The 57,671-nt window shown below is 60.9% G+C and carries 48 protein-coding genes, 2 pseudogenes and 1 riboswitch (2 of these 51 cut by a window edge); of the genes and pseudogenes, 29 read left to right on the forward strand and 21 right to left on the reverse strand.

The features are described 5' to 3' along the window. Positions 1–1,763, reverse strand: partial view of a dermonecrotic toxin domain-containing protein gene (locus tag ACQKEN_RS02260; RefSeq protein ID WP_427683354.1) — the beginning only. The gene continues 4,288 nt to the left of window position 1, outside the view; 1,763 of the gene's 6,051 nt are visible here — the first part of the coding sequence; its start codon is at positions 1,761–1,763; its stop codon lies beyond the left edge, outside the window. A 390-nt stretch (positions 1,764–2,153) separates the two neighbouring features. On the opposite strand from ACQKEN_RS02260, the gene ACQKEN_RS02265 reads away from it, so the two are divergent. The 4 genes from ACQKEN_RS02265 to ACQKEN_RS02280 all read left to right on the forward strand — a co-directional run bounded on the left by ACQKEN_RS02265 (position 2,154) and on the right by ACQKEN_RS02280 (position 7,192). Continuing rightward, positions 2,154–3,911, forward strand: a complete 1,758-nt coding sequence (locus ACQKEN_RS02265; RefSeq protein WP_427683356.1) for a carbamoyltransferase family protein — start codon at positions 2,154–2,156, stop codon at positions 3,909–3,911. Next, positions 3,895–5,025 carry a glycosyltransferase gene (locus ACQKEN_RS02270; protein ID WP_427683358.1) on the forward strand — a complete coding sequence of 377 codons (1,131 nt, stop codon included), beginning with the start codon at positions 3,895–3,897 and terminating at the stop codon, positions 5,023–5,025. Before ACQKEN_RS02265 ends, ACQKEN_RS02270 begins: the two co-directional genes overlap by 17 nt. 78 nt (positions 5,026–5,103) lie before the next feature. Beyond that, entirely contained in the window at positions 5,104–6,312 is a 1,209-nt protein-coding gene (locus tag ACQKEN_RS02275) for an O-antigen ligase family protein (RefSeq protein ID WP_427683360.1), read from the forward strand. After that, complete coding sequence (locus tag ACQKEN_RS02280; protein WP_427683361.1) at positions 6,299–7,192, forward strand: lipopolysaccharide core biosynthesis protein; 894 nt, start codon at positions 6,299–6,301, stop codon at positions 7,190–7,192. The genes ACQKEN_RS02275 and ACQKEN_RS02280 overlap by 14 nt, the downstream gene beginning before the upstream one ends. Here ACQKEN_RS02280 and ACQKEN_RS02285 read toward each other — a convergent pair. After that, positions 7,161–7,802 carry a lipopolysaccharide kinase InaA family protein gene (locus ACQKEN_RS02285; protein WP_427683363.1) on the reverse strand — a complete coding sequence of 214 codons (642 nt, stop codon included), beginning with the start codon at positions 7,800–7,802 and terminating at the stop codon, positions 7,161–7,163. The two genes, ACQKEN_RS02280 and ACQKEN_RS02285, sit on opposite strands and share 32 nt — an antisense overlap. 121 nt (positions 7,803–7,923) lie before the next feature. Between ACQKEN_RS02285 and msbA the strand changes: the two genes are divergently transcribed. From msbA to ACQKEN_RS02320, 7 genes are all read left to right on the forward strand, one after another. Continuing rightward, positions 7,924–9,744 carry a lipid A export permease/ATP-binding protein MsbA gene (gene msbA / locus ACQKEN_RS02290; RefSeq protein ID WP_427683365.1) on the forward strand — a complete coding sequence of 607 codons (1,821 nt, stop codon included), beginning with the start codon at positions 7,924–7,926 and terminating at the stop codon, positions 9,742–9,744. Beyond that, positions 9,738–10,634 carry a GNAT family N-acetyltransferase gene (locus ACQKEN_RS02295; RefSeq protein WP_427683366.1) on the forward strand — a complete coding sequence of 299 codons (897 nt, stop codon included), beginning with the start codon at positions 9,738–9,740 and terminating at the stop codon, positions 10,632–10,634. Before msbA ends, ACQKEN_RS02295 begins: the two co-directional genes overlap by 7 nt. Position 10,635: 1 nt before the next feature. Further along, the gene (locus ACQKEN_RS02300) at positions 10,636–12,039 is read left to right on the forward strand and encodes a PIG-L deacetylase family protein (RefSeq protein WP_427683368.1); all 1,404 of its coding nucleotides are present in this window, start codon (positions 10,636–10,638) and stop codon (positions 12,037–12,039) included. A 151-nt stretch (positions 12,040–12,190) separates the two neighbouring features. Further along, positions 12,191–13,615, forward strand: a complete 1,425-nt coding sequence (gene hldE, locus ACQKEN_RS02305) for a bifunctional D-glycero-beta-D-manno-heptose-7-phosphate kinase/D-glycero-beta-D-manno-heptose 1-phosphate adenylyltransferase HldE (protein ID WP_427683370.1) — start codon at positions 12,191–12,193, stop codon at positions 13,613–13,615. Between the two features lie 73 nt (positions 13,616–13,688). Further along, a complete protein-coding gene (locus tag ACQKEN_RS02310; protein WP_427683372.1) occupies positions 13,689–14,663 on the forward strand; it encodes a glycosyltransferase family protein in 975 nt (324 codons plus the stop codon). After that, positions 14,663–15,373, forward strand: coding sequence for a hypothetical protein (locus ACQKEN_RS02315; RefSeq protein ID WP_427683373.1), 711 nt, complete (start codon positions 14,663–14,665; stop codon positions 15,371–15,373). The genes ACQKEN_RS02310 and ACQKEN_RS02315 overlap by 1 nt, the downstream gene beginning before the upstream one ends. Before the next feature lie 67 nt (positions 15,374–15,440). Further along, positions 15,441–16,253 (forward strand): hypothetical protein, encoded by an 813-nt coding sequence (locus tag ACQKEN_RS02320; protein ID WP_427683374.1) that lies wholly within the window; start codon positions 15,441–15,443, stop codon positions 16,251–16,253. An 8-nt stretch (positions 16,254–16,261) separates the two neighbouring features. Here ACQKEN_RS02320 and ACQKEN_RS02325 read toward each other — a convergent pair whose 3' ends face one another. The 4 genes from ACQKEN_RS02325 to ACQKEN_RS02340 form a co-directional block, all read right to left on the reverse strand. After that, positions 16,262–17,227, reverse strand: a complete 966-nt coding sequence (locus tag ACQKEN_RS02325) for a metal ABC transporter ATPase (RefSeq protein ID WP_427683376.1) — start codon at positions 17,225–17,227, stop codon at positions 16,262–16,264. 36 nt (positions 17,228–17,263) lie between these two features. After that, the gene (locus ACQKEN_RS02330; protein WP_427683377.1) at positions 17,264–18,073 is read right to left on the reverse strand and encodes an aldo/keto reductase; all 810 of its coding nucleotides are present in this window, start codon (positions 18,071–18,073) and stop codon (positions 17,264–17,266) included. Continuing rightward, entirely contained in the window at positions 18,070–19,245 is a 1,176-nt protein-coding gene (locus ACQKEN_RS02335) for an NAD(P)/FAD-dependent oxidoreductase (protein WP_427683379.1), read from the reverse strand. Before ACQKEN_RS02335 ends, ACQKEN_RS02330 begins: the two co-directional genes overlap by 4 nt. A gap of 64 nt (positions 19,246–19,309) precedes the next feature. Then, entirely contained in the window at positions 19,310–19,642 is a 333-nt protein-coding gene (locus ACQKEN_RS02340) for a DMT family transporter (RefSeq protein ID WP_133774590.1), read from the reverse strand. A 162-nt stretch (positions 19,643–19,804) separates the two neighbouring features. Between ACQKEN_RS02340 and waaA the strand changes: the two genes are divergently transcribed. Beyond that, positions 19,805–21,079: a lipid IV(A) 3-deoxy-D-manno-octulosonic acid transferase gene (gene waaA / locus ACQKEN_RS02345; protein ID WP_427683381.1), complete on the forward strand. Its 1,275-nt coding sequence runs from the start codon at positions 19,805–19,807 to the stop codon at positions 21,077–21,079. A 502-nt stretch (positions 21,080–21,581) separates the two neighbouring features. On the opposite strand, the gene ACQKEN_RS02350 is transcribed toward waaA, so the two are convergent. Then, positions 21,582–23,021 carry a TolC family outer membrane protein gene (locus ACQKEN_RS02350; protein WP_427683383.1) on the reverse strand — a complete coding sequence of 480 codons (1,440 nt, stop codon included), beginning with the start codon at positions 23,019–23,021 and terminating at the stop codon, positions 21,582–21,584. A 182-nt stretch (positions 23,022–23,203) separates the two neighbouring features. Beyond that, positions 23,204–23,308, forward strand: a riboswitch (TPP riboswitch). Between the two features lie 170 nt (positions 23,309–23,478). Here ACQKEN_RS02350 and thiC point away from each other — a divergent pair. Further along, positions 23,479–25,395: a phosphomethylpyrimidine synthase ThiC gene (thiC, locus tag ACQKEN_RS02355; RefSeq protein ID WP_427683384.1), complete on the forward strand. Its 1,917-nt coding sequence runs from the start codon at positions 23,479–23,481 to the stop codon at positions 25,393–25,395. Positions 25,396–25,538: 143 nt separating this feature from the next. Continuing rightward, complete coding sequence (gene cytX, locus ACQKEN_RS02360) at positions 25,539–26,831, forward strand: putative hydroxymethylpyrimidine transporter CytX (protein ID WP_427683386.1); 1,293 nt, start codon at positions 25,539–25,541, stop codon at positions 26,829–26,831. Between the two features lie 53 nt (positions 26,832–26,884). Here the strand turns inward: cytX and ACQKEN_RS02365 are convergent, their stop codons facing one another. From ACQKEN_RS02365 to ACQKEN_RS02390, 6 genes are all read right to left on the reverse strand, one after another. Beyond that, positions 26,885–27,511: a GAD-like domain-containing protein gene (locus ACQKEN_RS02365; protein WP_427683387.1), complete on the reverse strand. Its 627-nt coding sequence runs from the start codon at positions 27,509–27,511 to the stop codon at positions 26,885–26,887. Between the two features lie 125 nt (positions 27,512–27,636). Continuing rightward, entirely contained in the window at positions 27,637–28,185 is a 549-nt protein-coding gene (locus ACQKEN_RS02370) for a GAD-like domain-containing protein (RefSeq protein ID WP_427683389.1), read from the reverse strand. Positions 28,186–28,396: 211 nt separating this feature from the next. Then, positions 28,397–29,023: a GAD-like domain-containing protein gene (locus tag ACQKEN_RS02375; protein ID WP_427683391.1), complete on the reverse strand. Its 627-nt coding sequence runs from the start codon at positions 29,021–29,023 to the stop codon at positions 28,397–28,399. A 73-nt stretch (positions 29,024–29,096) separates the two neighbouring features. Beyond that, entirely contained in the window at positions 29,097–29,723 is a 627-nt protein-coding gene (locus ACQKEN_RS02380) for a GAD-like domain-containing protein (protein WP_427683392.1), read from the reverse strand. Between the two features lie 8 nt (positions 29,724–29,731). Continuing rightward, entirely contained in the window at positions 29,732–31,090 is a 1,359-nt protein-coding gene (locus tag ACQKEN_RS02385) for a DUF6861 domain-containing protein (RefSeq protein ID WP_427683394.1), read from the reverse strand. Positions 31,091–31,339: 249 nt separating this feature from the next. After that, complete coding sequence (locus tag ACQKEN_RS02390) at positions 31,340–32,086, reverse strand: RsiV family protein (protein ID WP_427683396.1); 747 nt, start codon at positions 32,084–32,086, stop codon at positions 31,340–31,342. A 218-nt stretch (positions 32,087–32,304) separates the two neighbouring features. Here ACQKEN_RS02390 and ACQKEN_RS02395 point away from each other — a divergent pair, with 218 nt between their 5' ends. The 9 genes from ACQKEN_RS02395 to ACQKEN_RS02435 all read left to right on the forward strand — a co-directional run bounded on the left by ACQKEN_RS02395 (position 32,305) and on the right by ACQKEN_RS02435 (position 42,072). After that, positions 32,305–32,922 carry an NUDIX domain-containing protein gene (locus tag ACQKEN_RS02395; RefSeq protein ID WP_192171113.1) on the forward strand — a complete coding sequence of 206 codons (618 nt, stop codon included), beginning with the start codon at positions 32,305–32,307 and terminating at the stop codon, positions 32,920–32,922. Then, complete coding sequence (locus tag ACQKEN_RS02400) at positions 32,913–33,365, forward strand: DUF1249 domain-containing protein (RefSeq protein WP_065987826.1); 453 nt, start codon at positions 32,913–32,915, stop codon at positions 33,363–33,365. The genes ACQKEN_RS02395 and ACQKEN_RS02400 overlap by 10 nt, the downstream gene beginning before the upstream one ends. A 481-nt stretch (positions 33,366–33,846) precedes the next feature. Beyond that, entirely contained in the window at positions 33,847–34,656 is an 810-nt protein-coding gene (gene cpdA, locus ACQKEN_RS02405) for a 3',5'-cyclic-AMP phosphodiesterase (protein WP_427683398.1), read from the forward strand. Between the two features lie 143 nt (positions 34,657–34,799). Further along, a complete protein-coding gene (locus tag ACQKEN_RS02410) occupies positions 34,800–35,417 on the forward strand; it encodes a YqiA/YcfP family alpha/beta fold hydrolase (RefSeq protein ID WP_427683400.1) in 618 nt (205 codons plus the stop codon). 89 nt (positions 35,418–35,506) lie between these two features. After that, positions 35,507–37,411, forward strand: a complete 1,905-nt coding sequence (gene parE / locus ACQKEN_RS02415) for a DNA topoisomerase IV subunit B (RefSeq protein WP_427683402.1) — start codon at positions 35,507–35,509, stop codon at positions 37,409–37,411. Next, positions 37,411–38,388, forward strand: a complete 978-nt coding sequence (locus tag ACQKEN_RS02420; RefSeq protein ID WP_427683404.1) for an esterase-like activity of phytase family protein — start codon at positions 37,411–37,413, stop codon at positions 38,386–38,388. The genes parE and ACQKEN_RS02420 overlap by 1 nt, the downstream gene beginning before the upstream one ends. Before the next feature lie 35 nt (positions 38,389–38,423). Further along, positions 38,424–38,906: a retropepsin-like aspartic protease family protein gene (locus ACQKEN_RS02425; RefSeq protein WP_427683796.1), complete on the forward strand. Its 483-nt coding sequence runs from the start codon at positions 38,424–38,426 to the stop codon at positions 38,904–38,906. Between the two features lie 10 nt (positions 38,907–38,916). Then, positions 38,917–41,184 (forward strand): DNA topoisomerase IV subunit A, encoded by a 2,268-nt coding sequence (parC, locus tag ACQKEN_RS02430; protein WP_427683405.1) that lies wholly within the window; start codon positions 38,917–38,919, stop codon positions 41,182–41,184. A gap of 180 nt (positions 41,185–41,364) precedes the next feature. Next, positions 41,365–42,072 (forward strand): PqiC family protein, encoded by a 708-nt coding sequence (locus ACQKEN_RS02435; RefSeq protein WP_427683407.1) that lies wholly within the window; start codon positions 41,365–41,367, stop codon positions 42,070–42,072. A gap of 54 nt (positions 42,073–42,126) precedes the next feature. On the opposite strand, the pseudogene ACQKEN_RS02440 reads toward ACQKEN_RS02435, so the two are convergent. Both ACQKEN_RS02440 and ACQKEN_RS02445 read right to left on the reverse strand, forming a co-directional pair. Next, positions 42,127–42,831, reverse strand: a pseudogene (locus ACQKEN_RS02440) (histidine kinase); the annotation flags it as partial. Between the two features lie 98 nt (positions 42,832–42,929). After that, positions 42,930–43,656, reverse strand: a pseudogene (locus tag ACQKEN_RS02445) (AhpA/YtjB family protein); the annotation flags it as partial. Positions 43,657–43,786: 130 nt separating this feature from the next. Between ACQKEN_RS02445 and serB the strand changes: the two are divergent. Beyond that, positions 43,787–45,004 carry a phosphoserine phosphatase SerB gene (gene serB / locus ACQKEN_RS02450; RefSeq protein ID WP_427683409.1) on the forward strand — a complete coding sequence of 406 codons (1,218 nt, stop codon included), beginning with the start codon at positions 43,787–43,789 and terminating at the stop codon, positions 45,002–45,004. 43 nt (positions 45,005–45,047) lie between these two features. Here the strand turns inward: serB and ACQKEN_RS02455 are convergent, their stop codons facing one another. The 4 genes from ACQKEN_RS02455 to ACQKEN_RS02470 form a co-directional block, all read right to left on the reverse strand. Then, complete coding sequence (locus ACQKEN_RS02455) at positions 45,048–46,832, reverse strand: molecular chaperone (RefSeq protein WP_427683411.1); 1,785 nt, start codon at positions 46,830–46,832, stop codon at positions 45,048–45,050. Between the two features lie 283 nt (positions 46,833–47,115). Continuing rightward, positions 47,116–47,985, reverse strand: coding sequence for an archaetidylserine decarboxylase (gene asd / locus ACQKEN_RS02460; RefSeq protein WP_427683798.1), 870 nt, complete (start codon positions 47,983–47,985; stop codon positions 47,116–47,118). A gap of 53 nt (positions 47,986–48,038) precedes the next feature. Then, positions 48,039–48,854, reverse strand: coding sequence for a thiosulfate sulfurtransferase (gene rhdA / locus ACQKEN_RS02465; protein WP_427683412.1), 816 nt, complete (start codon positions 48,852–48,854; stop codon positions 48,039–48,041). Positions 48,855–48,900: 46 nt separating this feature from the next. After that, entirely contained in the window at positions 48,901–50,436 is a 1,536-nt protein-coding gene (locus ACQKEN_RS02470; protein WP_427683413.1) for an HDOD domain-containing protein, read from the reverse strand. A 212-nt stretch (positions 50,437–50,648) separates the two neighbouring features. On the opposite strand from ACQKEN_RS02470, the gene motA reads away from it, so the two are divergent. Together motA and motB are read left to right on the forward strand one after the other, a co-directional pair. Further along, on the forward strand, positions 50,649–51,500 hold the full coding sequence (motA, locus tag ACQKEN_RS02475; RefSeq protein WP_037015764.1) for a flagellar motor stator protein MotA: 852 nt from the start codon (positions 50,649–50,651) through the stop codon (positions 51,498–51,500). Between the two features lie 3 nt (positions 51,501–51,503). After that, positions 51,504–52,559, forward strand: coding sequence for a flagellar motor protein MotB (motB, locus tag ACQKEN_RS02480; protein ID WP_427683414.1), 1,056 nt, complete (start codon positions 51,504–51,506; stop codon positions 52,557–52,559). A gap of 214 nt (positions 52,560–52,773) precedes the next feature. Here the strand turns inward: motB and rsgA are convergent, their stop codons facing one another. After that, positions 52,774–53,805, reverse strand: coding sequence for a small ribosomal subunit biogenesis GTPase RsgA (gene rsgA / locus ACQKEN_RS02485; protein ID WP_331105991.1), 1,032 nt, complete (start codon positions 53,803–53,805; stop codon positions 52,774–52,776). A 113-nt stretch (positions 53,806–53,918) separates the two neighbouring features. On the opposite strand from rsgA, the gene orn reads away from it, so the two are divergent. Beyond that, complete coding sequence (orn, locus tag ACQKEN_RS02490) at positions 53,919–54,455, forward strand: oligoribonuclease (protein WP_133774553.1); 537 nt, start codon at positions 53,919–53,921, stop codon at positions 54,453–54,455. 117 nt (positions 54,456–54,572) lie between these two features. Beyond that, on the forward strand, positions 54,573–55,184 hold the full coding sequence (locus ACQKEN_RS02495; RefSeq protein WP_122533826.1) for a trimeric intracellular cation channel family protein: 612 nt from the start codon (positions 54,573–54,575) through the stop codon (positions 55,182–55,184). Positions 55,185–55,281: 97 nt separating this feature from the next. Here the strand turns inward: ACQKEN_RS02495 and queG are convergent, their stop codons facing one another. Beyond that, positions 55,282–56,400, reverse strand: a complete 1,119-nt coding sequence (gene queG / locus ACQKEN_RS02500) for a tRNA epoxyqueuosine(34) reductase QueG (protein ID WP_427683417.1) — start codon at positions 56,398–56,400, stop codon at positions 55,282–55,284. A 62-nt stretch (positions 56,401–56,462) separates the two neighbouring features. Here queG and ACQKEN_RS02505 point away from each other — a divergent pair, with 62 nt between their 5' ends. After that, positions 56,463–57,671: the 5' portion of an NAD(P)H-hydrate dehydratase gene (locus ACQKEN_RS02505; RefSeq protein WP_427683419.1), read on the forward strand. It continues 288 nt past the right edge of the window; only the first 1,209 of its 1,497 coding nucleotides appear in the window; the start codon lies at positions 56,463–56,465; the stop codon falls past the right edge of the window.

Here is a 57,671-nt window from a genome sequence, read left to right on the forward strand (position 1 = left end):
GCGTAGCTGATCCAGTCCTGGGTCGGCGCGGGCTTTTCGCTCAAATCATGCAGTTGGTCTTTCAGGGCATCCCTTCTGCCCGCGGTGATCTGTTCCAGCAGGAACTGATTCATGTCGGCGGACCGGCTCCAGCTCACAAGCTCGCCGAGCAGCTGACGTTCGTTGTCGAAACGTTGGAAATGCCGGGGGCGTGGGCTGTCCGGGGTGAACATCAGCAAACCGTCCGACTGCCCCGACGCATCGAGCTTGCGCAACAGCAGCATGCTGCTCAGGGTGTCACGCCCATTGAGCTTGATCTGCTGCACGGTAACGGCGGGGTTTCTCGGGGCGACGGTGTCCGGATTCAGTGACTCGATGAGGGCCAGGTCAGAGGGCTGAATGTGCCCCTGTAACTCAGCCCCACGGGCCTGCGCGATGAGCTGATGATGCATCGCTTCGCTCATCAGGCGCTGGGTGGTTGGCGAGCCGAGCGCCTGGCGCTGGGCGGGTCCGAAACGGCTTCGCAAGTCTTGCTCATTGATGACCTCGGCGAGGTAGGCCGCAGTCAGGTCGCTGTGCTCAGGGTCAAGCGGCAGGCGGTTGCAGGTGATTCGGCTGTGGCTCTGGAAGACCGAACCTGGCGCTGTGTCACCGGGGTGCAGGCCGTAAAGCGCCAGATGCGTCAGCGTTCGGCTGACGGTGAAGGCTTCACCGGTGATGGGCTGCGTTCGTTCGGTGCTGATCAGGACCTCATCCGGATCAAGGTCAATCCCCAGATCATTGGCCAATCGTGCCCGCAGACGGCTTCGCGCGAACTGTTGCGGGGACGCGGCACCGTCCATGACACTCATCAATGCGCTGCGCGCGCGCTCGTAATTCAGCAGGCCAGAAGCGTAACGCTCGCGCTGCTCGACACTCGCCATTTCCAGCCAGTCGGGGCATGCGCGACGCGCTTCACGTTGTGCGAGGCGATCCTCTGCAGCCGCAATGGCGCCGTCGGGGCCCCAGGATTTCGGCTGGCGGAGCAGGTCGTCAAGTCTGGCGATCAGGGTCTGAGGCGACAGGCTGTGGGCGGTCTCGAACAGCGCGTCGATGTCTACACGCTGCCTGGCCAGCAGGCGATCAAAGGCGTGATCGTAGGGTGATCCCTTGATGAGATTTAGTTGAAAGTCCGAAGGGTGAGTGGTTTCCAGAAACACATCGCCACCGGATGATATATCGAGCCATGCATCGCGCGTGGTGTCGGGCATCAGGCGCAGGAGAGGCAGGCGCAGGAGCGGGTGATTGATGCGACGGGCGAGTGCGTGCTGCAATGCCTCGTTCGACACAAAGCCTTCAACGCCTTGTCCGGGCAACCAGAGCAGTGTCTGCCCCGGTTGGGCGGTCGCAACGATCGCGCCGGCGAATTCGATGCGACGCTGTGCATCGAGTTGGAGTTCGAGGGCGCTGAACACCACGTGCTCCTGCGCATCCATGCCCGGCAGGCAGCGGGAATAGTCGCGGTGCAATTCACCTTCTTCGACGTTCAGTAGCAGGTCGTCGCGCAGGGTCAGTTCGAGGCAGGTCACGAACAGCTCGCGCCGCGAAATGTCACGCGCACTGGCCTGCGCCCAAAAGCGCTCGATGGCCGAGTGCAGAGGCGTTGCCTGCTCCAGGGGCGTGAGGCCGGGTGAAGCGTTAATGAAATTCTTTGCGTCCGGTAGCTGCTGGCATTCGGCGTCGAGAACAGCGGCAAGCGTTGTCAGCCGATCCAGTGCGGGCGGGTTGGGGGAAAATGTTTCCATGGTGCAGCATTCCTGAGTGATCTCCGCGCGGTAAGGTTGCGCAAGAGCCGGGCGAGAAACCCGATGATTCGTCGAGCGATCAATCAATCAGAACGCCGGGGCACGTGGTGCTAAATAGTTAACGCACGCGGTGAGGGGTGAACGTGTAGGGCCGGCTTCAGCCGGGAAGGCGTCCGGTGCCATGTCACAAAATCGACGGCGTACACACGGGTCTCTTCCCGGGTAAAGCCGGTCCCACACAAGCATCGCGCAGCACTTCATTCCCTGCGACCACTTCCAGAGCCATTACGCTATAATCCCGCCCTTTAGCTGTCTGCCGCCGTGGCGCCAGACACACCTTATTTGTCAGGCGCGTGATGCCTGCATGCAGACTTAAGAGGCTAGACCCTAGTGGCATTGACGATCCTTGGCCTGTCCGGCGCCCTTAGCCATGATCCTTCCGCAGCCCTGTACATAGACGGCAAGCTGGTTGCTGCGGCCGAAGAAGAGCGTTTCGTTCGCGACAAGCATGCCAAGAACCGCATGCCCTATGAATCAGCGAAGTTCTGCCTGGAACAAGCAGGCATCAAGCCTTCCGACGTCGACGTCGTCGCCATTCCATTCGCGCCCATCAGCCTTTTCGGCGAAGCGCGTTGGCACTACGCCAAACGCTACTGGTATGCACCGGACCGCGCCCTCGACGCGATCCTGATGGGCAACCGCCGCTACAAGCGCTACCGCAACAAGATCGTCTGGTGCCTGGAACAACTGGGTTTCGATCCGAAAAAGATCAAGATCGAACCCGTCGAGCACCACTTGGCCCACGCCTCCAGCGCTTACCACTGCTCCGGCTTCCAGGAGAAAACCGCGATCCTCGGGATCGACGGCAAGGGTGAGTACGCCACCACGTTCTTCGGCTACGGCGAAAACGGCAAGATTCACAAGATCAAGGAATTCTTCGATCCGGACTCTCTCGGTGGCCTGTATGGCGCAATCACCGAGTTCCTCGGTTTCGAGATGCTCGACGGCGAATTCAAAGTCATGGGCATGGCGCCTTACGGCGACGCGACCAAATACGATTTCTCGCGGCTGGCGACGTTCGAAAACGGCGAATTGGTGATCAACACCGAATACGCCAACGTCATCGGCCTGCGTCGCTACAAAGAGAAGGGCAAAGGCTTCTACTTCTCGCCGAAACTGATCGAATGGCTGGGTCCCAAGCGCGAAGGCGACATTGCCGACGAGCCGTACATCCATTACGCCGCCAGCATGCAGGCGCTGTTCGAGAAGCTGTCGCTGCAGATGATCGACCACTACCTGGGTGACATCCTCAAGGAAACCGGCAAGCTCGCCTTCGCCGGTGGCTGTGCGCTGAACGTCAAACTGAACCAGAAAATCATTGCGCGCCCTGACGTCAAAGAGCTGTTCGTTCAGCCCGCGTCGGGTGATGCCGGCACTGCAGTCGGTGCCGCCGCCTACGTTTCCCACGCGCGTGGCGTGCCGGTCGAGAAGATGGAGCACGTCTACCTCGGCCCGTCCTACAGCAACGAAGACGTTATTGCCGCCTGCGCCCGCCACCCGAGCAAGCCGGCCTGGCGCCAGATCGACAACACCCCGGAGCGCATCGCCAAAATCATGGTCGCGGGCAACCCGGTCGCCTGGTTCCAGGGCCGCATGGAATTTGGTCCTCGCGCCCTCGGTGGTCGTTCGATCATCGGCTGCCCGAGCATTGCCGGCGTGGCCGATCGCATCAACCATCAGATCAAGTTCCGCGAGCGCTGGAGGCCTTTCTGCCCGTCGATGCTCGACACCGTCGCCCCGCAGATGATCAAGATCGATCACCCGGCGCCGTTCATGACCTTCACCTTCGAAGTGGCGGAAGAGTGGAAAACCCGCGTGCCGGAAGTCGTCCACGAAGACGGTACCTCCCGCGCCCAGGTGCTCAAGCGCGAGTACAACCCGCGCTACTACGACATGATGAAGGCACTCGAAGACCTGACCGGCAACGGGGTTTCCCTCAATACGTCGCTCAATCGTCGTGGCGAGCCGATGATCTGCTCGCCGACCGATGCGCTGAATATGTTCTTCGGCTCCGATCTGGAGTACCTGATCATGGAAGACATTCTGGTGGTCAAAGACGGCGTGGATACCCATGACACGCTCAGCTGAGCGCCATGTTCTCCAGTTCTGCCACGGCTATGACGGGCCGTTCCTCGACTGCGCCCGTCAATACGCCAGCCTGTTCGTGGGCAGGGGATACCGTGTTACCACGGTATTCCTGACCGGCGCCGCCGATGCCGAAGTTGCAGCCAGCTGCGCGTCGGACGAAGTGCTGTTCATGGAGTACAGCTCCAAAGCCATCGGCGGCATGAAGGTGGGAGCGATCCGCGATCTGCGCAAGATCGCGGCGTCGCGCAGCTTTCAGTTCTGCATCACCCACCGTTTCAAGCCGACCTACATTGCGCTGGTCGCGACCCGATTGCCGGTGATCGGTGTACATCACGCGTTTGGTGATTATCGGCGCCGCAGCCGCAAGGTGCTGGCGAACCTGTTCCGCTCCCGTTTGAGCCTGCTGGGCGTGTCCGATGCCGTGCGTGATGACATTCGTGCCTGCCTGCCGAAATGGCCGGCCGACCGTATCCAGACCCTTTATAACCGCATCGACGTCGATCAGCTGACCGCCACGCTCCTGTCCCGTGAGGAAGCCCGTGATGCGTTGGGGCTGGCGCCGGATGCGTGGGTAGTGGGCAATGTCGGCCGGCTGCACCCCGACAAGGACCAGTCGACGCTGCTGCGCGGATTCGCTCAGGCGTTGCCCAACCTGCCCGCCGATAGCCAACTGGTGATTCTGGGTCAGGGCCGGCTGGAACAGGACCTCAAGCACCTGGCGGTCGAACTGGGAATCGGCCACGAGGTCATGCTGGCAGGGCAGGTGACTCAGGCCAGTCGCTACTTCAAGGCCTTCGACGTGTTCGCACTGAGTTCCGATCACGAGCCCTTCGGCATGGTGCTGCTGGAAGCCATGGTGGCCGGCGTGCCCCTGCTGGCAACCGCCTGTGGCGGCGCGAAAGAGGTCGTTGAAGGCGTGGGTATTCTGTTTCCCCTGGGCGGTGCCGAGCCTCTGGCTCAGGGGCTGATACATCTATCGCGGATGGACGCCGAGCTGCGTCAGTCCTGTGCGGATGCGATGCTGCAACGGCTGCACGACCGTTTCAGTGACGAGGCGGTAAAAGCGGTTTTCTGGCAGTTGCCGCAAGTCGTCGCGCTCACCTCGGAAACCTGATTTCATTCGAACCGCTGGCAGCCATTGGCCTCTGATAGCAATGAACACCCGGCTGCATAGCACAGGATATGGATTGGAATGGTTGTAAGAAATTTGCCGGCACGTGCGGGTTACATTGCAGGTTTACTGCTTGCAGTGGTGATGGTGATCCTGTTTCTCGGGCCGTTCTGGTGGCCCGGTGAGTCAAGTTCCTGGGCGGCGTTCATTCGCGCGGCGCTGGTGATTGCCTTGCTCTGCGCGGCGCCGGCGCTGAGTCGGCGATCATTTTCAGTCAGTCCGTTGACCTACACCGTTCTGCTCCTGTTCGCCTATCTGCTGATCAACAGCCTCATGGCAGACGACGACATGAAATCCATGCGGCGGCTTCTGCTCATCCTGGTGTTTTTCATCGGCGTTGGCGTGATACGGGCAAGCGGCACCTTCGACTGGGAAAAGATCCTCAAGATATCGGTGGCAGTGGTCGCGCTGTTCGCCGCGTTTTCGATGCTCAACCTCGCCATTCACGGCGCGTTCGTCTTGGGCTATCGGCAGATGTCACTGGCCGGTTCGGGCATTACCGACGTGGCGGACTTCGGCAACACCATCGTCGCCGGCATGAACTACGGCTTGTTTCTGCTGGCAGGGATCTGGCTGACATTACGTTCCAGACGCCGTGCCGAAATCGTTCTCTGGCTGCTGTGCTGCGCCCTTATTGCCACCTACATCTATTTCACTTTCGCGCGCAGTGCCTGGCTGGCGTCATCGGTCGGCGGGATGGTCCTGCTCGGCACCATGACCAGTGGCAAATTGCGCCGCAACATCCTGATCCCTGCGGCTATCGTCATCGCGCTCGTGCTGATATTCGGCTTCAGCGAGCTGGCTTATGAGGTACAGACCCGCGGCGTGACGGGGCGCAACGAAGTCTGGCTCGCCGTGTTCGAGCGACTGGCCGGCCATTGGTGGTTCGGGGTTGGCGCGGGGACGCCGCTCGGGGAAGTTCACCTCTCCACCGGTCAAGTCGTGCGCAACACCCATGGCTTGTATTTCGAGGTGCTCTACCAGTTCGGCATCGTCGGTCTGGCGCTTTTGCTGGCGACGATGCTGCACGCCGGCGCCTGCCTGGCGGGAGCGCGCAAGACCTCGGAGATCGCGCGGCTCTGGCTGGCGATCCTCTGCGCCGGCGGCGTGGTCATGACCGTGGAGCTGCACACCTTCGTTGGTTCACCCAATCTGGTGTGGGAATGGCTCTGGCTGCCGCTGGCCGGCGCGGTCGCGATCTCTCGGGAGGCGCGGCGTGCTGAGGGTTGAAGCGCGGGGCGAGCAACGCTGGCTAGTAGGGCAGGATCTGGAAGTTTGCCTGCAGGACTTTGCGCAATCCCGGAGTTCTGTGACAGGGCCGGTGTTGCTGCTGGCGTCCGGACCCTCGGCGAACGAGTTCCCGCTTCCCCGTTACCGAAGCCTGCCGGTCGTCGCCATGAACGGCTCGATCGTGCGCTGCGTCGACGAAGGCATCCGGCCTTTCTACTACCTGTGTGACGACCCGAATTTCGTGATCGGCCGGCCCGCGCTGGCGCTGATGGGTGTCAGCCACGGCGAGCATCTGGCGATGAGTCTGGATGTGCTTCAAGCCATTCATTCGGCCGACGCCACTGCGCTTAACGGGAAAAAGATCTATCTGCTGGAGCGGGTCAATCGGCAGGAAGGCAAGGCCGTCATGTCGGATCGAGCCTATGCGTGGTCCATCCGCAACGACGACGAGCTGATCTCGAATTTCTCTCTGCTGCGTCGTAAACCCAACCGCATCGGTTTCAGCCTGAACCTCAAACGCGGCTATTTCGGCAGCCGAACCATTCCTTTCGGTGCCTTGCAGCTGGTCGGTCATCTCGGGTTTCGTCAGGTGTTCGTGGTCGGGATGGACCTGCGTCAGGGCGGGGGGCGCTTTTACGAGAAAGGAGAGGCGGCTTTGCCCAGCAGCCTGGACGAGGATTTCGAGCAGTACATCCTGCCGAGCTTCGCGCTGATGGCAAGCAAGATCCTGCCCCGAACCGGCATGCAGGTGTTCAATCTATCCAGCGTGAGTCGCATGCCGGAGCGGGTCATTCCCAAAATCACCCTGCAGCGCCTCGACGAACTGTTGGGTGATCAACCCGACCCTTCTACGCAAACAGCGCCTTCAACCGCGCCGTGAAGTGGGCGCTCCGGCCTTGGGTGTAAGCCGAAATAAAGGCTACGCCCCCATCGCTTTCCACCAGCCACGCACGATCTTCCTTGTACCTGAGCAGGTGCTGGAAATTGCGCAGCCGCTTCGAATCGCTTAGCGGGCGGCGCTGGCACTTCATGTCAGAGATATCGATCAGCCCCAGTTTCGCCTCCGGGGTGAGGATCACGTTGCCCAGATGCAGCGAGCGAAAGTAAACGCCACGATCGTGCAAATGGGCGATAAACGTACCCAACTCGGCCCGCAGTGGCGCGCTTTCACCGTGCTCTTTCAGCACCTGGCGGACTGTCAGGCCGGGCAGCGGCGTGTAGCGCACGGCGTCGCGGCTGATGCTGGCAATTCGGTAGGTGGCGATCACTTCAGGGCAGGGGATGCTGCGCTTTTTAAGAGCGTCGATGTTGTCGGCGAAGCGTTGCGCGTAGGGAAACAGCAAGGCCGAGCTGATCAGGCGCTTGCGGCGGAACAGTTTGAGAATGGTGTCGTCCTCAAGCAACAGAACCTTGTCTCCGGATCCGTCCGCTTCGAGCACGGTGGCGTTTTCTCGCAAGGCCAGATAGGCGCTGTGTTCCATTGGGTGCATCGGCATACTTACCTGAACAAATGCGGCATGTTACCCGAGTCGGCCCCGCTTGGGTCGCGGCAGGGGTCGACAAATATGGGTTGTGCTACCATGCCCGCCTAATTTTTTCGTGCGGATTCCCATGAGCAGTCCTGATCCTCAAGCTAAAACGACCCTGGCGATTTACTTTCGTCTATTGACCTATGTGCGGCCGTATATAGGCCTTTTCTGCTTGAGCATTGTCGGCTTTCTTATCTTTGCGTCCACCCAGCCGATGCTCGCCTACATCCTCAAATACTTCGTCGATGGCCTCGCCAATCCCGAGGCCAGCCTGTTCCCCGGCAACCCCTATATTGGCCACCTGCAATTGCTGCAGGCGGTGCCGCTGATGATCGTACTGATCGCGGCTTGGCAAGGTGCTGGCTCGTATCTGGGCAACTTCTTCCTGGCCCGTGTCTCCCTCGGGCTGGTGCATGACCTGCGTGTCGTGCTGTTCAACAAATTGCTCACCCTGCCCAACCGCTTCTTCGACAACAGCAATTCCGGGCACCTGATCTCGCGCATCACCTTCAACGTGACCATGGTCACCGGCGCTGCCACCGACGCGATCAAAGTCGTGATTCGTGAAGGCATGACGGTCATTTTCCTGTTCGGCGCGCTGCTGTGGATGAACTGGAAACTGACCCTGGTGATGCTGGCGATACTGCCGCTCATCGCGGTCATGGTGAACAGCACCAGCAAGAAGTTTCGCAAGCAGAGCAAGAAGATTCAGGTGGCCATGGGCGACGTGACCCACGTGGCGTCCGAGACCATCCACGGCTATCGCGTGGTTCGCAGCTTCGGCGGCGAAGACTACGAAAAGGCCCGCTTCGAAAAGGCCAGCCGCAGCAATACCAAAAAGCAGTTGGCGATGACCAAGACCGGCGCCGTTTACACGCCGATGTTGCAATTGGTGACCTACAGCGGCATGGCCGTTGTGATGTTTCTGGTCCTTTACCTGCGCGGCGACTCCTCGGCGGGCGATCTGGTGGCCTACATCACCATGGCCGGCCTGCTGCCCAAACCGATCCGCCAGTTGTCAGAAGTCAGTTCCACCATCCAGAAAGGCGTCGCCGGTGCGGAGAGCATCTTCGAGCAACTGGATGAGGAGACCGAACAGGACTTGGGCACCGTAGAACGCGACAAGGTTTCAGGCCGTCTGGAGGTCAAAAACCTCACGTTCACCTACCCGGGCACGGAAAAACGCGTGCTGGACGACGTGAGTTTTGTCGCCGAAGCCGGCCAGATGGTCGCCTTGGTGGGCCGCTCCGGCAGCGGTAAATCCACGTTGGCGAGCCTGATTCCGCGATTCTACGATCACGTGCAGGGCCAGATCCTCCTTGATGGCGTCGAAACCCAGGAATACACCCTGCGCAGCCTGCGCCGTCAGATCGCCCTGGTGAACCAGAACGTCACGCTGTTCAACGACACCATCGCCAACAATATCGCGTATGGCGATCTGGCCGGCGTGCCGCTGGAAGACATCAAGAAAGCCTCGGCCGATGCTTATTCCGACGAGTTCATCGACAAGTTGCCTCAGCAGTACCAGACCCTCGTCGGCGAGAATGGCGTGCTGTTATCCGGCGGCCAGCGCCAGCGTCTGGCGATTGCTCGCGCGCTGCTGAAAAACGCGCCGCTGCTGATTCTCGATGAAGCGACGTCGGCGCTGGATACCGAGTCAGAGCGTCATATCCAGAAGGCGCTGGAGAAAGTCATGCAGGGCCGTACCACGCTGGTCATTGCCCACCGCCTGACCACCATCGAAAAAGCCGACGTGATCCTGGTCATGGACGAAGGCCGCATCGTTGAACGCGGCTCCCACGCCGAGTTGCTGGCGAAGAACGGCTACTACACCCGCCTGCATGCCAAACAGTTCGAAGAAGACGAGCCTGTCGAAATCGACCGGGCAGTCGATGCATGCTGAGTCACTTGCGCGCATGGCGTGAGCGAGGCTGGACCCCGATCGATGCAACGACTTACGCCACCGCGTGGCAGCAGTTCGGCGGCAGCGTTGCCACGCACCCGCAGGTGATCGAGCGTCTGGCCGGGCTTGCGGATATTCCGGTGCGTTACCTGGGCTGGCTGCAAGACGGCAACGTCGTCGCTGCCGTTGCCTGTTGGGGCCGTGATCTGGCGCTGGCCAAGAAGGTACTCAAGCAACGTGATCGGCGGGTGTTCGACTTGGGCAACGCAGAAATCATTCTGCCGGTTGCCCCTGGCGTGACAGTGCCATTACGCCAGCGCATGAGCTATGTGTCGGAGCTGAACGCCGGCCAGATCGACACCCTCAAGCCGCAAGCCGAGAGCCTGGCGATCGCCCGCGCGCCCGAGGACTATTCCAAGAAATTCCGCTACAACCAGCGCCGCGAGCAGCGTTTGCTTGAGGAAGCGGGCGGGGTCGTGCAGCCGATGCTGGATTTCACGTCCGAGGAACAAGCCCGTATTTATTCAAGCCTGTTTCACGCGCGCTGGGGTTTCGACGTGCCGGGCAAGGATCACCTGGCGAATGTGTTCGAGCTGATGCGCGAGTTCATGACCGGCTCGATGATCCTGCTGGAAGGCAAGCCCATTGCCGCTCAGGTGCTGTACAGGGTCGAGTCGCCACGCTGGGTGTCGGTGGAATACATCAACGGCGGTGTCGATCCGGCCCATCAGGCGTTGAGCGCGGGCAGCGTGCTGAGCTTCGTCAACACCCAGAACGCCTGGGCTGACGCGAGGGCGGTGAACAAGCCATTGCGCTATTCCTTTGGCCGCTCCGATCGCGAATACAAAGACCGCTGGTGCCAGACGGTGCCTGTCTACAAGGTTGGATGACATGTCCGGGCGCAAGCAGCAGCTTCTGAAACGACATCGGCGCAACAAGCGCCTGGCGCTGATCATCGGTCTCGTGCTGCTGATCGTCATTGGCATCTGGGTCGCGTGGTGGCTGGTGCCGTTGCTGATCGTCGCCGCTTGGGTGGCCCATGAAGCCTGGTTCTCCGACCATTTGTTTTATTCGCCCAAAAGCGATTACCTCTATCAGTTTCCCGACGCTGTTCAGGCGCAAGCTGTCTCGGTCGTCAACGGCATGCTGCAACTGAGCGAGCCATTGGGCGAAGGCGAAACGCTGCTGCTGGAGCTCGACCTGCGCAGCAGCTGGCTCGGTCGCTGGCTGGACCCATACGTGTTGGCAGGCGACGACCGCCAGGATTTCGAACGAGGTTTTGCCGGGCGTCGCTACGTGAACCTGACCGGGCAGCGAGACGTCGTTGCCGACAGTACGCTGCGTCTTAAAGGTGGTTTCTGTCGCATCTCCAGCGCGGCCCGTTTGTACGTGCTGAGCAACCCGGATTACCGCCAGAAGCGGTTGATGATCCTCGCGCCCCACGCCGACGATGCCGAACTGGCAGCGTTTGGCCTGTACAGCCAGGCCGCCGATTGCAGCATCGTGACGGTGACGCAGGGCGAAATCGAGGCCGAACGCTACGAACAATTGGGGCTGAACCGCGCCGATGCCGCGCGACTCAAGGGGCGCTTGCGCACCTGGGACAGTCTGGCGATTCCGCTGTGGGGCGGTGTGCCCCAGAGCCAATGCGTGCAATTGGGCTACTACTGCCTGCAATTGCCGGCCATGGCCCAGTCACCGGATCAGCCTTTTGGTTCTCGCGATTCGGCAGAGACCGACATCCGCAGCGCGCGGCAGCACAACCCATTGCCGTTGCCGGGTGACCAGGACGGCGCGCCGACCTGGAACAATCTCGTGGCCGACCTCGCTGCACTGCTGGACGCCTGTCGGCCGGACGTCATTGTCATGCCGCACCCGGAACTTGATCCCCACGCCGACCACATCGCCACGACTCAAGCGTTATATGAAGCAGTGAGCAGAAGCGCGCACACGCCGGACGTGGCGCTGTTCTACGCCAATCACTTGCACGACAACGATCGCTGGCCGATGGGGCTGGCCGGTAAGGGTGTCGCGCTGCCGCCGTTTGTTGAAGCGCCGTCGGTTGATCAGCTCTGGAGTATGTCGCTCGGGTCGGACGTGCAACTGGATAAGGCCATGGCACTGGCGATGCAGCATGATCTTCAGGGACCGCCACCTTTGAAGAAGCGCCTGCGCCGGCAGATTCAACGCTGGCTGGCCGGTCGCGAATGGCCGCTGACGGGCGACGACGAATTCTTCCGCAAGGCCGTACGGCGGCATGAGGTGTTCTGGGTCCGCCGCTTTCCGCGCCCGTAACTGCAACAGTCGATGCGCCATTCGTTGCACCATTTAAAGCGCCATTTGAAGCGCTGTTTGAAGCACTAAGGGATTCGAGGCCAACCGGCCAGCCAGCGCTGATCGCTGTGCTAAGATTCCGTCCTTGTCCATTTCTGTCACGGGTTGTTCGATGAAGTTGTCCATGCCGCGTTTTGATCAGGCTCAAGTGTTAGTTGTCGGCGACGTCATGCTCGACCGCTACTGGCACGGTGGCACTTCCAGAATCTCCCCTGAAGCGCCGGTTCCGGTGGTCAAAGTCGACCAGATCGAAGACCGTCCGGGCGGTGCTGCCAACGTGGCGTTGAACATTGCAGCGCTGGGCGCCAAGGCCTCACTGGTCGGCGTCACCGGCATCGACGAGGCCGCCGACAGTCTGAGCAACAGCCTCAAGGCCGCTGGCGTCACCGCCTGTTTCCAGCGCATCGCCCATCAGCCCACCATCGTCAAATTGCGCGTCATGAGCCGGCACCAGCAGCTCCTGCGAATCGACTTTGAAGAACCCTTTACCACTGACCCCGAAGCCCTGAGCCTTGAGGTCGATGCCTTGCTCGACGGCATCAAAGTCCTGGTCCTGTCCGACTACGGCAAAGGCGCGCTGAAGAATCATCAAGTCCTGATCAAAGCAGCCCGGGACCGTGGTATTCCTGTTCTGGCCGACCCGAAGGGCAAAGACTTCGCGATCTATCGCGGCGCCAGTCTGATCACGCCTAACCTCAGTGAGTTCGAAGCCATCGTCGGCCATTGCGTCGATGAGTCAGAGCTGGTCGCCAAAGGCGCGGCGTTGATGAAGGACCTCGATCTGGGTGCGTTGCTGGTCACCCGTGGCGAACACGGCATGACCCTGCTGCGCCCGGACCAACCGACGCTGCACCTTCCAGCCCGCGCGCGCGAAGTCTTCGACGTGACCGGCGCTGGCGACACGGTTATTTCCACGCTGGCAGCCGCCATTGCGGCGGGCGAGGAATTGCCGCATGCGGTCGCGCTGGCAAACCTGGCGGCAGGCATCGTCGTGGGCAAGCTTGGCACGGCGGCGATCAGCGCCCCCGAGTTGCGTCGCGCCATCCAGCGCGCCGAAGGTTCCGAACGGGGTGTGCTGACCCTCGATCAGTTGCTGCTGGCAATCGACGATGCCCGTGCCCACAACGAAACCATCGTGTTCACCAACGGCTGCTTCGACATTCTGCACGCCGGTCATGTCACCTATCTGGAACAGGCCCGCGCGCAGGGCGACCGGCTGATCGTGGCGGTCAACGATGACGCGTCGGTGAGTCGCCTGAAAGGCCCGGGCCGCCCGATCAACAGCGTAGATCGACGCATGGCCGTGCTGGCAGGTCTGGGCGCGGTGGACTGGGTCATCAGCTTCCCGGAAGGCACCCCGGAAAACCTTTTGGCCCATGTGCGGCCGGACGTACTGGTGAAGGGTGGGGACTACTCGGTTGATCAGGTCGTCGGCGCCGACATCGTCGGCTCTTATGGCGGCACCGTGAAAGTGCTGGGACTGGTCGCCAACAGCTCCACGACAGCCATCGTCGACAAGATCCGCAGTCAGGACTGATCCGACGCCCGCAGCGCAGAGTGGCACCCCTTGCCGCTGCCATTTTTGTATTCGCAGTTCGGTATATGAACGTATGAAAGTCATGTTACTGGTGATGGATGAACAGCGCGTCATACTGGACGGCTTGTACGACACCGTACGGCAGCATTGTGACGACTGCGTCATCTTTCGCCTGAGCAAGCAACAGCAGCTGAATCTCGGGCCGTTTCTGGCCTCGGTCGACTATCAGAGCTACGACCGGGTGGTGATCTTCTCCCGGGTCAAACGGCTTGCTCGCCAGCGCGCGGTGCTCAAGTGCATTCCGGGGCTGATTTTTCTTGAGCATGATGCGTATCAGAATTACATGAGCGCCAGCAAATACCACGGCATGTATTCGCGCCTGTACCGGCAGCTGCCATGGAGTCGCGCGCTGCTGTCGGGCGCGGTGGTCGCGCGGCGCATGCGCGGCGAAGGCATCGATGCGGTGTTCGTTTCCAAGGGCTATGACCAGGAAATGCTGCGCAATCTCGGGCAGCCCCGGGACATCCCTGTGGGCTTTCTCGGCAGCCTGAAGAGCCGCGAGTATTCCCAGCGCAAACAACTGGTGGAAAACCTCGCGCAGCGCGCCGGCATGCTGGTGACGCGCACGGCCTCCGGCGCCGAATACCTGGAAACCCTCAATCGCATCAGGATTTTCGTCAGTGCCGACATCGGCATGGGCGAGTTCATGATCAAGAATTTCGAAGCCATGGCCTGCGGTTGCGTGCTGCTCGCCTGGAGCCAGGGTGAAGAGGACGATCTGCTGGGTTTCGAGGAGGGGCGCAACGTCATGTTCTACCGCTCCGAAGACGAAGCCGTCGAGAAGATCCGTCTGCTGCAGAGCGACCCTGATCTTGCTGCGCGTATCGCGAGCGAAGGGCAAAGATTCGCCGAAGAACGGTATGCCTTTGCCCGCGTAGGCCGCGATCTGGCCGATGAAATTCAGCGGCCAATGCGCCCATGGCAGCGTCCATCGGCGTTGATTCGTGCCTGGGTCAAATTGCGCCATGGCATGCAGGTGCCGGCCTGATGTCGCCGCCGTCCAACCACGACAGCGCCGCCCCCAGTGAACCCCTTGTCTTGCCGGGCGCCGATCAGGACGTGTTCGGCGCGCTTCCCTCTGCGCTGCGCCAGTGTCTGGCGAAGGCTGCACGGGTCATTCTCATTGCCAACAACCCTGCCATCACCCAGGCCGATTTCGATGCCTTGGGCGTGGGCGCGGACGATGTGGTGGTCAGCTTCAACCTGTGCATCAAGGCCGCGCTGCTGAAGCCTGAAAGCGTCAACCTGTTCGTCCACGGCTTCAATGCGCCGGACTGTTATTTCTTCGGACTTCCCGCATCAGCTGAAGTACAAAAACTTGCCGCCCAACCTGGGTCACGTTGCTTCACGCTGCTGGTGGGCTGCGCCGTGCCGCTGTGCCCGCTGCCTGACGTCGCGCTGTATTGGGACCGCATTCCGTTGCCTGCGCTGGCCGAGCATTACCCGGTTGATCGCCCCAACGGCAAGCGCTTCGTCGGGCCTTCCACGGGTTTCAACGTGCTGGTGCTGCTCGACTGGCTGCGCGCCCATGCCGGTTACCCTTACAGGCTCATGACGCTGGGTTTTTCCAACGAAGCCGGCAAGCTCTGGGGCGGACACGCCTGGGACTATGAGCGCAACTGGCTGCTGGGCGCGGACGTCGAAGTGATCGCCCTCAAGCCCCGGAGCTGGTGGCGCAAGCTGTTATTTCGTAAATGAACGAGCCCGTCCGCCGCATGGGCGCGCGTGTCCAGGCGCATCGCCATTGATCCCGGAGAGTTTGTCAGTGCTGAACATTGCGGTCGCGTTTTTTGGTATCCCGCGAAACTCGGAAATCTGTTTTCCCTCCATTGAGGAAAACGTCCTTGGCCAGTTGCCGAAGGGCAGCAACGTCAAATGCTTTTACCACCTCTACAAGATCGACGAGGTGCACAACCAGCGCTCGGCGGAGAAAGGCGAGCTAAAGGCGCAGAACTACGACGTTTTCCAGCCGATGACGGGGGTTCTTGAAGCCACCGACGGCGTGCTTGAGCGCTGGGATTTCGAACGGGTCAAGGCGATGGGCGACACCTGGGGCGACGAGCACGTGTCCCTGCGCAACCTGATCTATCAGCTCAATTCCCTGCACACGGTCACGGGCATGATGGAGTCGTTCGATCCGGACTTCGTGGTGTTCGTGCGCCCGGACAACTTCTTCCATTCACCGCTGCCGGGCCATGTCTTTCATTCGCCCCACGCACGACGGCTGAACGCCTATATTCCGGACTGGCAGTGGTGGGGCGGGTTGAACGATCGCTTCGCCATTTGCGGCCGCGACGTGTACCGCGCCTATGGCAAGCGGATCGAGCGTATCTTCGAGTTCTGCGAAGCGACAGGCCGCAAGTTGCACTCGGAGCGCTTGCTCAAGTATGCGCTACTCAAGGCCGACGCCCGCATTTGCACGCTGCCGACGACCGCCTCGCGGGTGCGCATCACCGGCACCTTCGCCGAAGAGTCGTTCTCACCGAAGCGCGGCATGGGCAAGCGTGAGAACCGCTACTTCCACTTCTTCGCCCGGCTGCGGACCTGGCGTGACAAACGCCTCACCAACAAGAGCTGAGCGGCGCCTTACTTGTGCAGGCCGCTGCGAACCAGTCTGACCAGTCGCCGTGCCTTGATCCGCAGCTTGGTCAGCCCTGACTTGGGCTTCTTCTTCGGTGTGAGGCCCTGCTGCACCAGCCAGTCCTTCCAGCGAATACGCTCCTCGCGCACCACCCAGCCTTCTTGCGGAGCGAAGCTCTCGGCCAGATAAAGACCGCGCGTGCCGGCGGGTGAAAGCTTGTCGTTCTTCAGGGTGTACAGCTCGGGCAGGGGCGATCCGTTTTCCAGCGGCATCAGGTACAGATCCGGTTTGCTGCGATTGAGGCGCGCCACCAGCTCGTTGTTCTCCAGGCTCTCATCGACGTGGAAAAGGCTCAGCGGACGAGCCTCTTTCGGCACCTCCAAACGCATGTCGTAGATCAGCTGCAACGAGGCGGTCGGCAAGTGCACGTAAGCGCGAGGACTTTCAATCAGGGTCAGGCTGCCGCAGCGTACCGGGAGCGCTGCACCGGGCAGAGGCGTAAGACGAAAGGGCATGGCCTCTCGGTAATGCAGCGCTGCCGCGTAAGGCGCTGGCAGCCAGGTGTCGTTGAAACGTCCGCCGAGCCAGCCTTGGGGCGTCTCGATCAGGCATTCCTCGGCGACTTCCTGCACCGCGGTGTGCAACGGCAGGTTGAGCTCGTGGGCGGGAACGTAGCCTGAGATCAGCTTGAGCACCACATCGCCACGGTCCTGACGGCGCTGGCGAACCAGCACCCAGTAATCGCGGTTCTGCCAGCGCAGGGTCAGGCGCACCGAGACGCCGAGATTGGCCAGCTCGGTGGAAAACCGTTCGCTGTCTTCTACGTCGATCTTGCGGCGCCGCGCCAGGGTCTGGGTGAAATTCAGCGGCATCCCGATGCTCTGGTAGGTCAGGCTTTCCGGGGTGGCTTCGACAAATAACGGCAGGGTCTTGAAGTTGCTGGGGTTCTTTCGAATCAGGGTTCGCGGCATATCGGCTCCTTCTTGCGTTGGGGTCGGCCGTGCGTCTCAGGGCTGACGACGGATCACGGCAGCGGCGGTTGCCACGTTATGGGCCAGATGCAGCGGGTTGATGGTGCCGACGATAGCACCGGTGACGCCGGGATGTTCAAACAGCAACTCGAAACTGGCACGCACAGGATCGACACCGGGGGTCAGGCAAACGTGCCCGCTGGCCAGCGCTTTTTTGACCAGTACCCCTTTGCCGTGTGCAGCAGCGTAGTCCAGCACTGGCTTTTCGCCCTGCTCGTTGAGGTTGTACGTGACCATCGCACAGTCGCCGTCCTGCAAGGCCAGCAACCCGCCTTCGACGGTTTTGCCGGAGAAGCCGAACCCGCGAATCTTGCCCTCGCGCTTGAGCGCGTCCAGCGTTTGATAGACGGCGCAATCGTTGAGCACGTGCAGGTCGTTGCCGTCGGAATGCACCAGCACCAGATCGATGAAGTCGGTTTCCAGGCGCTGCAGGCTGCGCTCCACCGAAAGGCGCGTGTGGGCGGCGCTGAAGTCGTGCCGTGACTGGCCGGCTTCAAATTCCTCGCCGACTTTGCTGACGATCACCCAGTCCTTGCGCTGCCCGCGCAGCAGCGGGCCGAGGCGCTCTTCGCTGCGACCGTACGCCGGGGCGGTGTCGATCAGGTTGATGCCCAGATCCCGCGCTAGCTTCAGCAGCATCCGCGCCTCGACGTCGTCGGGAATCGTGAAGCCATTGGGGTACTTCACGCCCTGATCGCGGCCCAGCTTCACCGTGCCCAGGCCCAAAGGGGAAACGTTGATGCCGAGGGTGCCGAGCGGCCGATGCAGATCGTGCAGGGTGTTCATGGCAGCAGTTGATCCCAGACAGGAATGGCGAGAGGCGGCTTGGGAAAGTCGGTGTGTGGCGGCTGCGGGGTCGGGTGAATGTCATCCCGGGACAACGAGGCCAGCACGCGATCGGCGAAGTCGGGGGCCAGCGCCAGCTTGGTGGGCCAACCGACCATCAACCGGCCTTGCACGTCGACAAAGGCGTTGTCCGGGCGCACCAGCCCGCTTTGCTGGGGCTCGGCGCGGTCCACGCGGAGGGTGGCGAACTGCGCCTGGCTGAGGTCAACCCAGGGCAACAGATTCCCGAGCTCTTTCTTTGCGGCGGCGATCTGCTCGGCGGGGTTGCGGGCAACGCCTTCGGCTTCGGCAATGTCGCCGCCCAGGTACCAGACCCACTGGCCGTCGGCGGCCGGATGCGTCGTCACCGTGATTCGTGGCTTCGGCCCGCCGCCCAGGCAATGGGCGTACAGCGGTTTGAGCGTCGGACCTTTGACTAACACCATGTGCAGCGGCCGGCGTTGCATGGCCGGCTGGCTTACGTTCAGCGCCTTGAGCAGATCAGCCATGCCCTCACCGGCGCTGAGCACCACTCGCTGAGCGTGGATGTCGCGACCGTCGACGCGCAGGCCGACCAGTTCGCCATCAACGCGCAGCGGCTCGATGTCCTGGCCAGCCAGCAAGCTGTCGCCTGCCAGCTCTGCCAGTTTTTTCACCAGACTGGGGATGTCGATGACCAGCTCGGCCAGACGGTACACTTTGCCTTTAAACCGCGGATCCTGAAGCGCAGGCGGCAGGTCGCTGCCCTTGACCTGATCAACGCGCCCGCGCACGGCCTTGCTGGCGAAGAAGCTGGTGAGGTTGCCGGCAATGGTGCCGGGCGACCACAGGTAGTGAGCTTCCGAAAGCAGGCGTACGCCCGACAGGTTCAGCTCGCCTTTGCCGGCCAGCGCTTCGCGCCAGCGACGGGGCATGTCGGCAATGGCTTCGGAGGCGCCGGACAGCGCGCCGTGAAGGGCGTATTTGGCGCCGCCGTGAATGATCCCCTGGGATTTGAGTGTCTGGCCGCCACCCAGGCTGGCCTTTTCCACCACCACCGTCGAAAAGCCCTGATGGCGCAATCGCGCGTTGAGCCAGAGACCGGCAACGCCCGCGCCTACAATCAGGACGTCAGTGGAAATAGCAGATGACATGGGCACCTCAAATGGCGAAACGAATGGCGGCATTATAGGGGAAGGCCCTTTTCATTAACCCCCTTTAATGACCGGCCGTCTTCGAGAACAGCTGGATGACCACGACGCCTGCGACGATCAGACCCATGCCGGCGATGGCAGGCAGATCCAGTTTCTGGCCATAAATGAACAGCGCGGCGATGCTGACCATGACGATACCCATGCCCGCCCACACCGCGTAGGCCACGCCAACCGGGATGGTGCGCACCACCAGCGTGAGCATCCAGAACGCAATGGCGTAACCGACGATCACCAGCAACAGCGGGATCGGCGTGCTCAGGCCTTTGACGGCTTTCATGGACACTGTGCCAATGACCTCGGCACAGATGGCGATGGCCAGCAGGTAGTACGCAGACATGGTGTGACTCCTTTTCGATGGTCGTCATTAAAGCGGCTTACCCGGCGTGTAACAACCGAACCCTCATGTGGGGAGTGGTGGTGGCTGGCGGAATGGGCCGGCCAAGATATGTGCGAAGCTCGATGGAAATCTGACAGCGTTTGGCTGATAAACTCCGCGCCCATGAATAGAACCCTCTACAGCATCCTGTTCCACCTCGGCCTCCCATTGATCGCCCTGCGCTTGTGGTTGCGTTCGCGCAAGGCCCCGGCCTACGCGCAACGTATCGGCGAGCGCTTCGCGATGGGGCTGCCCGCCATGCAACGCGGCGGGATCTGGGTGCATGCCGTGTCGGTGGGCGAGAGCATCGCCGCCGCGCCGATGATTCGCGCGTTGCTGGCCCGCTATCCGCAATTGCCGATCACCATCACCTGCATGACGCCGACCGGCTCGGACCGTATTCAGTCGCTGTTCGCCCACGAGCCGCGCGTCCAGCATTGCTACCTGCCCTATGACTTTCCATGGGCAGCCGGGCGTTTTCTCGATCACATCCAGCCAAAGATCGGCGTGATCATGGAAACCGAGCTGTGGCCCAATCATATTCATCAGTGTGCGAAACGCGGCATTCCAACGGTGCTGGCGAATGCGCGGTTGTCAGAGCGTTCGGCTCGCGGCTACGGACGCTTCGCCGGGCTGACTCGACCGATGCTCGCCGAGATGAGCCTGATTGCCGTGCAGACCGAAACCGAGGCCCAACGCTTCCGTGACCTGGGCGCTCGGCCCGAGTGCGTCACCGTGACGGGCTCGATCAAGTTCGACCTGACCATTGATCCGCAATTGCTGGCGCGTGCCGTTCAGCAGCGAGAGCAATGGCAGACCCTGCAGCGTCCGGTCTGGATTGCCGCCAGTACCCATGCGGGCGAAGACGAGGTGGTCTTGGCGGCCCATTGCACGGTAATGCAAAGCTATCCCGACGCGCTGTTGATCCTCGTGCCCCGTCACCCCGAGCGCTTCAATAGCGTGTTTGAGCTGAGTCAGCAGCAGGGATTCGCCAGTGTCCGGCGGTCGACGACCGAGCCGGTGACGCGAGAAATCTCGGTTCTGGTGGGCGACACCATGGGGGAACTGCTGTTTCTGTATGCGCTGGCTGACATCGCCTTTGTCGGCGGCAGCCTGGTGCCCAATGGCGGTCACAACCTGCTGGAGCCTGCGGCGCTGGGTAAGCCCGTTTTAAGCGGCCCGCACCTGTTCAACTTCCTCGAAATCGCCACGATGCTGCGTCATGCCGGCGCGTTGGAGGAGGTCAGTGACGCGGCCGCATTGGCCGCTGCAGTGCGAGGGTTGATTGAACAGCCAGAGAAAGCCAAGGCAATGGCCGATGCCGGGTTGGCGGTGATGAAGGCCAATCAGGGAGCGCTGGAGAAGTTGCTGGACGGGATTGGGCGGTTGTTGCGCTGATTGTTGCCCTCATTTGACGAGCCAGCACGATTTTTGGGACTTTGCATGCACTGGCGGCCGGCCCGCATTCGACGAACCAACACCACTCTGTAGGCGCCGGCTTGCTGGGGAACGCGGCGTGTCAGCCACTGACGATGTCGAATGTGCCGACTTCTTCGCCAGCAAGCCGGCTCCTACAGGTCCTGCGCAGGGCGCCATTTCCCCCTACGGCGCCAGGTCTTGCGCATGACGCCAATCATGCGTTCGACGCCACCCATTGTAGGAGTGCGCTTGCCCGCGAATGCGATCTTTGGGACGACGCTGCATGCACTGATCGCTTGTCCGCATTCGACGAACCATCGCGATTTTGGGACGCTGCATGCACTGGCGGCTGGCCCTCATTCGACGAACCAACGCGAACCTGTAGGAGCCGGCTTGCTGGCGAACGCGGTGTGCCAGCCTGCCAACCTGCTGAATGTGGCGACGTATTCGTGGGCAAGCGCGCTCCTGCACGTTCTCCCTGTTACCGCACCGTCGGCCGCTCAAAGTTCTTCGCCGCTTCTTTCGCCAGATCAGGCGGCAGGAAGTCTTTGTCGGGGTTGTAATCGGCCTTCAGGAAGCGCGACAAATCCTGCAAATCCCCCGGGCTCAACGTGCCGGCAGCCTGCTTCAGACGCAGGTTGTCGAGGATGTAGTCGTAGCGGGTGTTGTTGTAATCGCGCACCGATGCATACAACTGGCGCTGCGCATCCAGCACGTCGACGATATTACGCGTGCCGACCTGATAGCCGATTTCCGTGGCTTCCAGCGCGCTCTGGTTGGAGATGATCGACTGTTTGCGCGCCTGCACCTGCTCCACATCGGTGTTCACCGCGCGGTGCAGGTTGCGGGTGTTTTCCACCACTTGGCGGCGCAGGCCTTCACGTTGTTGTTCGCTTTGACCAAGACGGGCATAAGCCTCGCGGACCTGCGAACTGGTCAGCCCGCCGCTGTAGATCGGGATGTTCACCTGCAGGCCGATGGTGCGTTGCTCGACGCTGCCATGGAAACTCTGGCCGGTGTAGTTGGGGTTGGTGAAACCCAGCGGATCGTTGTCGCCTTTCTCGTACTGCGCCACCGCATCGACGGTGGGCGCGTGGCCCGCCTTGCGCTGACGCAACGTCTCTTCGGCAGCGCTGACGGCGTAGTTGCTGGCCAGCAGATTCAGGTTCTGCTGCGTTGCGGTGTCGACCCAGGCTTTCGCGTCGTTGGGCGTTGGCGCGAGCACCGGCAGGGTGTGCACGATGCCTTCGATGGAGTTGTAATCGCGGTTGGTCAGGGTGATCAGCGCCTGAAACGCATCGTCCACCTGGCGCTTGGCGACGATCCGCGCCGCGCGGGCAGTGTCGTGACTGGCTTGTGCCTGAAGCACATCGGTCTTGTCCGACAGACCGACATCGAAGCGTTCATTGGCCTGGTCGAGCTGGCGCTTGAACGCCGCTTCCTCCGCCTTGGTGGAGGCCAGATTGTCCTGCGCACGCAGCACCGCGAAATAGTCTTCGGCACTTTGCAGAATCAGGTTCTGCTCGGTGGCCGAGAGCTGCAGGATCGCCTGCTCGTTGACGTCCTTCGCGGCCTTGAGCTGGAACCAGCGGTCGGCGCGGAAAATCGGCTGACTCAAGGTCGCGCGATAGACCGTGCCGCTGCGGCTGATGACCGCGGAGGGTTGGTCAATCGAGGTGCGGGTGTCATTGATGTCGGCGCCACCGGAGATGTTTGGCAGCAGGCCGGCGCGGGCCTGGGGCACGATTTCCTTCTGCGCGTCATAGCTGGCGCGGGCCGCCGCGAGGTCGGCGTTATTGTTGACCGCTTCCTGATACACGCTGACCAACCCGGTCCTGGTTGGCAGCGGCATGTCTGCTGCCCCGGCCATCGCACTCGAAGCACACGACACGGCAATGGCCAGTGAAAGTTTGCGCAGCATAGACATTCCCTAGTAATTGAAGCGGTATGAAGACGGTGACGTTGCGTCTGATCCAGATGGCTTTGGCGACGCGTAGCGAGTGTAGTTCCAGCGGGTAGGGACAACAATCGGGCAAATCAGCCATTTAACGCGCGTTTGAATTCCGCGCTTGGCGTTTGGCCTGCGCCGCGACTAGACTGACGCCGTTCTTGTCGGGGTGCCTTGATATGAGGCTGAGATCGGATAATCCGGATCCCGTTGAACCTGATCAGGTTAGCGCCTGCGTAGGGAACAAGATTTCTCGTCTCCCGGCGAGTCCTCTTGAGTGTCGTCCGGGGTCGTCTTTGTTCATTTTCTGAACAGTCCGCGCCTTTCGATTCTCAGCATCCATGCCGTCTCAGGGTGCATCCGTCCGTGTCCATCAGGCTCAAGCTCCGACAATTCATTCCGCTGCTGGATGATGTCTGGAGAGCCCGTGATGAGTACAACACTAAAAAACGCCAATCTGAGTGAATCCGCCCAAGTCGACTCGGGATCGGTTCAGCCGTTCACCCGCTCGCAGAAAATCTACGTTCAGGGCTCGCGTCCGGACATCCGTGTGCCCATGCGCGAGATCAGCCTGGACGTTACGCCGACTGCCTTCTCTGAAACAAAGAGCTCTGGGACAAACAGCGGCGGCGAGTTCAACGCGCCGGTCTGCGTGTACGACACCTCCGGCCCCTACACCGACCCCAACGTCATCATCGACGTGCGCAAAGGCCTGGCCGACGTGCGTTCGCCGTGGATCGAGTCCCGCGCCGACACCGAACGCCTTTCAGGTCTGACATCGAATTTCGGCCAGCAACGCCTGGCCGATGCCGAGCTGACCCGGCTGCGATTCGCCCACGTGCGCAATCCGCGCAGGGCGAAGGCGGGGGCCAACGTCAGCCAGATGCACTACGCGCGTCAGGGCATCATCACCGCCGAGATGGAATACGTCGCCATCCGCGAGAACATGAAGCTGCAGGAGGCCCGCGCCGCCGGCCTGCTCACCCAGCAGCATCCCGGCCACAGCTTCGGCGCCAGCATTCCGAAAGAGATCACCCCCGAGTTTGTCCGCGAGGAAATCGCCCGCGGTCGCGCGATCATTCCCGCCAACATCAACCACGTTGAGCTCGAACCGATGATCATCGGTCGCAACTTCCTGGTGAAGATCAACGGCAACATCGGCAACAGCGCACTCGGTTCGTCCATCGAAGAGGAAGTGGCGAAACTGACCTGGGGCATTCGCTGGGGCTCGGACACGGTCATGGACCTGTCCACCGGTAAACACATTCATGAAACCCGCGAGTGGATCATCCGCAATTCGCCCGTGCCTATCGGCACCGTGCCGATTTATCAAGCGCTGGAAAAGGTCGGTGGCGCCGCCGAAGACCTGACGTGGGAGCTGTTCCGCGACACGCTGATCGAGCAAGCGGAGCAGGGCGTCGACTACTTCACCATCCACGCCGGCGTGTTGCTGCGTTACGTGCCGCTGACCGCCAAGCGCGTGACCGGGATCGTCAGCCGTGGCGGTTCGATCATGGCCAAGTGGTGCCTGGCCCATCACCAGGAAAACTTCCTCTACACCCACTTCGACGACATCTGCGAAATCATGAAGGCCTATGACGTCAGCTTCTCCCTGGGTGACGGCCTGCGCCCGGGGTCGATTGCCGACGCCAACGACGAGGCGCAGTTCGGTGAGCTGGAGACCCTCGGCGAGCTGACCAAGATCGCCTGGAAACACGACGTGCAATGCATGATCGAAGGCCCTGGCCATGTGCCGATGCAGTTGATCAAGGAGAACATGGACAAGCAGCTCGAGTGCTGCGACGAGGCGCCGTTCTACACCCTCGGCCCGCTGACCACCGACATCGCACCGGGTTACGACCACATCACGTCGGGCATTGGCGCCGCCATGATCGGCTGGTTTGGCTGCGCGATGCTCTGCTACGTCACGCCCAAGGAACACCTGGGATTGCCGAACAAGGACGACGTGAAGACCGGGATCATTACCTACAAGATCGCCGCCCACGCAGCGGACCTCGCGAAAGGACATCCCGGTGCGCAGATCCGTGACAACGCCCTGAGCAAGGCACGGTTTGAATTCCGCTGGGAAGACCAGTTCAACCTCGGGCTGGACCCGGACACCGCGCGCGCCTACCACGACGAGACGCTGCCGAAAGACTCGGCCAAGGTCGCGCATTTCTGCTCCATGTGCGGGCCGAAATTCTGCTCGATGAAAATCACCCAGGAAGTGCGCGAGTACGCGGCCAACCAGAAGATCGACGCGGTGGATGTGTCGGTGGAGGACGGCATGCGCGAGCAGGCCGAGCGGTTCAGGCAGGAAGGCAGTCAGCTTTATAAAAAAGTGTGAGCGGCAAGCGTGATCGTTCCCACGCTCCGCGCGGGAATGCCGCCCCTGACGCTCTGCGTCGGTGAGGACGCAGAGCGTCCAGGTATGCGTGCCCACGCAGAGCGTGGGTACGATCAACCCTAAGTTTCAGCGAGACAACAAAAGTGAACACTCCCGGCACCTATTCACCCGACGCCCCCGTACCCGCTGCCAAGCGGGTATTTGGCGGGCGCGATCTGTTCTCTCTGTGGTTTTCCCTCGGCATCGGCCTCATGGTCCTGCAGACCGGCGCATTGCTGGCGCCGGGGCTGGGGATGTCCGGTTCAATGCTGGCGATCCTGCTCGGCACATTGGTCGGCGTATTGCTGCTCGCCGCCGTTGGCGTCATTGGCAGCGACACCGGGCTATCGTCGATGGCGGCGCTCAAGCTCAGCTTGGGCAGCAAAGGCGCGGGCGTTCCGGCGATCCTCAATCTGCTGCAACTGGTGGGTTGGGGTTCATTCGAAATCATCGTCATGCGCGACGCCGCCAGCCTGTTGGGCGCGGGCGCTTTCTCCGAAGGCAGCCTCTGGGCCAGCCCGATGCTCTGGACTATCGTGTTCGGCGCCCTCGCGACCCTGCTGGCGGTGAGTGGCCCTTTGGCCTTCGTTCGGCAAATCCTGCGCAAATGGGGCATCTGGCTGCTCTTGGCGGCGTGCGCCTGGCTGACGTTCAACCTGTTCAGCAAGGCTGATTTGACGGCGCTGTGGTCGCAGGCAGGGGACGGCTCGATGCCGTTTGCCGTGGGCTTCGACATTGCCATCGCCATGCCGCTGTCGTGGCTGCCGCTGATTGCGGACTATTCCCGATTCGGTAAGCGCGCCACCGGGGTGTTCGGCGGCACAGCGTTGGGCTTCTTCATCGGCAATTTCTGGCTGATGTCCCTTGGCGTGGCATACGCCCTGGCCTTCGCGCCGAGTGGTGAAGCCAATGCGCTGTTGCTGGCGCTGGCTGGCGCGGGGATGGGTATTCCGCTGCTGCTGATCCTGCTGGACGAATCGGAAAACGCGTTTGCCGACATTCACAGCGCTGCGGTATCGAGCGGGATTCTGCTGAAGGCCAAAGTCGAGCACCTGGCGCTGGCCATTGGCGTCATCTGCACACTGATCGCCTGCTTTGCGCCGCTGGCGCAGTACCAGAACTTCCTGCTGATGATCGCTTCCGTGTTCGCGCCGCTCTTCGGCGTCGTGCTGGTGGATCACTTCATCCTGCGCCGCCGCCGTCACGGCGTTGCGACAGCGGGCTTGCGCGGGATGACGCTACTGGCGTGGATCGGCGGGATCTGCACCTACCATCTGCTGGCGAACCTGTATCCGGACATCGGCGCGACGCTGCCAGCGCTTATTGTCGCTGGCGTGCTGCAGTGGGTATTGGCGCGCGGGCGGGCATCTGCATTCGAGGCCGATGTGCGGCGTTAACTCAGTGGGCTGAGCCTGGAACAGAACAGCCAGGCTCAATGCCGGCGGGCGACTCAAAGCGAGTCGAGGTCCGGGAATCCCCAGTCTGTCAGTGGTGCGAGCTGGGACAGAAATGTGAGGTGCTCGATTGTCTTGACCTTCTGTAGATGCTTTAGATCGGCGGGGCCACCGAGTGCGAGGGCGGGGACGAAGCCGAACATCTCATCGGGTTGTAGTGGGCCGAGCGTTTTAAGCGCCCTCTGGAAGAACCCGTCAAAATCATTACTCTCTGGCTTTTTCGACGCAAAGAAAGACTGCACGCTAATATCCGGATTGAAAGGAGACGAGCTAGCTTTTCTGAGCCAGTAACGTCCATACACAGAGCCGATCGTCAAACGACTCCCCGTTTTTTCTTGCCATAAGTACAGATCGCCAAAGGCGCTTCTTGCGATCACGAGAAACGTATCTGGATCCGTGATATCTGAGGCAGCTAGCCAATCGGGGATGAACACATCGTATTCAGCAGGATCAACCGTCCAGAAAATACCATCACCGTAGCCGCTCCATCCATACTTTTCCCAATGGGAAATTAACAGCGACGGAAGTCTGTCTTTGTATTTATCATGTGTGGAAAGGGGCACCTCTCTTCGGTGCACAGAAGGTCCCATTCTTTTTAAAAAATATTCGAAATACTCTTCCATGTATCCTCTTGCTTTCACTACTTCCGTCGTTTACAGGCAGTGTTAATCCGCTCAGCGAGAACTCGCTAAATATCTTCTAGGCCGATGTGTCTCAGTGGCTCAAGTTGGGAGAGAAATAAAAGGTGCTAAATCATCTTGACCACTTCAAGTGCTCTCTCTTGAGCCAAGCCTCCCAAAGCCAGCGCCGGGACGAATCCATACATTTCATCGTGTTTCAGTCGCCCCAGGCGCTTCCTTGCAGCATCGAAAAACGCTAAAGGATCGCAATGTTCGCGATCAAGAATCGCAAAGAACGTTGAGATGTTCCTATCCTTTGATACCTTCGACCGCGTGTAGGAGTAGCGCGCCCAGCAAGCGTCGATCGTTAAAAAAGTCTCAGTGTTTTCCCCCCATAAATGGAGGTCGCCAAACGCATTGCGCGCGATGACATGGTAGCTATCGCCGACGATTGTTGGATTTTGTTTCACCCATTCTGTGACGACGGGCTCAAACTCCTGAGGATTGACGGTCCAGAACAGGCCGTCCGCATAGCCGCTCCATCCGTGCTCCTCCCAGTACGCCACCAACTGATCAGGAAGCCGTCCCCTGTATCTCGCAATACTCGATATCGGTACCTCTTCTCGGTAGAAGGGGGCACCAAATTCAGTCAGAAATATATTATAAAATTTGTCCATTAGTTTTTTGTAGCGCTAGAAATACGCTGTCCGGCGCGGTGAGCGGAGTTTTGCCGAGATCCAAGTGGTCGCTTCGGTACCCGCATAAAAAGAATGCCTAGGCCAACGCTCAGTCGAACCGGATCGGTTCGGTTCGGTTCGGTTCGGTTCGGTCCAGGCTGCATCGTTTCGTAATCCTGCGGTGAGCTTCAATCCATTTCTTGTGGGTCAATTAAAGGTTATCAAAATCCGGAAACCCCCAGTCGGTTAGAGGTGCGAGCTGAGACAAGAAGGTTAAGTGCTCGATTGTTTTGACCTTCTGCAGATGCGTCAGATCGGCCGGGCCTCCGAGTGCGAGGGCAGGGACGAAGCCGTACATTTCGTCGACTTGTAGTGGGCCGAGTGTTCTCAGTGCTTTTTCAAAGAGGTCGTCAAGATCATTGGCTTCTCGACTCTGTGCCACAAAAAACACCTCGATCACCTTATCAAAATCATATTTCCCAACGTTTGGCTTGGTCCTATGGAAGCGTGCATATGGGATCGTTAAGTTCAACCAATTCCCCGCTTTCTCATGCCAAAGATAAAGATCGCCGAAAGCACTTCTGGCGATCGTGTGATAAAGGTCGGAATCGGGTATTTCCGAATCATCCAGCCATGCAGTAATCAGTTCCTGGTACTCCGCTGGATTAACGGTCCAGAAAAGTCCTTCGGCGTATCCACTCCAACCGTGCGCGCGCCACTGATTCAGGAGTTGCTGAGGAAGTTTCTCAGCGTACTTGTCCAGTGTTGATAAAGGCACCTCTCTTCTGCCCAGCGCAGGGCCCATCTCTTCAAGGAAAAATGCGTAGTACTCTTCCATTCGATCTCTCTTTTGTTACTGGTCCGCACCTGCTCGGATTTCTGTCTCACCAAGTAATGCTTCCTGAGGTTAGTCAGAGCGAGTCGAGGTCCGGGAATCCCCAGTCTGTCAGCGGTGCGAGCTGGGACAGGAAAGTGAGGTGCTCGATGGTTTTGACCTTTTGCAGATGCTTCAGATCGGCTGGCCCGCCGAGCGCGAGGGCAGGGACGAAACCGTACATTTCATCGGGCTGTAGCGGGCCGAGAGTTTTTAACGCTTGTTCGAAAAGGTCTTCCAGATCGTTGGACTCTCGGTCCTGAGTCGCAAAGAAAAGCGCTATTTCGTCATTAAAGCAGTGTCGTCCTAAGGCAGGTTTGGTTGCATGAAACCGCGCATAAGGCGTGCTCAATTCCAGCCAATTCCCCGCGTGTTCATGCCAAAGATACAGTTCGCCAAAAGCACTTCTGGCAACCACATTGTAGAAGTGCGAATCGGGTATTCCTGAATCATCCAGCCACGAGCGGATCATCTCCTGATACTCCGCAGGATTGACTGTCCAGAAAAGCCCTTCGGCGTAGCCACTCCAGCCATATTCACTCCACTGTTTCAATAGCTGTTCGGGGAGTTTATCTGCGTATTTGTTCAGCGAAGAGAGAGGCACCTCTCTGCGCCCCATAGCTGGCCCCAACGTCTCGAGGAAATACTCGTAGTATTCTTCCATATTCATCCCTATCTGCAGCGTTCTAATCTAGCGTTAATTTTGGTCGTGGCGAGGTCCTGCGTAGCGATTCCCTTTGCTAGTTTATCGAGGCCTCCGATCCGTTTACGCCACTGCGCTCCTATGCTGGCGTTTACGGATCTGTCTCCAAAATCAGATATGAGATCCTTGCCTCCGGCGAGCAGGTCTGGATTGTGGAGAGCAGCCAGTGTGGCCATTTTCTGGTCTACCAACGGTTTGGCCAGTTTTACAGCTTCACGATAGCTAATTCCTGTTTTTTGAAATTCCCGACTCATCTCTCGGGAAAGTGTCTTAGCGAGTTTTTGCCTAGCCTGCTTCGCCACCCTCGGATCCCTAACCTTATCCCCAGCTTTGAACGCCTCCCGCCCGCGTAAATACTCATCCACCGTCAAATCATTCAGCCCTCTTTCCTGTCCCACCAGTTGTCTGTCGAACTCGGGGATCTTGCTGTAGTGCAGGTTGCTCGCGTTAAAGCATGGCACCTTGTATTCCGGCATGCCCAGCGGTTTCTTTCCGCCCGGTCGATCAGCTTCCCGAGAGCTGTCGGACTTAGACTCCGGTGTGGTCGAGCTACCCGTTCGAGCCCCGGCGGGCTGCAAGTCAGGCCGCCCCTTAAGGCCCTCTTCATGCTTGACCATCCACTGTGCCAGCCGCGCGCCTTTGCTGCTGGCGCGCATTTGACCGGCGAGAAGCGCCATGTCGCCACGACCTCGGGTCAAATACTCAACCACCGCGCCGAGAAGCAGGATCACGACTTCCGCATGCCCTCGGGCGATGTGGTGTGCCGCTTGGTCGACAACCCACGGGTCGTCCTGTGTGACCGGGTTCAGCCCCTCGTTGCCTCGGGTCCCGTCCCATGCGACCTGGATGCCGCGCACGTAGTGGTCCAGCAGCGCAGGCAGACCTTGTACGAAAAACTCCGCGACCGACGCCAGCCCAAGCACCCCGAGAATCCAGCTGCTGGCTTGCAACCCCGCCGCCATGCCAGCAATCGCGCCGGGCCCCGCGCCTACGCCACCTGCCAGAGCGCCCACCCCCGCACCCATCGCGGCGCCGGCCAGGACGCTGCCGACAATGATCATGGCCATGTCGCCGACGACGCCCATCAGATCAAACAGCACTTCGGATATGTCGAGGTCTGCGAATTGCTGTCGCAGTAATGCGCTGGCTTCAAATTCGGCGCGGTAAAAAGCAGTTCTGATGTTGTCGACACGACGCAATACAAGTTCGACCGAAAGCGCGTGTTCATTCAGATAACTTCTGAAGTGACCTTGGCCTCTGCTGTTGATTTCATCTCTTAGCCGGTCTTCAATCTCAAACCATGACGGCAGGATATTCCATAGGCGCATCCCGTCTCCCTGACAGTTCCAAAAAGTTCAGTGCGGAACTTATTGATTGAGTCGGGATAGCGTCAATAAACAAGAGGTTTAATAATGGCGAGGTCGGGAAATGTATCTGTTTAAAGTATTAGTTTGCGGGTGGGAAAGTGTATGTAGGAAGTGCCGAAGTATAAGGGTTATTTAAATGAGGCGTTTGCAAGAAGGGGCGTTACAAGATAAAGCCGGCGCCTTTTCGAGCGCCGGCCCACGTTCTACCGATCAGCTCCGACCCGGAAACAGCTCAGGCTTGATGATGCCGTTCAACTGCGGGTACGGGATCTTCAGCTCGATGTGGCCCATGGCGTAGGGGGCGATAGTTGTCACCGGGTACTTGAGGATCACCGCACCGTACGTCAGAGCAATGTTGGAAGTTTGCTTGAAAGGCCACATGTTCTGGAACTCGGTGTCCTTGTCCAGCTTGCTGCTGATCAGCCAGGCCTGATGAGCCAGGCGGGCCTTGTCCCAGAATGCAGCTTCCTGACCCGGGATCAGCATGTCCGCCAGGGTCAGCACGCGCTGTTGCTGGCGCGAATAGTTGATGAACGCGCGGCCTGGATTACCCTGGCCGCTGCCAGAATCAACGTAGCTGGACAGCTCGACGACCACGATTCCGTCATGCTGCTCACGTACCTTGGCCTGCAAGTAGCTGCTGTTGCGAGCCGGCGCCCGGCTCAGGTATTGCTCCTGATAGGCCTTCAGCGTTGGCGGCACCGGACCATCGCTGTCGCTGCGGGTCAGTTGCAGCAGCGTGCGCTGAACGATCTCGTCAAGTTTCGGCTCATCGGGGAAATGCACGGTGTCGATGTTTACCAGCGGGCAATCATCGGTGGTGCAGCCGGGCTTGATCAGCTCGGAGGCGTCGCGCTGAACGGTCAGCGGACTGCGCAGATTGGGTTGGAACAGGCTTTGGCAGGCGCCCAAAATCAGGGCCACGCAGGCCAGTGAAATGATCTTCAGAAAAGACATGTTGATCCTTGGCATCGGCATAAGGGGGCGTCACGTGGAGGTAACGGCAACGTCCTTCGACTGTGGGTGGCGCAATCAGTTCGCCATCGGGCGGATTAGAGTGCTTTCCCCGGCGGTCGTCTACCCCGGGGACCGGTTTTGCGAATTCAAAGGGCTGCATCCCGCACCACAGCGCGTTAGGATGGGCCCGGACACAGTGCTCAAGCAGTGAGAAATCTATGACGGATAGCAACAGATCGACGCCGACGAATTACGAAATTAAACACCGTGAGACCTGCTTCAAAGGGTTTTACCAGCTCGACCGTCTTCAGTTGCGCCACGAATTGTTCGCGGGTGGCATGGGCCCGGAAATCAAACGTGAGTTGTTCGTTCGCCACGATGCGGTGTGCGTGCTGCCCTACGATGCCAAACGCGATGAAGTCGTGCTCATCGAGCAGTTCCGCGTCGGCGTTATCGGCAAGCATGAAAACCCCTGGCTGATTGAAATGGTCGCCGGCCTGATCGATAAAAAAGAGGAGCCCGAGGAGGTTGCTCACCGCGAGGGACAAGAGGAAGCTGGGCTGACGTTCAACGCCCTTTGGCCGATCACCAAATACTTTCCATCGCCGGGCGGCAGCAACGAATTCGTGCATCTGTACCTGGGCAAATGCGACAGCGAGGGAGCGGGTGGGCTGCACGGGCTGGTGGAAGAAGCCGAGGACATCCGGGTTTCGGTCTGGTCATTCGACGACGCGATGCAAGCCGTCAAGGACGGGCGCATCGTCAACGCCGCAACTATTATTGCAATGCAATGGCTGGCGCTCAATCGCGCCGAAGTAAGGGGGCTATGGTCGTGAATCTTCTGCGCGAGCGCTACCGTGTCGACCTCGCCGGGCTGCAAGCCGCCTGCGAGGCGAACTACGCGCGCTTGATGCGTTTGCTGCCCGATATGCGCAATCAACAACGCTCACGCCGGGTCGCCGTCACTCAAGGCGACCAGATGCTGGGCGTGCTGGCGGTCGAGGTTATCCTCGATTGCCCGTACACCACCACGCTGCAAGTGCGTCAGGAACACAGCCTGCCGTGGCTGCCGGTGCCCGTGCTCGAAGTGCAGGTCTACCACGACGCGCGCATGGCCGAAGTCATCGGCGCCGAACACGCGCGTCGTTTCCAGGGTATCTATCCCTATCCCAATGCCGACATGCACCAACCCGACGAAAAGGCCCAGCTCAACGTATTTCTCGGCGAATGGCTGAGCCATTGCCTGGCCTGCGGGCATGAGTTTGAGGCGGTGCGCTGATCTGATCCCTTCACCGCTTATGTTGCTGTAGGCAAACTCCGAAGGGCATTTCTGAAAATTCGCTTCTGCACGGCTTTGCGCTTTTCATAATGTTTTCCTGAGGTTAGGTTCTGCCGGCTTACCTTGCAGGAAGAGAAAATGATTATGGTTCGGTGGCGCTGAAGTTGTCAGAGATGATCGCTTGGAGTGTTCGGTTTGCAGGCGGTTGTGCCGGTGCAATTCTTGGCTTCTACCTTCCTATGTCGCTCATGGTCGCATTCCTTGGAATCGGCTACGAACAGGCGCTCCCATGGTTACTCCTGAGCGCGGTCTTCGGTCTATTTGCTGGAGGCTTTGCTGTGCGCAGACTGCTCAGACTGCATCGCAAGCGCTGACGCATGCCAACCGAATGTTCCAAATGGTATACACGACTCATTTCCAGGTTTGCCGCCGCACCGATCTCACACCATAATCCGGCCACATCCGCTCTAGGAGATGGCCATTGTCGAGCGCATCCTCTCATCCCTCATCCGTGTTGGTCGTTCAACTGACCGACAGTCATCTGTTCGCCGAAGCGGACGGCGCGCTGCTGGGCATGCCCACGCGCGCCAGTCTGGATGCGGTGGTCGAGCGTGTCCTCATCGAGCAGCCGGCGATCGATCTGGTGCTGGCAACGGGCGACTTGTCTCAGGACGGCTCGGTCGAGTCGTATCAGGCGTTCCGCGACGCGATTGACCGTTTGAATGCGCCCGCGCGCTGGATTCCGGGGAATCACGACGAGCTGAGGGAGATGGCGATTGCTGCGCAGAACAGCGACTTTCTTGAACCGGTCGTCGACGTCGGCCACTGGCGGATCACGATGCTCGACTCTGCTGTTTCCGGGTCAGTCCCCGGTTATCTGCAAGACGGCCAGCTTCAGTTGCTCGCCCAGGCCTTGAGCGAAGCGCCGGAGCGGCACCATCTGGTGTGTCTGCATCATCACCCGGTGCCCATCGGCGCGGCATGGATGGAGCCCATCGGTTTGCGCAATCCCGAGGCGCTTTTCGCGGTGCTGGAGCGTTTTCCCCAAGTGCGTGCGGTACTCTGGGGTCATGTGCATCAGGAATTCGATCAGCTTCGCGACGGCGTGCGGCTAATGGCTTCGCCTTCAACCTGCATCCAGTTCGCCCCGAACAGCGTGGACTTCGGCCTCGATGACCTCGCGCCCGGCTATCGCTGGCTGCGTCTGCACGATGACGGCCGGATCGAAACCGGTGTTTCGCGCATCGACCCCGACCTGTTCGACGTCGACATCAATGGCGCGGGCTACTGAAAGACATTTCCTCAATTTGCCGCGATTCATCGGCAAGCAAGTCTTCGCGCACTTGACCCTGTAAACTGCGTGGCTTTGCCCGGATGAGTGCCGACAGGCCAGCCCGTCCGGGATGTATCAATTGCCGTTTGGGAGGCAACTGAGTGAACCAGGATCAATCGACGCTTCTTTATATTCACGGCCTGAACAGCTCGGCCAGGTCGCAGAAAGCCACGCAGTTGACGACGCTGATGGCGCGTCTGGGTTTGAGCGAATATCTGCGCGTGCCAGAGCTGCATCATCATCCGCGGCAGGCGCTGGCGCAGTTGGAAGGCGCGATCAAAGAGCTCGGTCGGCCGCTGCTGGTCGGCAGCTCGCTCGGCGGCTACTATGCGACTCACCTGGCTGAGCGCCATGGCCTCAAGGCTGTGCTGATCAACCCGGCGGTCAATCCGCACCAGCTCTTCGATGGCTTTCTCGGCACCCAACAAAACCTTTATACCGGCGAGAGCTGGGAGCTGACGCACGACCACGTAGCGGCCCTGGCCGAGCTGGAAGTGCCTGCTCCACAGGATCCGCAACGTATCCAGGTGTGGCTGCAAACGGGGGACGAGACGCTGGATTACCGCCGTGCGCAGAGCTTCTACCGGGCTTGTGCATTGCGCATCGAAGCGGGCGGCGATCACGGGTTTCAGGGTTTCGCTGCAAAGATGCCAGCGCTGTTGAGCTTCGCCGGGTTCGCGCCCGCATTGCTTCAGGGCGTCGATCTGAGCGGGCTCTGACCCGAGCCATCGCTGCAACAAATGTGTAGAACAGTCTTGTAAAACAGTGCTACTCCGAAATTTCATGAACGACTTGATGACGAGACCCCATGGCCAATCCCAGCGCTAGCTCTTATAACGCAGACGCCATCGAAGTCCTCTCGGGCCTCGACCCGGTCCGCAAACGGCCGGGCATGTACACCGACACCTCACGCCCCAACCACCTGGCGCAGGAAGTCATCGACAACAGCGTCGACGAAGCGCTGGCCGGCCACGCCCGATCGGTCCAGGTCATTCTTCACGCCGACAACTCGCTGGAAGTGTCGGACGACGGTCGTGGCATGCCCGTGGACATCCACCCGGAAGAGGGCGTGTCCGGCGTCGAGCTGATCCTCACCAAGCTTCACGCCGGCGGCAAGTTCTCCAACAAGAACTACCAGTTCTCCGGCGGCCTTCACGGCGTCGGGATCTCCGTGGTCAACGCGCTCTCGACCCAGGTACGGGTACGGGTCAAGCGCGATGGCAACGAATACGAAATGACCTTTGCCGATGGCTACAAAGCCAGCGAACTGGCGGTGATTGGCACCGTCGGCAAACGCAACACCGGCACCAGCGTGTACTTCGCGCCGGACCCCAAATACTTCGACACCCCGAAATTCTCCGTCAGCCGCCTCAAGCACGTGCTTAAGGCCAAGGCCGTTCTGTGCCCGGGCCTGCTGGTCAGCTTCGAGGACAAAGGCACCGGCGAGAAGGTCGAGTGGCATTACGAGGACGGTCTGCGCTCGTACCTGCAGGATTCGGTCGCCGATTTTCTGCGCCTGCCGGACGAGCCGTTCTGCGGCGTTTTCGCAGGCAACAAAGAAGCCGTCGACTGGGCGCTGCTGTGGTTGCCCGAGGGCGGCGACAGCGTTCAGGAAAGCTACGTCAACCTGATTCCGACCGCCCAGGGCGGCACCCACGTGAATGGGCTGCGTCAGGGCCTGCTGGACGCGATGCGCGACTTCTGCGAGTTCCGTAATCTGCTGCCCCGCGGCGTGAAGCTGGCACCTGAAGACGTCTGGGAGCGCATCGCTTTCGTGCTGTCGATGAAGATGCAGGAGCCACAATTTTCCGGTCAGACCAAAGAGCGGCTGTCCTCCCGTGAGGCGGCAGCGTTCGTCTCCGGCGTGGTCAAGGATGCTTTCAGCCTGTGGCTCAATGCGCACCCGGAAATGGGCATGCAGCTGGCCGAACTGGCGATCAGCAACGCCGGTCGTCGTCTCAAGGCGAGCAAGAAGGTCGAGCGCAAACGCATCACGTCAGGCCCGGCATTGCCAGGCAAGCTGGCGGATTGCGCGGGTCAGGACCCGATGCGCTCCGAGCTGTTCCTGGTCGAGGGTGACTCTGCGGGCGGCTCCGCCAAACAGGCGCGGGACAAGGAGTTCCAGGCCATCCTGCCGTTGCGCGGAAAGATCCTGAACACTTGGGAAGTCGACGGCGGCGAAGTACTCGCCAGCCAGGAAGTGCACAACATTGCGGTGGCGATCGGGGTTGATCCGGGCGCTGCGGACATGAGCCAGCTGCGCTACGGCAAAATCTGCATCCTCGCCGACGCCGATTCCGACGGCCTGCACATCGCGACGTTGCTGTGCGCCTTGTTCGTCCAGCATTTCCGCCCGCTGGTGGACGCCGGCCACGTCTATGTCGCCATGCCGCCGCTGTACCGCATCGATTTGGGCAAAGACATTTATTACGCCCTGGACGAAGCCGAGCGCGACGGCATTCTCGACCGGCTTGTGGCCGAGAAGAAGCGCGGCAAGCCGCAGGTCACCCGATTCAAAGGCCTGGGCGAAATGAACCCGCCGCAACTGCGCGAAACCACCATGGACCCGAACACCCGTCGCCTGGTGCAGCTGACCCTGGATGACTTTGAGGCGACGTCGGAAATGATGGACATGCTGCTGGCCAAGAAACGCGCAGGCGACCGCAAGAGCTGGCTCGAATCCAAAGGCAACCTGGCCGAGGTGCTGGTCTGATGCGGGGCTGGTTTGCAGCGCTGTTATTGATCGCCACGCCCGTTTTCGCCGCGCCGTTGCCCGAGCTCAAGCTGCTGTCGGAGCATCCGGTCGACGACATGATCGGCGGCAACCTGTCCGGCCTTGCGTCCTGCAACGGCGTGCTGTGGACCGTTTCGGACCGCGACGACACCCTGCTTTACAGCCTCGACACTTCGGCGACGGTCTGGAAAGCCAAGGCGCAGACGCTGGAAATCCCGCCCATTCCGGACAGCGGTCTGTCTGCGACCCTGCGCGGCATGGCCAAGGCTTCGGCGCTGATTCGTGGCGGCGACCTGGATTTCGAAGGCGTGAGCTGCGACGCGGCGGGCAACCGTTACCTCGTCAGCGAAGCCTATGCCGCCGTGCTGAAAGTGCCGGTGGACGGCGCGCCGGCTTGGCTGGAGCTGCCAAAAAAAGTCGTCGAGGAAGCGCAGTCGGCCGGGATGCTGCAGCATTTCAATGCCATCTTCGAAGGCATCGCGGTCAACCCGGCAGGCGATCAACTATGGCTCGCCGCCGAGCGTGACAAGCGCGGCCTGCTGACCGCAAAGCTCGGCAAGGACGGCTGGGCCTGTGATGCCAGCTGCATCCTGCGAGTCGAGTCAGGCAACGAAATTTTGCCGCCCGAGCTGGGTGGCAAGGCGGTCTCCAAGGACTTTTCCGACATCTCCCTGTACAAGGGCAAGCTGTTCACACTGGAGCGCGCAGCCTACCGAATCTGCCGGCGCACGCTGGCGACGGGTCAGCTGGAAACCTGCTGGTCGTTCGCCAAAGAGGCGCTTCAGCCCAACCGGCTGTATGACCAGAAATACGGCCTGACCGAAGCCCTGATCGTCGACGACAAAGGCGCTTGGGTCGGTACGGACAACAATTTCGGTGTCCGCGCCGATGGCGAAAAACGTCCCGTCGTCTGGCGCTTTGCCGCGCCCGAGGGCGGCTGGAGCGGCAAGCCTTGACCCAGGCACCTCCCGGCAAGCGCGCCGGGCGGGTGATGCTGATCATCGCCTGGGCGGCGGCGCTGTTTCTGGCGACGCGGTTTTTTGGCGAGTGGGAGCAGCGTCAGGAAAATCCGAATACCATCGTCGCTTCCGAACATGGAGACGGCTATGTCGAGGTGACACTGGCGAGCAATCGTGACGGCCATTTCGTCATGAGCGGGCAGATAAATACCCGCCCCGTACAGTTCATGCTCGACACCGGCGCGACCAACGTCGCCGTGCCGGAGAGCGTCGCGCAGACGCTACGCCTCGAGCGCGGCGAGCGCGTTCAGGTGAGCACGGCCAATGGACGCACCGACGCGTTCCGGACCACGCTGCAACGGTTGCAGATTGGCGACATCGTCCTGAACAACGTGCGCGCCCTGGTGGTGCCCGGTCTGGATGGTGAACAGGTGCTGCTGGGCATGAGCGCCGTGAAACAACTCGAATTCACACAGCGCGGCGGCACATTGCTGCTGCGCCAGACGACAAAATGATGAGGCCCGCATGAGCGACTCCCTTGACCTCAGCCTGGATGGCGTAGAACGCCGATCGCTGGCTGACTTCACCGAACAGGCCTATCTCAACTACTCCATGTACGTGATCATGGACCGGGCGTTGCCGCACATCGGCGACGGCCTGAAGCCCGTGCAGCGACGCATCATCTATGCGATGAGCGAACTGGGCCTGGATGCCGACGCCAAGCACAAGAAATCGGCGCGTACCGTCGGTGACGTGCTCGGCAAGTTTCACCCCCACGGCGACTCGGCCTGCTACGAAGCCATGGTGCTGATGGCGCAACCCTTCAGCTATCGCTACACACTGGTCGACGGCCAGGGCAACTGGGGTGCGCCGGACGATCCCAAGTCGTTCGCCGCCATGCGTTATACCGAAGCGCGTTTGTCCCGTTACTCCGAAGTGCTGCTCAGTGAATTGGGCCAGGGCACGGCGGATTGGGGGCCGAACTTCGACGGCACCCTCGATGAGCCGCTGGTGTTGCCGGCGCGTTTGCCGAACATTCTGCTCAACGGCACCACCGGCATCGCTGTCGGCATGGCCACCGACGTACCGCCGCACAACCTGCGCGAAGTCGCGACAGCCTGCGTGCGTTTGCTCGATGAGCCCAAAGCAACGGTCGAACAGCTGTGTGAGCACATTCAGGGCCCGGACTACCCGACCGAAGCGGAGATCATCACGCCCCGTGCCGACCTGCTGAAAATGTACGAAACCGGCAAGGGCTCGGTGCGTATGCGCGCCGTGTACCACATCGAGGACGGCGACATCATCGTCACCGCGCTGCCGCATCAGGTGTCCGGTGCCAAGGTGCTGGAGCAGATCGCAGCGATGATGCAGGCCAAGCCGTCCAAAGCGCCGCAGATCGCTGACCTGCGTGACGAATCCGACCACGAAAACCCGTGCCGGATCGTAATCATCCCGGGCGCCCGCAAGAATTTCGACCACGATGCGCTGATGCAGCACCTGTTCGCGACCACCGAGCTGGAGTCGAGCTACAGGGTCAACATCAACATCATTGGCCTGGACGGCAAGCCGCAGCTGAAAAACCTGCGCGCATTGCTGGTCGAGTGGTTGGCGTTCCGGGTACAGACCGTGCGTCGTCGCCTGCAATTCCGCCTCGACAAGGTTGAGCGTCGCTTGCACCTGTTGGATGGTTTGTTGATCGCTTACCTCAACCTGGATGAAGTGATTCACATCATCCGCACCGAGGAGCACCCGAAAGCCGCGCTGATCGCTCGTTTCGACTTGAGCGAAATCCAGGCCGATTACATTCTCGACACTCGTTTGCGTCAGTTGGCGCGACTGGAAGAAATGAAGTTGCGGGCCGAGCAGGATGAATTGCTCAAGGAACAAGCCAAGCTGCAAGCCCTGTTGGGCAGCGAGGCCAAGCTGAAGAAACTGGTACGCACCGAGCTGATCAAGGATGCCGAAACCTATGGCGACGACCGTCGTTCGCCTATCGTCGAGCGTACCGAAGCCAAAGCCCTGACTGAACATGATCTGCTGCCGAACGAGAAAGTGACGGTCGTGCTGTCGGAAAAAGGCTGGGTTCGCTCCGCCAAAGGTCATGAAATCGACGCCACCGGGCTCTCCTATAAGGCCGGGGATGGCTTCAAGGCCCTGGCGCCGGGGCGTTCCAACCAGTTTGCAGTGTTTATCGACTCCACCGGTCGCAGTTATTCGGTGCCGTCGCACACCTTGCCATCGGCTCGTGGCCAAGGCGAACCGCTGACCGGTCGTTTGACGCCGCCGCCCGGTGCGACTTTCGAATGTGTGCTGTTGCCCGAAGATGACGCGCTGTACGTGATCGCCTCCGATGCCGGTTACGGTTTCGTGGTCAAGGGTGAAGACCTGCAGGCCAAGAACAAGGCGGGCAAGGCCCTGTTGAGCCTGCCGGCCGGAGCCAAGGTGATCCTGCCGCGTCCGGTGCCGGATCGTGAGCACAACTGGCTCGCCGCCGTGACCACCGAAGGCCGTTTGCTGGTGTTCAAAATCAGCGATCTGCCGCAGCTGGGCAAGGGCAAAGGCAACAAGATCATTGGCATTCCGGGCGAGCGCGTTGCCAGCCGGGAAGAGTACGTGACCGACCTGGCCGTTGTTCCTGACGGCGCCACGCTGGTGCTGCAGGCGGGCAAGCGCAATCTGTCGCTCAAGCCTGACGATCTGGAACACTACAAAGGCGAGCGCGGACGACGGGGCAACAAGCTGCCGCGTGGATTCCAGCGCGTCGATTCGCTGTTGGTGGAAACCGCTGGCTAAAGCGGTTGGTTCGGCAGTCGCTCTTCGTTTCGTCATGAGAGCGACGCAGAATCGCTGGAGTCAACGCGCATATTCACGGATGATATGACGTCCTCTGGCGCCGCCATGGCGGAATGCCTTCATGTTTTCAAAGTATTTAACAGCGTGGACGCATTGCACGGCGTTCACTTGGACGGGATGATGAATTTTCTACGTGTTCCCTGTGTTCTGTTGTTGACCGGCGTTCTGGGTTTAGCCGGTTGCAGCGTTCATCAGCCCACGTCGCTCTATCAGCTGGACAGCGGCGATCCTGGGCAACCGAAGCACACCGGCGGGGTCGCAGTTCTGCTGGGCCCTGTGGCGATTGCTGACTACCTGCAACGTGAAACATTATTGCAGCGTCAGCCGGACGGCAGCCTCAAGGCGTCCACCGACGGTCGCTGGGCTGGCAGCCTGTCTGCCGATATCGATCAACTGCTTCTGCGCCAACTGGCCTGGAAGCTCGACAGTCAACGCGTGGTCATGGCGCCTGCCGCGGCCAGCTTCACGCCGGATGTCCAGGTGGTGCTGTCCATCACCCGCCTGGATTCAGGCGAGAAGCAGCCGGCGGTACTCGATGCCCAATGGCGCTTGCTCGACCGTCGCGGCAATGTCCGCGACAGCAAGCTGATTCACCTGGAAGAACCCCACGCAGGCTCTTCCGCTGCGCAGGTCAAGGCTCAGGGGATTTTGCTGCAGCGTCTGGCAGACAAGCTGAGCGTCGCGGTCAAGCCCATCGCCAGCCAGCCGTATGTGGCGGACGTGCCCAAGAAGGCCGCAGCGCCGGCGAAAACCCGCACTGATCAGGACAAGCCAAAGATCCCGATGGCATCACCGATTCGCACCGATCTGGAAGTGTTTCGCTTCTAGAATCAGCGCCCATAAAAAAGCCCGCAGCGATGCGGGCTTTTTTGTGGGTGACGCTTAGACCTTGCGCGCCTCGTGCATGCGCGCCAGCTGGCGCTCCAGCATCGACGGGTATGGCTCCATCAGACGCTCCACGCAACTGGCCCCTTCAGGGCTAGCGATCGGGCGAATACGAGCGCGCTGGCGGATGGTCGGATCTTCGCTGATCTTGCGCTCTACCAGCAGCAGGTTGCGGCTGTGTTGGGAAAGGGCCAGGGCGTCTTGCGCGGTTTCGGTCAGCAACAGATCGATCTGGTTCATGCCATGCAAGCCTTCGCCCAGTGTCAGGCCCAGCTGCAGTTGCAGGGTGATGCCGCTGTCGGCGACTTCGATCTGCAACGCATGGCTCAACGCACGCAGCAACTCGCCGCAGCAGATCGCGTTGGTCAGGTAGTCATCGCCGCTGTCCTGGGTGCTGAACACCATCAGCGAACTGCCGTCGTTCAGGGTGTGCAGCTCGCTGTCGTAGAGCGAAGCGGCCTGATCGATGCAGTCACGGTAGCGCTCCAGCAGCTCGGTCAGGCGCGTGCGCGGCAGCCGACGCAGTTGCTCCTGCGAACCCAGCTGTACCGCCAACACGGCGCTGTATTGCGGTTGCGACGGCACGACCGGAAGAATCGGACGCGGCGCAGGTTTCGGCGCGGCGGGGGAGTGGTCGCGAAGGTCCGCAAACGGGTCCTCCTCGTCTTCTTCATCTTCCTCGGCAGCGATACGTCGTGCCGGAATCACCGTGGCGCGCGGTTTGGGCGCGTCGTCGAAGTCAGGGTCGCTCAGGTCACTGCTGTCGAACTCGGGGGAGGCGTCTTCGTCGTCCTCGGCCTGTGAAGGCTCGGGAATGGGAGCCGGTTCCGGTTCAGGCGGTGCGTAGGATGTCTTCAGTTGACGCGCCAGGTCGCCGATCTCGTCCTGACGATCAGTGGCCGGCGTGTACGGATCGATGTAGCGCAACCACATGCGCAATTGCAGCATCGGCGTGGAAATATGGCGCCCCAGGCGAAGGCTCAAGGCCAGCGCGAGTGCCAGAAGGATACCGGCCAGAATCGCCATGCTCTGCAGGCTGATGGTCAGCGGCTGCTGGAACTGGGCCATGTCCAGGCTGATGCGCAGCGTGCCGGCGACCACGTCCTGGAAGGTGATCTTGATCTCGTAGAGCCCTTCTGCCTCGCCCAGCAAGCCGTTTTTCGGACGCTGACCGGCTTCGGCCAGAATGCGGTTGTCGGGGCTATAAATAGCCGCGTGGGCCACCAGCGGGTTTTTCACCAGATTGCCCAGCAGCACGTTGAGGCTGAGAATGTCGTTGGACACCAATAGCTCCGTGGCGGACGTGGCGGTCTGCGTGGTCAGGGCTTGCCCCAATGCGTCGGCCTGTTCGTGCATGGCTTGCTTGAATTGCAAACCCATGACGCAGGCGTAGATCACCAGAGCCAGCGCGACAAGGATCACGTTGTGGCTGGCGATGCGCAAAGCAATCGGTACACGTCGATGACGCAATGCCCGGAAGATCAGCAAGAAGAAATTATCGGTTTTTACTGGCGTGGGCCGGTTCACTGAGCACGGCTCTCGTGGTGAAGTTGGGGCGCAGTATAGCGAGCGACCCTGTGGCGGCAAAGCGCTGGCTGTGCCCGGCGGTCACTGAAAGTGCGTAGAATGCGGTTTTTTTCCACTGCGGGGGTGCGCCTTGCGCGAAATCGTCCTGATAAACATCACCGGTGAAGACCGTCCGGGTCTCACTGCGGCCATCACCGGTGTTCTGGCCCAAGGCGGCGTGAACATTCTCGACATCGGTCAGGCGGTGATTCACGACGCGCTGTCGTTCGGCCTTCTGGTCGAGATCCCCGACACCGAGGCAGGCGCGGCAGTGCGCCAGAACGTACAAGCGACAGTCGACCAACTGGGTCAGCAAGTACGCTTCACTCACGTGTCCGAGGCCGATTATCAGCATTGGGTCGATGGTCAGGGCAAGGCGCGGCACATCGTGACGCTGCTGACGCGCAAGGTCACCGCCGAGCAGTTGCAAACGGTCAGCGCGATCACTGCCAAATATGGTTTGAACATCGACCGCATCGATCGCCTTTCCGGGCGTATGCCGCTGGACATGCCCACCGAGAAGAGCAAGGGCTGCATCGAGTTTTCCGTGCGCGGCGAGCCGGTAGATCCTCAGCAGATGCAGGCCGAATTCCTCCACGTTGCCCAGGAGCTGAACGTCGATATCGCGTTTCAGCAGGACTCACTGTTCCGCCGCAACCGTCGTCTGGCGGTGTTCGATATGGATTCGACGCTGATCGAAGCCGAGGTCATCGACGAACTGGCCAAAGCCCACGGCGTCGGCGAGCGCGTGTCGGAGATCACCGAGCGCGCCATGCGTGGCGAACTGGACTTCCGCGCCAGCTTCAAAGAGCGACTGGCGCTGCTCAAAGGCCTGGATGTGAAGGTGCTGGACGAGATCGGCGCCTCGTTGCGTTTGACCGAAGGCGCAGAAACGCTCTTCGCCGAACTCAAACGGCTGGGTTACAAGACCGCGATCCTGTCGGGCGGGTTCACCTACTTCGCTCGGCAGTTGCAGGCCAAGCTGGGCATCGACTACATCTTCGCCAACGAGCTGGAAGTGGTGGACGGCAAGTGCACGGGCAACGCGATCGAGCCCATCGTCGACGCCCAGCGCAAGGCCGATCTGCTGCGCGAACTCGCCGGCAAGGAAGGGTTGAGCCTGGAGCAGACCATCGCAGTGGGCGATGGCGCCAATGATCTGCCGATGCTCGCCATCGCCGGCCTGGGTGTGGCGTTCCGCGCCAAACCTTTAGTCAAGCAATCAGCAAAACAGGCCATCTCGACGCTGGGCCTGGACGGCGTGCTGTATTTGCTGGGGTTCCGCGACCGGGAAGGGCGCAGCGCTTAACAAGCGTGGATATTGAGGCATCTGCAACGGATGCCTCGATGGCTCAGAGCACCGTCCACAGCGAATCGAACTCCTGCTCCGGGCCGCCGGCATCTGGCGTAGCCACCTTTTTCGGGCCTTCAATAATCTGATATTCAAACTGGTTGTAGCTGCCCGTCGTCGCCCGGCGATTGCTCAAGCTCGCGCGTCGCTGTTCGCCACTGGTGTTGATGATCACCTTGGAGCCGTCCTCGAACGGCAGGCGCGGCGCGATGACCGTCGCGGGCACATCGATGGCGCGAACCTCCGGCAGCAACAGGGCGCGGAGGAACTGACTGCTCTGTTCGGCACGTGTCAGCTGCATGCCGCAGGCCTGGGCAAAGGGCGCAATCAGTTCAACGCCCATCTGCATCCCACCGCCGCGGACCTGCCGCACCCAGCGCACTACTGCGATGCTCCAGCCGTGGCCATGGTCCTGAATGCCGATCATCTCACCGGCCTGCAACTGGTCCGGTACTTCTTTTGGCCAGGCCAGGCAGTAGCCGCCCGGGCTGTGATTGACGATATGCAGGGCGTATGTCGGAAAGCTCTTTTGCCCGTCGGACGCCGCGCTGGCTTCGGCATCGTCACGTTTGTACTCGATTTCCTCGAACGGCAGCATGCTGTTCGATGTGCCATTACGTTGCGCGTCCGCCGTCTCCGCCCACGGATCAAGTTTCACCGGCTTCAAGGGCTGCAGCGTGTATTCGGCCACTCTGGACAGGGTCGACATCTGCAGTAGATCGCTGAAGGACTGCTGGCCGCCGACGTAATAATGCAGCGCGCTCATGCCCACGCAAACGGTCAGCGTTCCTTGCCCCGGCGTGCGTTGAAACGCACGCTCCGACACATCACCCCAAGCGGCGGCAAGGTGTTGCAGGACATCGATGGATAACCCCGGCGGCACTTTCATCGCGGACTTCGAACGTTCTTCAACGGGCGTTTCGGTATAGCGCTCCAGTGCCGCCGACAGAGGGCGAGGGTTGATGCCAAGCAGGTTTGGCCGTTGATCGTCGTCATACAGTGCGGCATAGCGCGGCGCCGTGTCCGTACCTGGCGACACTGCATACAGGCTGTTGCTATCCAGTGGCTGCTGCAACGTGACCATCGCGCTCCACGCATCCAGCGCCTCGGCCAGTTTGCCGATATTGTGCTGGCGCATTTGATTGCAGCGAGAACAACCCATCAGCAGCGCAACGATGTACGTTTGTTCAACGCTCATTGCCTGAGTGTTGTTGGCGAGACTGTCGGCAACGGGTACGTTCTGCAATTGATGCTGGCGGGCGATCTGATAGATCTGGTGCAGCTCCAGCCACAGGCCGTCCTGCACCGGGCAGTAAAGCTGATTGGCGCGGATCAGCGGCCCGTTCAGGCAGCTGAGCGCGCGCTGAAGGGCGGTGGTCAGCAGGCCGATGCGGTCTTTGCCGAGCTTGACTGCGACCCGCGCGATGATCTGTTTGTAGCCAATGGCAAGGTGGTTTTGCAGGGCCTGGCACAGGTTGGCGACCTTGCGCGGACGCTCTTCGAGCACCACGGACTGGTTCAGGAAGTGACGCTCCAGGTGCTTGCACACGAAAAAGACTTCCGGGCGAAGCAGTTCGAGGAGCTGCATGCGGTTGTCGCTGGGGGTGAGCAACTGGTTCAGCTCTCCGAGCCCTTGATAGAGCTGGCGGGCCATTTCACCGAGATTGGCTTTGGGCAGCGTGGCGATCCAGCGCTTCATGTCTTTGGGCGTCGCGTCACAGAACGACAGGCTCGACTGCGTCGGCACAGGTGCGCGCAACAACAGTGGGAGGCTTAAATTACTCATGTGACAGGCAAACTCCAACAACTACAGGCCTGAACGGCGGCGTCGAACTCCGGGGCCATCACCCTCGCCGAGCGAAAAGAGCACATTTACGTCCACTGAAAGCGAAGTTTCCTACAGCGCTGACAAGGGGACTCTAGCAGCATCCTGCAACCGTCGCAGCCTGGGGCGGTGTATACCGGCCAAGCGCAGCATCCTGAGTGAGGCGTGATAGAACGCGGCCGTCGCTGACAGTTCGCGTCAGAAAAACAGCATCACGCCTCTCGGGTATGAGTTAAGGCAAGAATCAGGCCTGCAATGGCAGCGCGATGCCCTGACCCATCTGAACGGGCGAACCAGCCGCCAGCAGCTCGGACCACTTCACCTGATTCGGGCCGAACAGCACGATGGCCGTGGAGCCCAGTTTGAAGCGACCCAGCTCAGCGCCCTTTTCCAGATGAATAGGCGCGCGCGCTGCTTCGTCGTAGCGGAAAGTCTTGAGCTCGCGCTTGGGCGGCGTGACCAGACCTGCCCACACGGTTTCAATGGAGGCAACGATCATGGCGCCGACCAGCACGACGGCCATCGGGCCGCGCTCGGTGTCGAACAGGCACACTACGCGCTCGTTACGGGCGAACAGCTCCGGCACGTTTTCCGCGGTGGTCTGGTTTACCGAGAACAGTCGGCCTGGCACGTAGACCATCTCGCGCAGGGTGCCGGCGAGGGGCATGTGCACGCGGTGATAGTCTTTCGGTGACAGATAAACGGTCGCGAATTCGCCGCCCATGAAAGGCGCGGACAGGCGCGCGTCGCCGCCCAGCAGTTCCAGCACGCTGTAGCTGTGGCCTTTGGCCTGGAAGATCCGGCCGTGTTCGATGGGGCCCAGTTGGCTGACTGCTCCGTCGGCAGGGGAAAGGATCGCGCCCGGCGTTGGGTCCAATGGACGCGCGCCAGGCTTGAGGGCGCGGGTGAAAAAATCATTGAAGTGCGGGTACCCGGTGATGTCTTCGACCTGAGCCTGGGACATGTCGACCTGATAGCGGCGCGCGAACCACTGGGTGAAGGCGTTTTTGAACCAGCGCACGCGGCATTCGGCCACGCAGCCGGCCAGTTGCGACAGCAGATGATGGGGAAGCAGATACTGGAAAAGGATAAACAGACGCTGTTTCATCAAGATTCCTAAAGCGTTCGAAAAGGGGAATACGGAGCTGCGCCACGTCGGGCGCCGATTTATTTCTCGACCGGGGTGTCCGGGTGATTGCCCCACTCGCCCCAGGAGCCGGCGTAGCCCTTGACCCTCGGGTAGCCCAGCGCCTTGGCCACCAGATAGGTGAAGCCCGAGCGATGATGGGTCTGGCAGTGGGTAATGATTTCTTTCTCCGGGGTGATGCCCAGGTCTTCGAGGATCTGCGGCATGTCCTTGCGGATGCGCAGGTGGCGCGCCTGATCCATGCCGGCGGTCCATTCGAAATTCACGGCGCCGGGAATGTGACCTCCCTTGGCGGCGACGACTTTTTCGCCGGAGTACTCGCTCGGTGCGCGTGCATCCCAGATCGCCAGGTCAGCGGCGCCCAGGCGGCTTTGCAGGTATTCGCGGGTGGCCGTGGGCTCGTCGTGCAAGGTCAGCGAAACCGGGCCGCCGACTGCTTTTGGCACCTCTGTCGACAGTGGCAGGCCTTCGGCTTGCCAGGCGAGCAGGCCACCGTCGATATAGTGATACTTTTTGTGTCCGATGACGTCGAGCAGCCAGATGAACCGACCCGCCCATCCCCCGCCTTCATCGTCATAAACCACGTACACCGCCTCAGGGTTATGGCCCAGTTCGCCGAACAGCGCTTCCAGATGCGTGTGCGAGGGCAGCAGCCCTGGCGCGGGTGGCAGGCCCAGCTGAGTGCGTTTCGGATCGACGAATCTCGCGCCCGGGATGTGGCCGGCCTCGTAGCGGGCCGGGCTGGTCAGGTCGACCAGAATAAGCTCTGGCGCGCTGAGGCGTGCTTGCAGGTCTGCGGGCTCGATGACCAGCGGCAAGCTTGAAAAGGCAGACATCTAGCGTCTCCGGATCGCGAAAAGGTTGCGAATTGTAGCTCAGCCGTCAGCCATTGCGATGGCTAAAGGTGGTGAGGGCTTTCTCGATGCACTGACCGGTTTTTCCGAACGCCTGTACGGAGACTTCGGAAAACGGCCCACCGCCCTGGTCGGCCACCACCATCATCACCACACGGCCATTGCTGGACAGTGAGCGAATCAGCAGGTTTTCGCCGCTGAACAGATTGCGCAGTTGCGGCGGCAGCAGCGCCGAAAACTGAGCGTTGTTGGCCGGCGTCAGACGCAACTGCGTGGGCTGGGCGAGCAGGCGTTGCAGCACGGTGCTGTCCTTGTAAGGGACCAGCAACGCAGCGGCCGACTTGTCCACGCCCGCGATCTGATGCACGCGCAGGCTGTCGGTCTTGCGATCGGTCATCAGCAACACTACCCGCTGCATGCCCGCTGCTACCAGAGCATCCCGGGCGCAGGTGGTCAGGTGTATCGCGTTGATGAAAATGCCGGGTTCTTTCAACAGATCGGCGCAGTGCTTGCGCCACAGCTGCAAGGCGTCGGGCGAGGGTGGCGGCGCGGGGAGCAAGCCTTTGTGTAGCCGACGGTTATTCCATGGCCAGAGCAAAGCCTGTGCGGGGTGCCAGATGTCCGGGCCGGAATGCTGACGCGCGCTCGCCACTGCGTTCTGGTGAACCTGCTGCTGGAGATGATCCAGTGACTGTTGCAGATACAGGCTGGTCAGCAGCTGCCAGCGCAGGTTGTGCGGTGTGTCCCAGGCCTGGTGCGCCGACAGCGCGAGACCGTTGGCCAGCAAAATCGTATTGGCGGGCTGGTTGAGCCAGCGCCGCAGCGGCAAATCGGCGTCGAGTTGCTGTTGCTGTTTAAGCGGATCGCCGTTGCTGTGGGCGATGCGCAGCACCCTCACCAGATTGCGTTGCTGGGAGGTCAGCAGGTCGTAGCCCTGGGTCACCCAGATCGGCAGGCGCCAGTGCAGCGCCAGCGCCTGACACAAATGAACCAGTCGCACGCCGAACAGCGTGTTTTCCACAGCCTTTGCGCACTCGCCCTTGTGGATAACCCGCAACTCCCATTCTTCCAGCAGTTTGGGGTGGGCCAGCGCCATCGGCCACAGCGGCGAGAGGAACAACAGGCTGCCCAGATGGATGTCCTGCCACAGCCGGGCCAGTTGATTGGCGAACAGGCCGTAAGCCTGTTGCATGGCGTGCTGACTGATCATCTGGATTTGACGCAGCGCCACCGGGATATCCCGTGCATCGACACTGGGCAGTCGCGCCAACAGCGCTTCGGTGCGCGCCAGCCCCAATCGGTTGATGGCGACTTCAAGACTCTCCGCAGGCTGGGCCGTGGCCGGGCTGTTCAGGTTGGCTTCGCGCAAAACGTTGAGCACCAGCGCCGGGCTGTCCTGCATGAGATCGGCAATATCGCGCAGCGAGCGGCGACTGTCGGTCAGTGCCGCCTGCACGCGTTGATACGCCACCGCAGGCACGGGCAAGGCGATGCCGTCGAGCTGTTTAATCCAGTTATCCAGGGTGCGCGGGACAGGTAGCGAAGAAGCTTTATCTGATTGCATTCACAACACCCGTACGGCTGGGAGGTTAGATCGATGTTAGATACTGGCATCATGCTGGCCCTTATGGACGCAACGTCCTGCGCCACGCATCGGTCAGCATTTTCCTGTGATCTGACTATAGTCTGGCGCATTCATGCCGATAAGCAGGACAAGAGTTTCAAGCGCTTCTCGCACAATGACCATGAACCCGACTCAGTAAGTATTTTCTACCTATGGCAAAAATTATCGGCATCATCGTCGTTTTCGCGAGCGTTCTCGGCGGATACGTACTGTCCCACGGTCAGATCGCTGCGTTGATCCAGCCTTTCGAGGTCATGATCATCGGCGGTGCGGCGCTGGGTGCATTCCTGCAAGCCAACCCGGGCTATATGACCATGCTGGTCATCAAGAAGTCCTTGAAGATGTTCAGCACCCGGTTCACCCACGGCTACTACCTCGAAGTGCTGGGCCTGGTCTACGAGATCCTCAACAAGAGTCGTCGCGAAGGCATGATGGCCATCGAAGGCGACATCGAAGAGCCCGAGAACAGCCCGATTTTCGCCAAGTACCCTGGCGTGCTCAAAGACACCCGCATGATCGCTTTCATCTGCGATTACCTGCGCATCATGTCCTCCGGCAACATGGCGCCCCACGAGCTGGAAGGCTTGTTCGACATGGAACTGCTGAGCATGAAAGAAGAACTTGAGCATCCTTCCCACGCAGTGACCGGTGTCGCCGACGCCATGCCAGGTTTCGGTATCGTTGCGGCGGTACTGGGTATCGTGGTGACCATGGCCTCTCTGGGTTCTGGCGACAAGGCCGCGATCGGCATGCACGTTGGTGCGGCGCTGGTCGGTACGTTCTTCGGTATTCTCGCGGCATACGGTTTCTTCGGCCCGTTGGCCACTTCCCTGGCCCACGATGCCAAGGAAGAAATGAACGTCTATGAATCGATCAAGGCTTCGCTCGTCGCGTCGGCGTCCGGCGTGCCGCCTTCGCTGGCCGTGGAATTCGGCCGCAAGGTTCTGTATCCGGCCCATCGCCCCAGCTTCAGCGAGCTGGAACAAGCTGTCCGCGGTCGTTGATCCATGGAAAATAATCAGCCGATCATCATAAAGCGCGTCAAGCGCTACGGCGGAGGGCATCACGGCGGCGCCTGGAAAATCGCATTTGCCGACTTCGCGACGGCGATGATGGCGTTCTTTCTGGTGCTGTGGCTGATGTCGTCGGCCACACCCGAGCAACTGCTCGCCATCGCGGGTTACTTCAAGGACCCGGTCGGTTTTTCCGATAGCGGCTCGCCTTATGTCATTGACCTGGGCGGTTCGCCGGAAATGTCCCCTGACCAGACGCTGAACCCGGAGGTGAAATCCACGCCTTCGCCGGATCGCGTGCCGGTCGACGCGGATCAGCAGGACGCCGCCGCCGAGCAGGTCGAGCAGGACCGTCTGGAGATGCTGCTGCAAGAGTTGCAGACCAAGATCAACGAGAATCCGCAACTGGCGAAGTTCAAGGACCAGATTCTGTTCGAGATCACTCAGGACGGTTTGCGCATCCAGATCACGGACGCCGAAAACCGCCCGATGTTCGACATTGGCAGTGCGAAGCTCAAACCCTATTTCGAAGACATCTTGCTGGCCATGGCCGACACGATCAAAGCGGTGCCGAACAAGGTCAGTATCAGCGGTCACACCGACGCGACGCCTTTTGTCGGCAACAACGGCTTCGGCAACTGGGAGCTGTCGTCCGGCCGAGCGAATGCTGCTCGCCGTGCGCTGCTCGCGGGTGGGTATCCGGATCAGCAGGTGGCGCGCGTGGTGGGTTATGCTTCTTCGGCACTGTATGACAAGGAGCACCCGCAAAACCCGATCAACCGTCGCATCGATATTGTGGTGATGACCAAGAAAGCGCAGCAGCGGATCGAAGGCGCGCAGAATTCAGGTGGAGCACCGCAAACGCCGGATGCGCCCGGAGCCGCTGCGCCATCGACAGTACCTGGCGCTTCCGTACCGGCCAATCAGCCGGGGGCGTCGATTTCCACACCTGCAGTTGATCCACAGGCTTACGCCCAGCCCCACGAAATCCGCCAGAAGCTGAACATCTTCGATCAGGGCCAGTTGAAGATCGAAGAAACCAAGAACTGATGCTTGGGTTACAGACACAAAAACGCCGCGATGATCGCGGCGTTTTTGTTTTTGCTCTTAAGCCGTTTCATCTGGAACGGCGAAATCTGTAGGAGCCGGCTTGCTGGCGAACGCGGCAGGTAGGGCACGGGAGCGTAACTGATCCATCGTGTTCGCCAGCAAGCCGGCTTCCACAGTTGATCTCGGACACCAGCGCCGCATCGGGCGGCGTGCCTCAGTAACTGCTTTCCGGCAAGCTGGCGATGATCGAGCGATAGCTGTTCATTCGCTGCTGCTGCACGCGGCCGTCTGCCAAGCCCTGCAACAACGCACAGCCGGGTTCGCGGTCGTGTTTGCAGTCGCGGAAGCGGCAGCGACCGAGCAGGTCGTTGAACTCGATGAAGCCCGCTTCAACGTCTGCACGGCTGACGTGGCCCAGGCCGAATTCACGAATGCCCGGTGAGTCGATCAAGTCGCCGCCGCGCGGGAAGTGGAACAGGCGCGCGGTGGTCGTGGTGTGCGTGCCCTGACCCGAATACTCCGACAACGGCCCGACGCGCGTGCCGACTTCCGGCAGCAGGCTGTTGACCAGCGAAGATTTGCCAACGCCGGACTGGCCGACGAACACACTGATGTGGCCATCCAGCTGGTCCTGCAATTGCTGCATGCCGTCGCCGTGGTGGGCCGACACTTCCAGCACCGGATAACCCAGCGTGCGATAAACGGCCAGCAGCGCATTGAGCGCGGGCGCATTCTGATCGTCGATCAAGTCAAACTTGTTCAACAGCAACAGCGGGCGAATCCCCGCGTGCTCAGCGGCCACCAGGTAGCGGTCGATCAGGTTGGCGTGGGGTTCGGGCGCCGGTGCGAACACGATGACGATCAAGTCAACGTTGGCGGCGACCGGCTTGAGCTGGCCCCGGCTGTCCGGGCGGCTCAGTTCTGTATCGCGGGGCAACTGCGCAACGATGACGCCGATGCCCTGATTGCCAGCGCGCCAGACGACTCGGTCGCCGGTGACCAGCGCGGGCAGGTTCGCACGCAAGTGACAGCGGAAAACCTGACCCTGCAGCTCGCCGTCCTGCGCTTCGACTTCTACCTGCACGCCAAAGTGCGCGATGACCAGGCCCGTTTGCTCGGGACCGAGATCGCCGCCTTCCAGCGTTTCGAGAGCGGTTGATTCACGTTTGGCGGCACGCGCTGCGCGTTCGCCCTGAATCTTTTCGATGCGCCAGTTCTGGCGGCGATTGAGTTGGCGTTTGGCCATGGGTGTTCAGTGTTCCGTTTGAAGACGCATAAAGGTGCTGATTTGATAAAGCGCGGGCGAGTCTAGCACGCCCGGGTGGGCTAAACTGCGCGCCAACGCTGAGGAGCCGACATATGCAGAACAAACAGAATCTGATCTGGATCGACCTGGAAATGACCGGTCTGGACCCTGATAACGACGTCATCATCGAGATGGCCACCATCATCACCGACAGCGAACTCAACACCCTGGCCGAAGGCCCGGTCATTGCGGTTCATCAGAGCGACGAGCTTCTGAACGGCATGGACGAGTGGAACACCCGCCAGCACGGCGGTTCCGGCCTGACCCAGCGTGTGCGCGATAGCAAAATCTCCAACGACGAAGCCGAGGCCATGACGCTTGAGTTCATCAAGCAGTGGGTGCCCGAGCGCAGTTCGCCTATCTGCGGCAACAGCATCTGCCAGGACCGTCGCTTCCTGTACAAGCGCATGCCGACACTGGAAAACTATTTCCACTACCGCAACCTCGACGTTTCAACTCTCAAGGAACTGGCTGCACGCTGGTCGCCTGATCTCAAGTTCAAGAAGGGCAGCACCCACCTGGCGCTGGACGATATCCGCGAGTCGATCGCCGAGCTGCGTTTCTACCGCGAGCACTTCATCAAGTCCTGATGACAGGGCGCCAGCGGCCGAGCGCGGTCGCCTGGAGAGGGCGCGACGCTAAACGCTCTCTTTTGGTGCCCTGATCGAGTGGTTAGACTGCGCCCCTTTCTCGCAGGGACTGCCGCCATGTTGTTGATGCTCTACCTGATCGCTATTACGGCCGAAGCCATGACCGGCGCGCTGTCCGCAGGCCGTCGCGGCATGGACTGGTTCGGCGTGGTGCTGATCGCGTGCATCACGGCGCTGGGCGGCGGCTCGGTTCGCGACGTGCTGCTGGGGCATTACCCGCTGACGTGGGTCAAGCACCCGGAATATCTGATCCTCACCAGCGTCGCGGCACTGGTGACCATTTTCATCGCGCCGCTGATGCGGCATCTGCGCTCACTGTTTCTGGTGCTCGATGCGTTGGGGTTGGTAGCGTTCACACTGATCGGTTGCATGACCGCACTGGACATGGGCTTGAGCATGACCGTCGCCGCCGTGAGCGGGGTGATCACGGGCGTATTTGGCGGGATCCTGCGGGACATTTTCTGCAACGACATCCCCCTCATCTTCCGCCGCGAGCTGTATGCCAGCGTATCGTTCGCCGCCGCTTGGTGCTTTTTGCTGTGTCAGTACGCCGGGTTGCCGGTGGAGCAGGGCACGCTGATCACACTGTTTGGCGGGCTGTTGCTGCGGCTGCTGGCAATCAGGTTTCGCTGGGAAATGCCCAAGTTCGTCTACAAGGACGGGCATTGAGCCCGCACGCAATTGTAGGAGCGCGCTTGCCCGCGATTGCGATTCGTCACGCATCAACGCATTCACTGGCCCACCGCGTTAGCGGGCAAGCGTGCACCTACAGGATGCGCGCTGCAGCCCTCGCTTCATGCTGCCCCAACGCCCATTGCACATGCTCGCGCACCATCTCTGACGGATGCTCCCGCCGCGCTTTCAGCGCGTCGATCACGGGGATGGTAGAGGGCGCATTGCCCAGTCCCACGGCCAGATTTCTCAACCAGCGTTCATACCCGGCACGCCGGAGCGGTGAGCCTTCGGTGTTGCTCAGGAAGGTCGTTTCGTCCCATAAAAACAGCGTCGTCAATTCGGCGTTATCAAGACCGTGGCGCGGCTTGAAGTCTGTCTGATCGGTTGGCCGGGCGAAGCGATTCCACGGGCAGACGATCTGGCAGTCATCGCAGCCAAACACCCGATTGCCGATCAGTGGGCGCAAGTCTTCGGGGATCGAGGTCTTCAGCTCGATGGTCAGGTAGGAAATGCACTTTCGCGCATCCAGCACGTAAGGCCCGACGAAAGCGTTGGTCGGGCATACGTCCAGGCAGGCCGTGCAGCGCCCGCAATGCTCGGTGGCGTGTGGCGCATCCACCGGCAGCGGCAGGTCAACGAACAGCTCGCTGAGAAAGAAGTAACTACCGGCCTTGCGATTGAGTACCAGGGTGTTCTTGCCGATCCAGCCCAGCCCGGCCTGTTCGGCGATGGCCTTCTCCAGCACCGGTGCGCTGTCAACGAACGCGCGAAACCCGAATGGCCCAATGGCCTGTTGAATGCGCTCCGCCAGTTGCTGCACGCGCTTGCGGATCAGCTTGTGGTAATCACGGCCCAGCGCGTAACGGGAGACGTAGGCTTTCTCGGGCTGCCCCAGCAACTGAGCCATCTGCGTGTCACCGGGCAGATAGTCCATGCGCAACGACACCACGCGCAGCGTTCCCGGTACCAGCTCGTCCGGATGCGAACGTTTGGTGCCATGCGCTGCCATATAGTCCATCTCGCCGTGATACCCGGCGTCGAGCCAACGTTCGAGGTGCTGCTCGTGCTCCGCCAGGTCCAGCCCCGAGATCCCGACTTGCTGAAAGCCGAGCTCGCGCCCCCAGCCCTTGATCGATTGGGCAAGGTCGGTTAGCCCGGCTGCCGTGAGGGGCGTTGAGGCTGTGGATGGATCTACAGTTATCGCGGACATGCAAGGAGGACACCGGGGCGCAGGTGCGTATAATTCTGCCAGACATCGGAGCCCAAAGACGCATGTTGCACAGCAAACCCCCATTTCCCGACGCACTGTACAGTGCCGCCCAGGTGCGCGACCTCGACGCGCGCCTGATTGCCGCCGGTACGCCCGGCTTCGAGCTGATGCAGCGCGCCGCCCATGCCACATGGCGTGCGATACGCCGCCGCTGGCCCGAAGGCAGGCAACTGACCGTGATGGCCGGTCGCGGCAACAACGCCGGCGACGGTTATCTCATCGCTGCGCTGGCTCGGCGTGCCGGCTGGCCAGTTAACGTGCTGGCCGTGGGTGATAGCGCCGCGCTGGCCGGCGATGCCCGTTCCGCCTATCAAGAAGCGGTTGCCGCCAACGTCGATATTCAGCCATGGCAGCACCAGGCGCTGGCCGGCATCGTCGTCGACGCGCTGCTGGGCACGGGACTGACGGGTGACGTGCGCGCGCCTTACGCGGCGGCCATTGAAGCCATCAACGACTGTGGATTGCCCATCGTGGCCGTCGATCTCCCTTCGGGGCTCTGCGCGGACACGGGGCGAACCCTCGGCTGTGCAGTCCGCGCCGATCTGACCGTCACCTTCATCGGCCTCAAGGTCGGGCTGTTCACTGGCGATGCGCCGGAGCGGGTGGGCGAACTGGTGTTCGATGACCTTCAGGCAGACGCCGAGATCATTCGGCAGACGCCCATCAGCGTCAGGCGGCTGGACACCTTCAATCTGCCCATCCTGGCCCCTCGCTCACGCACTGCGCACAAAGGCATGTTCGGCCGTGTGCTGGTGGTCGGCGGTGACCGGGGGTTCGGCGGCGCAGCATTGCTCGCCACCGAAAGCACGCTGCGCACCGGCGCCGGCATGGTCACGCTGGCCACGCGGCCGGAACATGTCAGCGCCGCGCTGACGCGATTCCCTGAAGTCATGAGCGCCGGCATCAGCTCGGCCAACCAGCTCCGCGCCTTGATCGAGCCCGCGTCGGTACTGGTGGTCGGTCCGGGCCTCGGTCAGCACAGTTGGGGGAAAAGCCTGTTGTCGGCGGCTGCCAACGCGCCGTTGCCGCAGGTGTGGGATGCCGACGCGCTGAATGAGCTGGCGACCGGCGCGGTGCAACTGCCCGAGGGCAGCGTCATCACCCCGCATCCTGGCGAAGCCGCGCGCCTGCTGGGCACTGACACCAAACACGTCCAGGCCGATCGTCCGGCTGCGGCACGGGCGCTGGCTAAAAAATTCAGTGCCGTGTGT

Origin of the sequence: Pseudomonas sp. NPDC078416, assembly GCF_050268485.1 — a bacterium.
Classification (GTDB): domain Bacteria; phylum Pseudomonadota; class Gammaproteobacteria; order Pseudomonadales; family Pseudomonadaceae; genus Aquipseudomonas.

Excerpts from the sequence above, each read along its gene's own strand:
- ACQKEN_RS02470 (WP_427683413.1), bottom strand. The coding sequence starts at position 50,436 with ATGCAATCAGATAAAGCTTCTTCGCTACCTGTCCCGCGCACCCTGGAT.
- ACQKEN_RS02385 (WP_427683394.1), bottom strand. The coding sequence starts at position 31,090 with ATGCGCCTATGGAATATCCTGCCGTCATGGTTTGAGATTGAAGACCGG.
- rsgA (WP_331105991.1), bottom strand. The coding sequence starts at position 53,805 with ATGGCCAAACGCCAACTCAATCGCCGCCAGAACTGGCGCATCGAAAAG.
- ACQKEN_RS02300 (WP_427683368.1), top strand. The coding sequence starts at position 10,636 with ATGTCCGGGCGCAAGCAGCAGCTTCTGAAACGACATCGGCGCAACAAG.
- ACQKEN_RS02285 (WP_427683363.1), bottom strand. The coding sequence starts at position 7,802 with ATGCACCCAATGGAACACAGCGCCTATCTGGCCTTGCGAGAAAACGCC.
- motB (WP_427683414.1), top strand. The coding sequence starts at position 51,504 with ATGGAAAATAATCAGCCGATCATCATAAAGCGCGTCAAGCGCTACGGC.
- ACQKEN_RS02435 (WP_427683407.1), top strand. The coding sequence starts at position 41,365 with ATGAATTTTCTACGTGTTCCCTGTGTTCTGTTGTTGACCGGCGTTCTG.
- ACQKEN_RS02335 (WP_427683379.1), bottom strand. The coding sequence starts at position 19,245 with ATGTCATCTGCTATTTCCACTGACGTCCTGATTGTAGGCGCGGGCGTT.
- thiC (WP_427683384.1), top strand. The coding sequence starts at position 23,479 with ATGAGTACAACACTAAAAAACGCCAATCTGAGTGAATCCGCCCAAGTC.
- ACQKEN_RS02275 (WP_427683360.1), top strand. The coding sequence starts at position 5,104 with ATGGTTGTAAGAAATTTGCCGGCACGTGCGGGTTACATTGCAGGTTTA.
- parC (WP_427683405.1), top strand. The coding sequence starts at position 38,917 with ATGAGCGACTCCCTTGACCTCAGCCTGGATGGCGTAGAACGCCGATCG.
- ACQKEN_RS02425 (WP_427683796.1), top strand. The coding sequence starts at position 38,424 with ATGCTGATCATCGCCTGGGCGGCGGCGCTGTTTCTGGCGACGCGGTTT.
- ACQKEN_RS02395 (WP_192171113.1), top strand. The coding sequence starts at position 32,305 with ATGACGGATAGCAACAGATCGACGCCGACGAATTACGAAATTAAACAC.
- ACQKEN_RS02420 (WP_427683404.1), top strand. The coding sequence starts at position 37,411 with ATGCGGGGCTGGTTTGCAGCGCTGTTATTGATCGCCACGCCCGTTTTC.
- ACQKEN_RS02495 (WP_122533826.1), top strand. The coding sequence starts at position 54,573 with ATGTTGTTGATGCTCTACCTGATCGCTATTACGGCCGAAGCCATGACC.
- waaA (WP_427683381.1), top strand. The coding sequence starts at position 19,805 with ATGAATAGAACCCTCTACAGCATCCTGTTCCACCTCGGCCTCCCATTG.
- ACQKEN_RS02325 (WP_427683376.1), bottom strand. The coding sequence starts at position 17,227 with ATGCCGCGAACCCTGATTCGAAAGAACCCCAGCAACTTCAAGACCCTG.
- ACQKEN_RS02365 (WP_427683387.1), bottom strand. The coding sequence starts at position 27,511 with ATGGAAGAGTATTTCGAATATTTTTTAAAAAGAATGGGACCTTCTGTG.
- ACQKEN_RS02375 (WP_427683391.1), bottom strand. The coding sequence starts at position 29,023 with ATGGAAGAGTACTACGCATTTTTCCTTGAAGAGATGGGCCCTGCGCTG.
- ACQKEN_RS02310 (WP_427683372.1), top strand. The coding sequence starts at position 13,689 with ATGAAAGTCATGTTACTGGTGATGGATGAACAGCGCGTCATACTGGAC.
- ACQKEN_RS02350 (WP_427683383.1), bottom strand. The coding sequence starts at position 23,021 with ATGCTGCGCAAACTTTCACTGGCCATTGCCGTGTCGTGTGCTTCGAGT.
- ACQKEN_RS02370 (WP_427683389.1), bottom strand. The coding sequence starts at position 28,185 with ATGGACAAATTTTATAATATATTTCTGACTGAATTTGGTGCCCCCTTC.
- rhdA (WP_427683412.1), bottom strand. The coding sequence starts at position 48,854 with ATGTCTGCCTTTTCAAGCTTGCCGCTGGTCATCGAGCCCGCAGACCTG.
- ACQKEN_RS02400 (WP_065987826.1), top strand. The coding sequence starts at position 32,913 with ATGGTCGTGAATCTTCTGCGCGAGCGCTACCGTGTCGACCTCGCCGGG.
- ACQKEN_RS02380 (WP_427683392.1), bottom strand. The coding sequence starts at position 29,723 with ATGGAAGAATACTACGAGTATTTCCTCGAGACGTTGGGGCCAGCTATG.
- ACQKEN_RS02390 (WP_427683396.1), bottom strand. The coding sequence starts at position 32,086 with ATGTCTTTTCTGAAGATCATTTCACTGGCCTGCGTGGCCCTGATTTTG.
- ACQKEN_RS02315 (WP_427683373.1), top strand. The coding sequence starts at position 14,663 with ATGTCGCCGCCGTCCAACCACGACAGCGCCGCCCCCAGTGAACCCCTT.
- hldE (WP_427683370.1), top strand. The coding sequence starts at position 12,191 with ATGAAGTTGTCCATGCCGCGTTTTGATCAGGCTCAAGTGTTAGTTGTC.
- ACQKEN_RS02455 (WP_427683411.1), bottom strand. The coding sequence starts at position 46,832 with ATGAGTAATTTAAGCCTCCCACTGTTGTTGCGCGCACCTGTGCCGACG.
- ACQKEN_RS02330 (WP_427683377.1), bottom strand. The coding sequence starts at position 18,073 with ATGAACACCCTGCACGATCTGCATCGGCCGCTCGGCACCCTCGGCATC.
- queG (WP_427683417.1), bottom strand. The coding sequence starts at position 56,400 with ATGTCCGCGATAACTGTAGATCCATCCACAGCCTCAACGCCCCTCACG.
- msbA (WP_427683365.1), top strand. The coding sequence starts at position 7,924 with ATGAGCAGTCCTGATCCTCAAGCTAAAACGACCCTGGCGATTTACTTT.
- orn (WP_133774553.1), top strand. The coding sequence starts at position 53,919 with ATGCAGAACAAACAGAATCTGATCTGGATCGACCTGGAAATGACCGGT.
- ACQKEN_RS02270 (WP_427683358.1), top strand. The coding sequence starts at position 3,895 with ATGACACGCTCAGCTGAGCGCCATGTTCTCCAGTTCTGCCACGGCTAT.
- parE (WP_427683402.1), top strand. The coding sequence starts at position 35,507 with ATGGCCAATCCCAGCGCTAGCTCTTATAACGCAGACGCCATCGAAGTC.
- ACQKEN_RS02340 (WP_133774590.1), bottom strand. The coding sequence starts at position 19,642 with ATGTCTGCGTACTACCTGCTGGCCATCGCCATCTGTGCCGAGGTCATT.
- motA (WP_037015764.1), top strand. The coding sequence starts at position 50,649 with ATGGCAAAAATTATCGGCATCATCGTCGTTTTCGCGAGCGTTCTCGGC.
- ACQKEN_RS02295 (WP_427683366.1), top strand. The coding sequence starts at position 9,738 with ATGCTGAGTCACTTGCGCGCATGGCGTGAGCGAGGCTGGACCCCGATC.